Source organism: Solibacillus palustris (assembly GCF_022549215.1).
In the GTDB taxonomy this organism is placed as follows: domain Bacteria; phylum Bacillota; class Bacilli; order Bacillales_A; family Planococcaceae; genus Solibacillus; species Solibacillus daqui.
Map to the genome: position 1 here is coordinate 807,399 of NZ_JAKZFC010000001.1, position 57,671 is coordinate 865,069.

A 57,671-nucleotide genomic window follows, 5' to 3' on the forward strand; every position below is an offset into this window, starting at 1 on the left:
TTATTTTTGTAGTTTTTCAAATAATTTCGCTCTATATTTCATTTAACATGACACATTATTAGAAATATGTTTTCTTTTTGTGTTTAAAGTGTTATATTATTTACGAATTAGTAGGAATGTTGTACATCAGATGTCTGATCTCTATGTTATGGTGGTGATATTAAGTGTCCATTAAAGCTGATCATCGTCATTTATACCTGCAAGTAATTGATCGTTTAAAGTCAGATATTGAAAAAGGGACTTATCGTGAAAACGAAAAATTACCTTCTGAGTTTGAATTATCAAAGACACTAGGTGTAAGTCGTGCAACGCTTCGTGAAGCACTTCGACTATTGGAAGAAGAAAACATCATCGTGCGTCGTCATGGTGTGGGCACATTTGTAAATCCAAAACCGTTGTTTACATCTGGGATTGAGCATTTATCGAGTGTGTCTTCTATGATTGAAAATGCCGGCATGCGACCTGGTACGATTTTTATTAGTGCCAAGGAAGAAAAGGCAACAGAAGATGATGTGGAACGTTTCCAAACTGACATTGATGACAATGTTATAACGATTGAACGTGTAAGAACGGCAGATAATGAGCCGGTAGTTTACTGTGTGGACAGGGTGCCAGCGAATCTTTTGCCAAGTGAATTTTTAAACAATCAAAATGTTTCGATTTTTTCGGCTTTAGAGCAAACGGGCAATATTCGTGTTGCTTATGCAGTCACTTATATTGATCCGGTGGGCTTCCATGACGAAGTATCTCCAATTTTGAAATGTGGTCCAGAAACCGCTCTACTTGTTTTGAAACAGCTACATTACGATGAAAATGATCGTGTAGTTCTTTATTCGAAAAATTATTTCAGAGCTGATAAATTCAGCTTCCATGTAGTACGTAAACGGGTGTAGAACAAATTTTTTAATTATTCCTGCTAATTTCATCAATCAACTACCTTTGAGGGGGACTCATTAATGGAAAAGCGTAAATTTGGTTTATTAATTTCTTCTGTAGTAGCAACTGGTGCTATCTTAGCTGCATGTGGTAGCGACGAAGCTAAAGAAAAAGACACAAACACAGGCTCTGGTAACGAAGGTGATAATTTCTCAGTAGCCATGGTAACAGATGTTGGTGGTGTTGATGACAAATCATTCAACCAATCAGCTTGGGAAGGCGTTCAAAAATTTGGCGCTGACAATGGTTTATCTAAAGGTGATGGCGGCTTCGATTATTTACAATCTCAATCAGATGCTGACTACAATACAAACTTAAACAACTTATTACGTCGTGACTTCGATTTAGTATTCGGTGTTGGTTTCATGATGGGTGACGCGATCACTGAAGTAGCAACTGAAAATCCAGATGCTCAAATCGCACTTATTGACGCTGAAGTAGATGCGCCAAACGTAGCAAGCATTCTATTTAAAGAGCAAGAAGGCGCATTCTTAGCTGGTGTAGTTGCTGCTGAAATGTCTAAGTCAGGTAAAATTGGTTTCGTAGGTGGCGTTGATATCCCAGTTATCAACCGTTTCCATGCTGGTTTCGTTCAAGGTGCTAAAGCAGTAAACCCTGACATCGAAATCCAAGTAAACTACACAGAAGCATTTGATGACGCTTCTAAAGGTAAAATCGCTGCAAACTCTATGTACTCTTCAGGCGTAGATATTATCTTCCACGCTGCTGGTGGTACTGGTAACGGTGTATTCTCTGAAGCAAAAGAACGTAAAGCAAAAGACCCTAACGCTAACGTATGGGTAATCGGTGTAGACGCTGACCAATACGCTGAAGGACAAGTTGATGGTTCAACAAACATCACATTAACTTCTATGTTAAAAGGTGTTAACAACGCAGTAGTAGATATCTCTACTAAAGCGAAAGAAGGTAACTTCCCTGGTGGTAAAACAACTGTTTACGGTTTAGCTGAAGATGGTGTTGGCTTAGCAGATTCTCGTGGCGCAATTCCACAAGAAATTTTAGATGATGTAGAAGATTACAAACAAAAAATTTCTTCTGGCGAAATTAAAGTTTCTGAAGAAAAACCTAAAGAATAGTTCGTTTATTATTGGAGGAAATCATCATAGGTGGCAAAGGTCGCCTATGATGATTTTGTGATTTAAAGGACAATTCGAAAAATTCTGATAAACATAATCGTAGGGTTTAGAAAGATGTTTATTTGATTGATAGATAAATGAAAGCGTTCTATTTAGAAGTGTAATATAAAGGGAATTTTCAATCTTTATCGAATACTATAAAATTGATAGATGAAAGATTTTCCTGGAAAATCTTTCATGTGTTAATTTTAAACTAATACTAATTTTAATTTTAAATAGCCTAAAGGAGTGAATTGAGTGGAACATGTGATTGAGATGCTTGGAATCCGAAAAGAATTCGGAAACTTTGTAGCAAATAACAATATCACCCTCCAATTAAAAAAAGGCGAAATTCATGCACTGTTAGGAGAAAACGGTGCAGGTAAGTCGACTTTAATGAATGTGCTTTTCGGTCTTTACCAACCAGAAGCAGGTGAAATAAAAGTACGTGGGAAAGTAGAAAAAATTACAGACCCAAACAAAGCGAATGATTTAGGAATCGGGATGGTTCACCAACACTTCATGTTAGTGGAAAACTTCACGGTTACAGAAAACATCATTTTAGGTAGTGAGCCGACAAAATTAGGTTCTATCAATATTAAAGATGCAGCAAAGAAAATTGCTGATTTATCGAAGCAATACAATTTAGATGTAGACCCTTACGCAAAAATTGAAGATATTTCTGTTGGAATGCAGCAACGTGTAGAAATTTTGAAAACGTTGTACCGTGGTGCAGAAATATTAATTTTCGATGAACCAACAGCATCACTAACGCCTCAAGAAATTACAGAATTAATGGCGATTTTAAAGCTTCTTATTAAAGAAGGTAAGTCAATCATCATTATTACACACAAATTAAAAGAAATTATGGAAGCATCAGACCGCGTTACGATTATTCGTAAAGGTGAAGGGATTGGTACAGTTGTTACAGCTGAAACGAATCCAGATCAGCTAGCTGAATTAATGGTTGGACGTCAAGTGGAGTTCAAAACAGAAAAGACCGAAGCACATCCTACTGAAGAAGTACTTTCAGTTGAAAACTTAGTTGTAACGGATTACCGTAATATTGAGAAGGTAAAAGGCTTAAATTTATCAGTGCGCCGTGGTGAAATTGTGGGTATCGCAGGGATTGATGGAAATGGTCAATCTGAATTGATCGAAGCAATTACAGGACTTCGTAAAATTAAGAGCGGTAAAGTGACGCTAAACGGTAAAGAAATTACAGGCTTAAAGCCACGTGAAATTACTGAAACAGGTTTGGGGCATATCCCACAAGACCGTCATAAGCACGGACTTGTACTGGATTTCCCGATTGGTCATAATATTGCACTGCAAACTTATTACAAAGAACCAATTTCAAAAGGCTTTGTAATGAACTATAAAAAAATTAACGAAAAAGCACGTCAAGTGATTGAAGAGTTCGACGTTCGTACGGGCCAAGGTGAAATGACGCCAGCCCGTGCACTTTCTGGTGGTAACCAACAAAAGGCGATTATTGGTCGTGAGGTTGATCGAGACCCGGATTTATTAATTGCGGCACTTCCTACACGTGGTCTTGATGTTGGTGCGATTGAATTTATTCATTCACGCTTAATCGAACAACGTGATAAAGGAAAAGCGGTATTACTAATTTCGTTTGAGTTGGATGAAGTTATGAATGTTTCCGACAAAATTGCTGTTATTTATGATGGAACAATTATTGATACAGTCTATCCAAAAGAAACAACTGAACAAGAGCTAGGTCTATTAATGGCCGGCGAAAAGCGTAAGGCGAAGGAGGGGAACGAATAATGTCTAATCGTACAATCAATATTCTCGTTCCTGTTATTTCTGTTATTTTAGGTTTATTAGTTGGTGGCATCATCATGGTTGTCAGTGGCTATAATGCCGTAGACGGATACATTGCGCTGTGGAACGGGATTTTTGGTGATGCGTATTCAATAGGAAATACAATTCGTCAAATTACACCTTATATTTTATCAGGACTTGCGGTAGCATTTGCGTTCCGTACAGGGCTATTTAATATCGGGGTAGAAGGTCAGCTATTAATGGGATGGGTAGCAGCGGCATATGTTGGTTATGCAATTGAAGGATTACCTCGTATTATCCACTTACCATTGGCTTTACTTGCAGCGGCAGCAGCGGGTGCTTTCTGGGCATTTATTGTTGGTTATTTAAAGGCCAAGCTTCATGTTCATGAAGTAATTGCTTCTATCATGTTAAACTATACAGCACTTTATGTTACAAATGCAGTCATTAGATCATTATCAGACGGTGGCTTTAAAACACCAACTGTTTTAGAATCGGCAACTTTACGTAATCAATGGCTACGTGAGTTTACAGATAACTCTAGTATGCACTTAGGGATTATTGTTGCCATTTTAATGGTATTTATTATGTGGTTCTTACTTGAAAAAACAACACGTGGTTACGAACTAAAGGCAGTAGGTTTTAACAAAAATGCAGCTGAATATGCAGGGATGAATGTAAAGAAAAACATCATTTTAGCAATGACAATTTCAGGTGTTTTTGCAGGTCTTGCTGGTGCGATGGAAGCGCTTGGTACATACCAAAACGCTTCGATTAAAGCAGCGCAATCTGGCATTGGTTTTGACGGGATCGCAGTAGCGTTACTTGGTGCCAATAACCCAATTGGTGTATTCTTCGGGGCATCATTATTTGGTTCTTTAAAATATGGGGCATTAAATATGCCAAACGCTGCTGGAATTCCAGAAGAAATCGTGTCAATTATTATTGCTGTAATTATTATATTCGTAGCTTCTGGCTATATTTTACGCGTTGGTTTAGAGAAATTCGGAAAGAAAAAGGAGGGCAAGTAACATGAGCTTTTTAGAGGTGTTATACTTTGTTGTCCCTTCTGCTCTACTTTATGCAACACCACTTATTTTTACAGGTATAGGAGCATTATTTTCTGAGCGTGCTGGGGTAATTGGTCTCGGTGTTGAAGGTTTAATGGTTGTTGGTGCGTTTACAGGGATTTATGTAAACTTAGAATTTTACGATCAATTTGGTAAAGCGGTTATTTGGGTCGCATTACTTGCAGCTTTAGTAGCAGGTGCCATATTCTCTTTAATCATCGCTATAGCGGCAGTAACATTCCGCGCAGACCAAACTGTTACAGGGGTAGCGTCCAATTTGTTAGCCGCTGCGATTACAGTATTCTTAGTAAAATTAATTTATGATAAAGGCCAAACGGATATGATTCAGGCACCGATTCGTCGTTTTGAAGTGCCATATTTATCAGATATACCGTTCTTTGGTAAGCTACTATTCCATGATGTATATGCAACAACGATTATCGCGTTAATCGTAGCAATTGGTGCTTGGTACATTTTATACAAAACGCCATTTGGTTTACGTATTCGTGCAGTTGGGGAACATCCAATGGCAGCAGATACGATGGGGATTAACGTAGCAAAAATGCGTTATATCGGTGTTATGATTTCAGGTGCATTAGCGGCAGTTGGTGGTGCGTCATTAGCAATGACTGTATCAGGCGACTTCTCAGCTTCAACAATTGCGGGGCAAGGGTTCATTGCCATCGCAGCGATGATCTTTGGTAAATGGCATCCACTTGGTACATTAGGTGCCGCACTATTCTTCGGTTTAGCGCAAACACTAAGTATCGCAGGTGGAAATATTCCACTCATCCAGGACATCCCACCAGTAATTCTACAAATTTTACCGTATATATTAACGATTCTTGCATTAGCAGGCTTCATCGGTAAAGCAGTAGCACCAAAAGCGTCAGGTATACCTTACATTAAAGGTAAGCGATAAAATGAATTTCAAGCCTCTGTACAATTTCATTGTACAGAGGTTTTTTGCATTGGTTGCGGAGTTAATGCTCATATGTGCGAAATAGTGAGAGATGTGCACGAGTTTATGTCAAGCGTGGATACGTGCGATTTTTCATGAATTATGTGCGCTTTTTTGAATATGCGTGCGAAATCACCAGGCTTACGTGCGAATTTAAAAAAATACGTGCGAATACCCAAAAAACACCACTCCGCGCAATCCCAATCTCCAGCAACCAAACCGCTAGAAAAGCAATTTTCACTACGGAGAATATTTATTGTCCAAATCGCCATACTAAAACGAAAAACAGATGAATTTCATGGATTTCTTGCCGGTTTCGACAACTTTTGGATAATAATTTTGCACAAAGCGATACAACACATGTATAGTAGAAGAAGAATGATTTTATTAGGTAGTCAGGAGGAGTTTTTTTGTTTTTAACGACTGAAATTGCGAAAGGTGTTTCGCTTCATATACGACAAACGGCTCAATTTAAAACTATAAATTTTTCAATTAAGTGGAGAGCCCCACTTTCTGAAAAAACAGCATCAGAGCGCACGGTACTTTCAAATGTCTTGCAGCATAGTAACGAAAAATTCCCAACTTCAGCAAGCTACCGTAGCTATTTAGATGATCTATTTGGCACAGTATTATACTTTGATACAACAAAGCGTGGCGCGGAGCATACGCTTTTATTCAATGTGGAAACGGTTAATGACCAGTATTTATCGCACGGTAATGTATTAAATGAAGCAATTGAGTTAATTAATGAAGCAATCTTTAAACCGAATTTTGAAAATGGCCAATTTAAAGAAGCAATTGTAGAACGCGAAAAAAGTATGGTTGTGCAGCGTATTCAATCTATATTTGATGACAAATCACGCTATGCACAAAAGCGTTTAACTGAAATTTTACGTCCTAATTCACCGGCTTCATTTTCAGCGAACGGTACGATTGGCGATGTAAAAGCAATTACACCTGCCTCATTAACAAAAACTTATGAAGAAATGCTAAAAAACGACGTTATCGACATTTATATAGTAGGTGATGTCGATGTAGATGAAATAACAGCCAAAATTAAAAAGGCGTTACCATTTGCAGATCGTGGAAACGTCAACTTACCAAAAGTAATTGCATTTAATGATCAAGTACAACAATATACAAAAGAAACACAAGAAATGAAGCAAGGTAAGCTGCATATCGGATATTCAACACCTGTGCGCTTTGGCGATGAAGATTTTGCGAAAATGCAAATCTTTAACGGTATTTTCGGCGGCTATGCCCATTCGAAAATTTTTATGAATGTGCGTGAAAGGGAAAGCTTAGCGTATTATGCCTCAAGCTCGTATTCTTCACACTATGGTTTACTATTTGTTGTATCAGGCATTGAGCCTACAAATGAAGAAAAAGCGCGCTTAGTAATCGCAGAGCAGTTAACTTCGATTCAAAATGGAGAAATTACCGATCTGGAGTTAGCGCAAACAAAAGCAATGCTTATTAACCAATTAAAAGAAGCATTAGATTCATCACGCGGTCAAATTGAAATTTTTGACCAATATAAAGAGCTGCCAGAGCCATTTACATTAGACACATGGGTTACGCGCTGGTCAAATGTGACAAAACAAGATGTACAAGAAATGGCAAAGCAAATTAAATTACAGGCAACGTATTTCTTATGCGGTAAGGAGGAGTAACACTTGCAAACGATTGAATTTAAACAACTAGAAGAAACCCTTTATTATAAAAAATTAAACAATGGCTTAGACGTTTACATTTTGCCGAAAAAAGGCTTTTCAAAAGCATTTGTAACGTTTACGACAAAGTATGGTTCGACTGATCGTACATTCGTACCTATTGGTGAAACAGAAGCGATTACTGTTCCAGACGGGATTGCGCACTTTTTAGAGCATAAAATGTTCGAAAAAGAAGATGGCGACGTATTCCAAAAATTTAGCGAAGTCGGCGCGCAAGCAAATGCCTTTACGTCATTTACACGAACAGCTTATTTATTTTCGGCAACCGATCATATTAAGAAAAGCACAGAAACCTTATTAAACTTCGTGCAGGAGCCTTATTTCACAGAGGAAACAGTAAACAAAGAGAAGGGCATTATCGGACAGGAAATTACGATGTATGATGATCAACCAGATTGGCGTTTATACTTTGGCGCAATCGAGAACATGTACCACAATCATCCTGTAAAAATCGATATCGCCGGTACAATTGAAACGATAGGTGGCATTACAGCCGAGCATTTATATACATGCTACAACACGTTCTACCACCCATCGAACATGCTGCTATTTGTCATTGGTGCAGTAGACCCAACAGAAATGATGACATTTATCGAAAACAACCAAAACGAAAAAACATTCCCTGAAGCGACACCGTTAAAGCGTCTATTTGATGAAGAACCATCAACAGTAGCGATAAAAGAACGTGAACTTCATATGGATGTCCAAAAACCGAAAGTATATGTAGGATTAAAAGCAAAAGATGTGAATTTAAGCGGCGAGGCGATGCTAAAGCATGAGCTATCTGTACAAATTGCATTAGAATGCCTATTTGGTCGTGCTTCGCAGTTCTACACAGACATTTATGACAACGGCTTAATCGATGAATCATATGGCTATGATTTCTCATTAGAACAGGGCTATGGCTTTGCATTAATCGGTTCTGATACAGAGCAACCAGATAAGTTAATAGAAGTTATTAAAGAAAAATTAGCGCAAGCAGAAAATGACAACGTATTTACAGTAGAAGATGTAGAGCGAATCAAACGTAAAAAAATCGGCTTCTTCTTACGTGCATTAAATTCAATCGAATTTATCGCCAACCAATTTACACGCTATAAATTTAACGATATGAACTTATTTGATGTTGTGCCAATGTTAGAAACACTCACAGTAGAAGATATCGTGCAAGCATTCAAAACTGTACAAGGCGAAGAACAGCAAACCGTATTCACGATTTTACCGGTTAGTCAGCGCAAGGCATAATGAAGAAATTTGCATTAATTTGTGGAGCGTCTGGTGCGATTGGCGAAGCAATTTGTCGTAGTCTCGCACAAGACGGCTGGTCGTTGTATTTGCATTACAACGCGAGTAGAGAAAGGGTACAAGCGTTGTATGCGCAATTAGCGGAAAGTTATCCACAGCAAGAATTTATTCCGGTGCAAGCTGATTTTAGTGCTGAAACAAGTGCAGAACAGCTTGCAGCACAAATTTTTTCATTGCAAGCAATTATATTTGCAAATGGCCATGCGTATTACGGGTTACTTGAAGATACATCAAGTGCTGATATGAACAAACTGTGGTGTGTACATGTTCAAAATCCCATGCGTACTACGGCTCTTTTAGCAAGTAAATTACGAGCTCATAAAGTAAGCTATGTACTTGTCATTGGGTCCATTTGGGGCGATGTTGGCGCGGCAGGAGAGGTTGTGTATTCTGCAGTAAAAGGGGCACAACATAGTTTTGTGAAGGCCTATGCACAAGAGGTAGCCTTTAATGGCATTCGAGTTAATGCAATTGCACCGGGGATTATTGATACAACAATGAATGCAAAATTAGATGCGACTGAACGCGAAGAACTTGAGAGCCAGATTCCACTGCAGGCTTTTGGTGAAGCACGTGATATTGCCAATATGGTCGCATTTTATGTGAGTGGTAAAGCCGATTATGTTACGGGTCAAATTATTCGAGTAAACGGTGGATGGTACATATAATTCCCTCTTCTTGTTCATACTAAGTGTGCGAGAGGAGGGGAAACGTATGGGTATATTGCAAAACTGGGAGCAATGGACAAGTTTTTTAGGGCAGCAAGTAACGGATGCAAAGGATAGTGGCGTACCGAAAAAGATGATCGAAAAAGCAGCAGTTCAAATTGGGGAATACTTAGCAAAAAATGTAGATCCGCAAAATGAACAGGAACGCGTGCTTTCAGATTTATGGGCTGTCGCTGACAAAGATGAAAAGCAAGCGTTAGCGAGTTGTGTTATGAAAATCGTTCAACAAAAACCGACAAATTAACCGAATAGTAAAGAAGGATGTCACTCACAAAATATGTGTGAGTGGCATCTTTTTTAGTGAAGAAAGGAACAAATTTTTACATTCATATCATTAAAATTTCATTTTGCCATTATAATTTTTAGAAATAGCATATTTTTCATTAGAAATTTCTAGAAAACTAACAAAAACAATGTTTTCGAACTTTTCAATAGGTACAAAATCCGCTATGATGGAACTTAGAAGAAATAATTACGTTTCTATTATGAGGGGACAGATAAAAAATGGGCGAATGGTATTTCGAATATGAAATTCAAGTGAATCGACCAGGCTTATTGGGGGATATTTCGTCGTTATTGGGGATGCTGCGCGTAAATATCGTATCCATTAATGGGGTAGATGAAGATCGCCGTGGCATGCTATTATCGACGGACAATGAAGAATCGATACAGCGTTTTATTTCCATCGTTTCGACAATGGAAAACATTAATGTCACTAGATTTCGTCAACCAAAGCTTCGCGATCATTTAGCACTTCGCCATGGCCATTATATTCCACGCGATGCGGATGAAAAAAATACATTCCGCTTTGTTCGAGATGAGCTCGGCATATTAGTTGATTTTATGGCTGAATTATTTAAGAAAGAAGGTCATAAGTTAATAGGGATTCGTGGAATGCCTCGCGTAGGGAAAACCGAATCCATCGTAGCAGCAAGTGTATGTGCCAATAAACGCTGGCTGTTTATATCTTCAACAATGATTAAACAAACTGTTCGTAGCTCACTGATGGGCGACGAATTTAATGGCAATAATATTTTCATTTTAGATGGTGCGGTTACGCGTCGATCGAATGATGAACGTCACCAACAATTAGTACGTGAAATAATGGGGATGCCAATGATTAAAGTAATTGAACATCCGGACCTTTTTGTACAGCATTCATCTTATAAATTAGAGGATTTCGATTATATTATTGAATTGCGCAATCACCCAGACGAAGAAATTACGTACGAAATCATTCAAAAAAATGATGTATTTCCGAATACGAATGATTTAGGGGGTTTCGGGGGATTTAGTTTTTAGTAAATAGCAGATTTTAACGACAATGTTTGTTAAAATGATTATTTGAATATATTAAAAGTAGGTGTTTTTTTTGACGGAACTAGGAGCTCGCTTAAAAGAGGCGAGATTAGCGAAGGGATATAGCTTAGATGATTTGCAAGAAATTACGAAAATTCAAAAGCGCTATTTAATCGGAATTGAAGAAGGTAACTATTCGATTATGCCGGGTTCTTTTTACGTACGTGCATTTATTAAGCAATATGCAGAAGCTGTAGGGTTAGATGCAGAACAAATTTTAACGGAATATCGCAGTGATATTCCAATGGTGAAAAAAGAAGAAGTAGCACAATCGTATACACATAGTCCAAGGCGACGTAAAATGACTTCTTCATCGAATAGTAAAATGATGGAGGCTATGCCGAAATTGATTGTCGCATTATTTGCGATTGTTATTTTAGTAGTCATTACAACACTTTATATGCAAAAAACAAGCAATGTTTCGGATGTAGTAGAAGATGATAATAAACCAATCGAATATGAACAAAATCAAAATTCTTCGCAAAATAAACCACAAACACCTGAAGAAGATGAAAAAGATTCTGAAGAGGAAGTGCAACCAGAAGAGCCTGTGCAAATAGAGCCGGAAGTTGTTCAAGTCATCAGCCCTGGGGTTGCAGATGGTGAAAATACAACATATGAAGTAACAGGTACAGATACATTAAAAATTCGAATTGAAGTTTCAGGTTTAACATGGGTAGGAATTCGTAACGAACAGCGTCGAGAGCAGGTAGAAGCAAAATCATATAATGCCGGTGATGTTGTTGAGCACGATTCAACTGAAAATGGTTATGCGCGAATTCGTTTAGGAAATGCAAAAGCAGCTAAAGTATATGTAAATGATGAAGAAGTGCAATACGCACAAGATCGTACGACACAAAACATTATTATTAAGTTAGTGAAAGAAGAACAACAAGGAGAGTAGTCATCTATTAGGATGGCTCTTTTCTTTCGGATGAAAGGTGTTAACAAATGAATATTCCAAATAAGATTACAGTGTCACGAATTTTGCTAATCCCGGTATTTGTCATTGTAATGATGTTTGACTTTGGTTGGGGAAAAATGACGCTATTTGGTGCGGAAATGCAAGTTAACTATTTTGTAGGGGCACTCATCTTTATTATCGCATCTGCTACAGACTGGGTGGACGGATACTATGCGCGTAAATACAATTTAGTCACAAACTTAGGCAAGTTTTTAGATCCACTAGCCGATAAATTATTAGTATCAGCGGCGTTTATTTTGCTAGTAGAAATTGGCTTAGCACCTGCATGGATTGTAATTATCATTATTTCTCGCGAGTTTGCAGTAACAGGCTTGCGCTTAATTTTAGCGGGGCAAGGAGAAGTTGTTGCAGCCAACCAATTAGGTAAAATTAAAACATGGGCGCAAATTGTTGCAATCTCAGCGTTAATTTTACACAATACGATTTTTACATTAATCGGTATTCCGTTTGATGTCATTATGCTTTATGTAGCGTTATTCTTCACATTATGGTCTGGATGGGATTACTTCTATCTAAATCGTCGCGTATTATTAGATTCAAAATAAAAAAAGTAAGCTTTAGTTTTTTTGTTTTAACAACTCGTACTAGAATTAGTGCGAGTTTTCTTAAATTTAAGGAGGAAATCTAATGAATGTAGAGATTATTGCGGTTGGTTCGGAATTATTATTAGGGCAAATCGCAAATACCAATGCAAAATATATTTCCAGTCAGCTTTCAGAGCTCGGTATTAATGTGTATTATCATACAGTTGTTGGTGATAATAGTGCGCGATTAGTTGAAGCGATTCAAATTGCTGAGCAGCGCGCAGATTTAATTATCTTTTCGGGTGGCTTAGGGCCGACGAAAGATGACCTAACAAAAGAGACTATTGCCAAGCACTTAAATCGTGAACTTGTAATGGATGACATGGCGCTACAAGCGATTGAACAATTTTTTAATAAGCAAAACCGTGTGATGACGGATAATAATCGCAAGCAGGCGCTTGTGTTAGAAGGCTCTGACGTATTAACAAATCATCATGGCATGGCACCGGGGATGTTGTTAAAGGAAGGAAAACAACTTTATATGCTACTGCCGGGTCCCCCGAAGGAACTTGAGCCAATGTTTCAGTTTGAAGCGAAGCCAAAACTTGCGGCATTACTTCATGATGGTGGGGTCATTACCTCGCATGTGCTTCGTTTTTATGGGATTGGAGAAGCTGAGCTTGAGGTGCGTATACAGCATATATTAGATGTGCAAACGAATCCGACTGTTGCGCCGCTTGCTTCTGACGGAGAAGTGACGTTGCGTATTACCGCAAAAGCTGACAACGAACAACAAGCTTACGTTTTAATAGAAGATAAAAAGCGTGAAATTCTTGATATTGTAGGTGACTATCATTATGGTGACAATGATGATTCGCTTGCATCAAAGCTTGTAGAAATGTTGTTCGAAAATAAATTAACGATCGCTGCTGCAGAAAGTTTAACGGCTGGGTTATTCCAATCCGAGCTTGCTGAGATTTCAGGAGTATCTTCAGTGTTAGTAGGTGGCGTTGTAACTTATTCAGAACAAGCAAAGACAATGCAATTAGGCATTTCTGCGCAATTAATTAATCGTTACAGTGTTGTGAGCAGTGAGTGTGCATCTGAAATGGCGTTAAAGGTACGGGAAAAGTTTGGCACGGATATTGGGGTTGGCTTAACAGGTGTAGCTGGCCCAGGAAGTCACTACGATCAGCCGGCAGGAACGGTTTGGATAGGCCTTGCGATTGGTAACAATCCTCCTGTAACGCATCGCTTACAATTATCAGGTGCGCGTAATACGAATCGCTTACGTGCAGTGAAATTTACATGTAGTTATTTAATGCGAGAGTTGGCCAAGCTTGGCTATAAAAAATAGCTCAGTAATAAAACACTGGCAAATAGGAAATATTGTCGTTTAAAATAGGGTAAACAGAGAGTTTTAAAAAAAACCGAAAATATGTTCGCTTTTTTCTTGAATGTTATCTCATTAGCAAGTATAATAGAGACATAAAACAATAAAGCTTTTTCTTAAGGAGGAAATGGTTTGAGCGATCGTAAAGCAGCGTTAGATATGGCGCTAAAGCAAATTGAAAAACAATTCGGTAAAGGTTCTGTTATGAAGCTAGGAGAAAATACAGACCGTAAAATCGAAACATCTTCATCAGGTTCAATTGCAATTGATGCGGCATTAGGGGTTGGCGGTTATCCACGCGGACGTATTGTGGAAATCTATGGTCCAGAGTCTTCTGGTAAAACAACAGTTACATTACATGCTATTGCAGAAATTCAAGCAAATGGTGGTACTGCAGCATTTATCGATGCGGAACACGCATTAGATCCAGTTTATGCACAAAAGCTAGGTGTCAATATTGACGAATTATTATTGGCGCAGCCAGATACAGGTGAACAAGCCCTTGAAATCGCTGAAGCATTAGTACGTTCTGGTGCGATTGATATTATTGTTATTGACTCTGTAGCAGCATTAGTACCAAAAGCAGAGATTGAGGGCGAAATGGGTGACTCACATATGGGTCTGCAAGCTCGTTTAATGTCTCAAGCATTACGTAAATTATCAGGTGTTATTAACAAGTCAAACACACTTGCAATCTTTATCAACCAAGTACGTGAAAAAATCGGGGTAATGTTCGGGAACCCAGAAACAACTACAGGTGGACGTGCATTAAAATTCTATTCATCTATCCGTTTAGAAGTACGTCGCGGTGAAGCGATTAAGCAAGGTACAGAAATCGTTGGTAACAAAACAAAAATTAAAGTCGTTAAAAATAAAGTAGCACCACCATTCCGCACAGCAGAAGTGGATATTATGTACGGTGAAGGGATTTCAAAAGAAGGTGAGATCGTTGACATCGGTGCAGAACTAGAAATTATTCAAAAGAGCGGTTCTTGGTATTCTTACAACAATGAGCGAATCGGTCAAGGTCGTGAAAATGTAAAAGCCTTCTTAAAAGAAAATCCAGCAATTCGAGAAGAAGTCGCTGAGAAAATCCGTCAAAGCTTCGGCATCGGTGGCGATATTGGCTACACAATCGGCTCACACGATGCAGCTGAAGAAGAGGAAATCGACGAATTAGAATTATTCGAAGACAAAAAATAAGCTATTCTGGACATGTCATGCGCAAAATGCATGGCATGTTTTTTGGTGAGGAAATTTACTAGCATCGAATCGAAGCAGCTAAGAGGGAAGGGGATTATGGGGGATTCGCAAATAAACTCCGAAAAGCGCAAATATGCCTCGTGATTTCGTACATAAATTTAAAAGTGTACATATCCCCATGAATTCGCAAGTAAACACCGAAAAGTGCAAATATTCGCTTTGATTTCGCAAATAAACATAAAAATTCGCACATAGCCCCTATGATTTCGTACAAAAATCCAAAAAGTCCTTCTATTCTTGGATACAGGTAATAAGATTCAAAAAAGCGTGAAGTTATGGCTATTCTTGACATAGCTAAATTGGAACTATACAATTAAACATGTATAATCTCTAAATTTTGAAATGAAATAGGCACTATGTTTGAATTTAAACATATTAAGCCGACTGAAAGAACATCAGACATATAGGCTTAGGAGGGGGTTTTAAAATGGAGATCATTATCCCTGCTTTGCTAGGATTCGCTGTCGGTGTCGCTGTTATCTATTTCTACATGAAAAACGTGAATGAATCAAAGGTGACTGGTGCAAAGCATGTTGCCGAGCAAATCGTTGATGAAGCGAAGCGTGAAGCAGATGCATTGAAAAAAGAAGCACTACTTGAAGCAAAAGATGAAACTCACAAATTTCGAACTGAAGCCGAAAACGACATTCGTGAACGTCGCAACGAACTTCAGAAACAAGAGAACCGTTTATTGCAAAGAGAAGAAAATCTTGACCGCAAAGATGAGGCTCTGAACAAAAGAGAGACAGGTCTAGAGCGTAAGGAAGATGCTCTAGCCAACAGACAACAGCAGATTGAACAGATGGAAAGCAAAGTGGAAGAATTAGTTGCAAGTCAAAAAACAGAGCTTGAGCGTATTGCAGCACTTACTCGTGATGAAGCGAAGGAAATTATCCTGAAGGAAGTTGAAGACGAACTGACAACGGATATCGCGGTTATGACGAAGGAATCTGAAACACGCGCGAAAGAAGAGTCAGACAAAAAAGCACGCGAAATTTTATCGCTTGCACTACAACGCTTTGCAGCTGACCATGTTGCCGAAACAACAGTGTCCGTTGTAAACTTACCAAACGATGAGATGAAAGGTCGCATCATTGGTCGAGAAGGTCGTAACATTCGAACACTGGAGACACTTACAGGAATCGATTTAATCATCGATGATACACCTGAAGCAGTAATTCTATCTGGTTTCGATCCAATTCGTCGTGAAACAGCACGCCTTGCACTTGAAAAATTAGTACAAGATGGCCGTATCCACCCGGCACGTATTGAAGAAATGGTTGAAAAATCACGTCGTGAAGTGGATGAACAAATCCGCGAAACAGGTGAACAAACAACATTCGAAATAGGTATTCATAATCTACATCCGGATTTAATGAAAATTCTTGGTCGCATGAAATATCGTACAAGCTATGGCCAAAACGTGTTAAAGCACTCAATCGAGGTAGCGCATTTAGCAGGTTTACTTGCAGCTGAGCTAGGCGAAGATGTGACGTTAGCACGTCGAGCAGGTTTATTACATGATATTGGTAAAGCGATTGACCATGAAGTCGAAGGAAGCCACGTTGAAATTGGTGTCGAATTAGCAACCAAGTATAAGGAACACCCAGTTGTTATTAACTCAATTGCTTCTCACCATGGTGATACGGAAGCAACTTCAGTTATTGCGGTACTTGTAGCAGCAGCAGATGCGTTATCAGCAGCTCGCCCAGGTGCACGTAGTGAGACTTTAGAAAACTATATTCGCCGCCTTGAAAAGCTTGAAGAAATTTCAGAAAGCTATGATGGTGTCGAAAAATCATTTGCGATTCAAGCTGGTCGTGAAGTACGTATTATCGTACAGCCAGAAAAAATTGATGATCTTGCATCACATCGCCTAGCTCGCGATATTCGTAAGCGTATCGAAGAAGAGTTAGACTACCCTGGACATATAAAAGTGACGGTTATCCGTGAAACACGCGCCGTTGAGTACGCAAAATAATAACGAAAATTAAGCCTTAAACTAAGTGGGATTTTATACTCCCGCTTTTGTTTAAGGCTTTTGTGTTTAATTTTGTTGTAATTAAAAAACTTTGTTATTCTAATAATATTCAAAAACATCTTCTTGTCAAGATTATTTTATTAACGTAACAAAAAAGATTAATGCTGTGTAATAAATGGTGCTTAGGAGAATTAAATCTAGCAGAAACGATGGCAATCATATTAATAGCTAAATTTACCTTATCTTTTCCTTTAAGTGTTGATACTGTAGATGAGTCTTGCGTACGTAATTATATTCATGTGATGGATTTAGCGGAAGGGCATGTTGCGGTAATCGAGCAGATGAACGCCGGAACGCACATTTATTATTTAGGTACAGGTAAAGGGACAAGTGTTTTGGAGTTAGCTCGTGCTTTTGAAGAAGCCAATAACATAAACGTTCCTTATAAAATTGTTGATCGACGCACAGGCAAAATGCGACTTGCTATGCAGATGCTACTAAGGCTAAAAATGAATTAGGCTAGGTAACTAAACGTGATATTGAACAAATGTGTAAAGATGCTTGGCATTTTGAAAGTAAACAAATGATTGAGAATAGCTAATCAAAAAATAATAGAATCGCAATGTAATCTTACAATTTTAATTGCAAGCGTCAAATAGCGCTCACCTGTTATTCGGGGGGCGCTATTTGACGCTTATATTTAATTTAGGGAATCTTGTAATAGTAGGCATATATTAAATGATTCGAGACTATACTATAAAAAAGATAGTAATTGACATTATATTAATTTACTAAAAAATAAAACAAAGTATAAAAATACTCCATCATCACTATCCCTACTCTATTATTCACAGTTAATTTCAACTAATCTACTTCATTTAGTACCAATTATTAATGTGAAAATAATAGGAGGAGGCGTAGTATATTCATGAAATTACCAATACAGGCCAAGCGTTATGCATTTTCGCAAATCGTGAAATTATCACCGATTGTCGGGAGCAAGCTGTTGTTTTGGAAAACTTTTAAATATCGTTTGAATTTGGAAAATCCGCAAACTTTTACCGAGAAATTGATGTGGTTGAAATTATTTGATGATGTAGAGTTTAAAAGAAGATTTACAGACAAGGTGAAGGCACGGGAATATATGATTACGCTGGGCTATAGCCATTTGTTGGTACCGACTATAGGGATATTTGATGAAGTAGACGATATTATTTTTGAGCAACTGCCAAGAAAGTTTGTATTGAAATGCTCGCATGGCGCTGGATTTACGATTGTTTGTGAAAATAAAAGAGAAATGGATTACAGTCAAACAAAGCTACAATTAGCGGAAATGATGGCGATGGATTATTCATTGAAACATGCGGAGCCTCATTACGCAATGATTCAGCCTAGAATTATTATCGAGCATTTTATAGAACCTTCGACTAACAATGTTTCGAATGAATATAAAATTCATTGCTTCCACGGGGAGCCGAAGCTTATTGAAGTCAATGCGGATTGTTCTATGCCAAAGCAGCAGAAATTAATGTTGACGTATGATTGGCAGAACACGGATTATATGAAGGAAAAGTTCTCGCATGATGAAACAATAGCAAAACCAGAGCAGCTCGAGGAATTGTTGGCAATTGCTAAAAAGCTGAGCAAGCCATTTATGTACGTACGGGTCGATTTGGAAATTGTAGATGAGAAAATTTATTTTAACAACTTTACATTTTCACCTGATGCATGCTTGAATGTTGACATTCACGAAGAGGCCAATCAAAAGCTTGGGCAATGGCTAGAGCTGAACATCGGTAAAACAAAGCAGCCGGTTTCATACGCTCGTTCCAAATAATAGTCACCTTAATTCGCAAGGAGGATGTTGTATGATACTTACTTTGTCTATTATTGTTGCTACTCTTACCGTATCAACTTTTTTCTGATTAGTGCATCATGTAAAAACTTGATCATGGATTTATCAACATTTTTACTGTACAACTAAATTTAGAATAGTATATGGGGGCGTGTACGTTGATTTTAGTCGTTGGTGGAGCAGGCTATATTGGGAGTCATGTTGTTAAAGAACTTGTTCAAACAGAGCAAGTTATCGTTTATGATAATTTATCTACAGGGCACCGTGAGGCAGTGGATGAACGTGCCATTTTTGTACAAGGGGATATAAAGGATGAAGTAAAGTTAACACAATTGTTTACACTTTTTTCGATTACTGCAGTAGTACATTTTGCTGCGGCTAATTCGGTGGAGGAATCCGTCCGAAATCCCTGGCATTATTATGAAAATAATGTAGGGGCAACACTAAATTTACTAAAAGTGATGCGTGCACATAAAGTAAATAAGTTTATTTTCTCTTCTACAGCTGCAACATATCAACCGATCGAGCAAGGGCTCCTCAATGAAAACAGCGCAACTTGTCCAGCAAATCCATATGGGCGCTCAAAGCGAATGGTGGAACAAATTTTAGAAGATTATACAGCCGCTTATGATTTTCAATGTACAGTTTTACGGTATTTTAATGTAGCAGGAGCAGATGCATTTACGCAAATCGGCGAAAGTCATTTACCTGAAACGCATTTAATTCCTCTTGTATTGAAGAATTTAAATGGCGAAACAGAGTCCATAAAGATTTACGGGGATGACTATGACACAGTGGATGGAACATGTATTCGAGATTTTGTACACGTTGAAGATTTGGCGACAGCACATATCTTAGCGTTGGAAGCTCTAACTATTGAGCAAACACCTTTTACAATTTATAACGTAGGCAATGAGCATGGCTATTCTGTGAAAGAAATTATTAAGACATGCGAACAGGTGACAAATAAAAAAGCGACGATTGAAAATGCTAAGAGACGTAGTGGCGATCCAGCTCGGCTAGTAGCATCATCTAAGAAAATAAGACAAGCACTTGGTTGGGAAGCGGAAAAGGACCTACAAACAATGGTTGAGCACGCTTGGAACTGGCATCAACTTCAGAAGTATTAACCGATAAAGGGGCATCTGGTAATTCGCAAGTATATTTTGAAAATCGCAAATATCCTTTATGATATCGCAAATATCCTCTATGGATTTGCAAATAAACTCCGAAAATCGCACATATCTCCCATGAAATCGCACATATACGCCATAAACCCCACATATCCACGCAAAGTGGCCAAACTGCTGCATGAGTCAAATGCAGCGGTTTATATTTTGCCAAAAGTACATAGTATCCTTATTCAATAATTGCTTGCTTATCAGAAACAGTGGTAAAATGGAATAATGTTTAGCTTATGGAATTATGCTAGGGCATAATGGATTAGTAGAAAGTGTGGTTTTAAAAATGAAAGTATTATTTATTGGTGATATCGTAGGTTCGATTGGTCGTGATGCGGTTGCGACGTATTTACCTCGTTTAAAAAAGAAATACAATTTAGATGTTGTGATTGCCAATGGTGAAAATGCAGCAGCAGGGCGCGGTATTACACGTAGCATTTACAATGATTTATTACAAATGGGTGTAGATGTTATCACGATGGGGAACCATACGTGGGATAACAAAGACATTTTTGATTTTATCGACGATGCGGATTATTTAGTGCGTCCAGCAAACTTTTCAAAAGATGCGCCTGGTCGTGGCGTGACACAAGTGACGAAAAATGGTGTGACAATTTCAGTCATTAATCTACATGGACGTGTATTTTTGCCGCCTCATGAAGATCCATTTGCGATGGGCTTAGAGCTTGTCGAAGAGGCACGTAAAACGTCACCTGTTGTATTCGTCGATTTCCACGCTGAAGCGACAAGTGAAAAAATCGCATTAAGCTGGCATTTAGAGGGTAAAGCGTCTGTTGTTGTGGGTACTCATACGCATGTACAAACAGCGGATAACCGCATTTACCCAGGCGGAACAGCATATATTACCGATGTTGGAATGACAGGCCCTTATGATGAAGTATTAGGAATGGGGAAAGACAATGTCATTTATAAATTTTTAACGAATATGCCAGCGCGCTATGAAGTGCCAAAAAAGGGCCGCGAAGTGTTAAGTGCATTCTTCGTTGAAATTGATGACAAAACAGGTAAAGCAGTACGTCAAGAGCGTGTATTAATAAACGAAGACAATCCGTTTCAGGCATAAATAAATTAATAAAATGAATCCAATAAACACCTATCAAATCAATGTATAGGTGTTTTTTTTGTTGCTAAGTATATGTAGAATATTCAATAGAGAAGATTAATATAAAATTGAGAACAAAAAGATAAAAAATAATATGCATATTATTGGGTTTAAAAAGAATAAGTAATAGTAGAGGTGGGGATTATGGTTGATATGCATTGTCATATAATATGGAATGAAGATGATGGTCCAAGGTCTATGGTAGAATCTATGAAGTTAATCGAACAGGCGGTGAAAGAAGGAATAACAGCACTCATTGCCACCTCACATAGCAATCATCCACAATATGATGTGGGTTATAACGTAGTATCGAATCAAATTGACATTTTACAAAACGAATTAATAAACAACAAAATACCTCTCACACTATATACCGGTCATGAAGTACGGTTAACCGAAAAAATTATTCCACTCTATCAAGCAAATCAAATTCATACATTAGCAAACTCACAATTTTTACTATTAGAATTACCTTCCTATACAGTACCTAGTTATATTGATCACATCATTCATGCGTTATTAATGGAAGGTATCACGCCCATTATTGCACATCCTGAGCGCAATAAAGCAATTGCCGAAAATCCAAATCGGTTAGTGCAGCTTATTCGACAAGGAGCGTTTTCACAAATAACGGCCGGCAGTTTAACCGGTCATTTTGGTCGTACCGTACAAAAACTGTCGCTTGATTTAGTGAGGGCTAATCTCGTGCATGTGTATGGATCGGATGCCCATAATTTAACGACACGCCCATTTCTTTTTGATCAAGGTCTTTGCTATTTAGAAAAGAAAAAAGAATTAGATGCTGTGGACATTTTACTTGAAAATAATGCGAGGATTTTAAAAAATATGCCCTTCAGCGTAAATGAACCCGAAGAAATTGCTACGCCGAAGTGGTGGAAAATATATTAACATGCGGTTACAAGTACTATTAGTAAATCAACAGCGAATTTTAGCAATAATAAAAAGGAGGCCATAGATGAAGAAATGGAAGTGGGCGGTTGGCATTGCCTTCGTAATATGCGTTGCAAGCCTAGTCGTTGTGATAAATGTTTATGGTGATATTAAAAGTACAGCAAATGAAATGTATGCCCCTATTAATGATGAAGTATCCGTAATTCGCCCACAACCAGTTAATATTACAACAAAAAAAGAGCCGTTTTCTGTCCTAGTTTTAGGTGTAGATGAACGAGATGATGACATGGGCCGCTCTGATACGATGATTGTATTAACCGTTAATCCGACACTTCAAACAACGAAAATGCTTAGTATACCTCGTGATACGTATACGGAGATCATTGGAAAAAACCATAAAGACAAAATTAATCATGCTTATGCATTTGGTGGGGTCGAAATGTCCATGAAAACTGTGGAGAATTTATTAGCCATTCCGATTGATTATGTTGCAAGGGTTAATATGGAAAGCTTTGTTGATATTGTAGACATTGTGGGAGGAATTACAGTTGATAACTCATTAGATTTTCAATTTGGCGGGGAGCATTTTCCAACGGGTGAATTGAAATTAGATGGCGAAAATGCTCTCAAATATGTGCGGATGCGCTATGAAGATCCTGCAGGTGATTTTGGTCGACAAAATCGACAAAAACAAGTCATTCAAGGTGTCTTAAAAGAGGGGATGTCGCTCAGTACTTTATGGAACTATAAAGCCATTTTTAAAACATTAGAAAAAAATGTTGAATTAAACATAGCCTTTGATGAACTTCTAAACATACGAAAAAACTATGGTGATAGTTTCAAAACAATTGAGCAGCTTTATTTTAAAAATGGTGCTGGTACGATGATGAATGAAATTTACTATTATGTTCCGAATACAGCTGAATTGCACGATATTCAAAATATGCTTAAAGATCATATGGAAATGTAAAAAGAGAGGATAGAACTTTGTCGAATACAGGGTACTGTCCTCTTTTTGAGGGGAAAATGAATAGTCCCGTTTTTAAATGAATATGATAAAGCTTATAAACTCTTTTTTAAGAGATATAACTAAGTCTTTTTTACCTGATAAAAACATTAGAAATAGAGGAGGTATGACAACGAATATTTTAGTAACTGGCGGTGCGGGATACATTGGTACACATACTTGTATAGCGCTAATTGAATCAGGACATACAGTGGTTGTCGCTGACAATCTCAGTAATAGTAAAAGGGAATCTATAGAAAAAATCAAACGGATTACAAACAAAGAATTTCCTTTTTACGAAATTGATATATCCAATAAACAAGCAGTTGAGACTATTTTCAAAAATCATCGGATTGATGGCGTCATCCATTTCGCTGGGTTGAAAGCTGTCGGTGAATCCGTTGAGAAACCATCTATGTATTATGAAAATAATCTTGTTAGTACACTTGTATTAGCTAATAGTTGTTTAAAGTTTGGAATAAATCGATTTGTATTTAGTTCATCGGCTACAGTGTACGGTGAAAATGAAGTGCCATTTGTTGAGACGATGGATTTATTACCATCTACCAATCCATATGGTGAAACAAAGGCAATGTGTGAGAGGATTTTGACAGATATCGCTAAAGCAAATCCGTCATTTTCAGTATCGTTACTACGTTATTTTAATCCAATTGGAGCACATGAAAGTGGGTTGATTGGTGAAGTACCGAATGGAATACCAAATAATTTAATGCCCTATATAACACAAGTTGCTAAAGGAATGCGAGAATATTTAAGCATCTTTGGCAATGACTATCCAACGATTGATGGCACAGGTGTTCGTGATTATATTCATGTGATGGATTTAGCAGAAGGGCATGTTGCTGCTATCAATTTTGTTACAGAAGGGGTCCATATATATAATCTTGGTACAGGTCAAGGAACAAGCGTATTGCAATTAGTAAAGGCTTTTGAAGAAGCGAATGGCGTTACGATACGCTATGAAATTGTGGATCGTAGGCCAGGAGACATTGCTTCTTGCTATGCGAATGTATATAAAGCAAGACGAGAGTTGTGTTGGATAGCGAAGCGCGATGTTGTGACGATGTGCAAAGACGCATGGCGATTTGAAAAAAATTATCAACATCAAGTAGTTTAAAAATGAAGGTAAAACAAAACTTCAATTAATTACTGATGTAGGACAAACATAATTCCAAACTTTGTATTGGGGAATGATCATTTTTATTACACTTTTTACTTAGGACATTTCCTTTTAACCATTTGTAAAAATTTTTCAATACGAGGAATAGTACTCTGTAACATAGTCATATAATATAAATCACGAATTATAATACTATGAATTATCATTTTAGAGGAGGATAGTTTGTGAATTATACAGTAAGGTATACAATATTTTCTATAATAGATTCACTTATTGTGTTATCAGCTATTTTTATTAGTTATTATTTATTGCATCCGACATTTCATATTTATTCTGACTCATTAATCATCTTGAGTTCAATCACATTATTAATTAGTCATCATATTATGGCCTATTTTTTCCAACTGTATAATCGCATCTGGAGTTTAGCTTCAGTGAGGGAATTATTAATGATAGCTTATGCGGTCACTATTTCTGTTATTGCAGCGAGTATTATGCAACATCTAATAAAAGGCGATATCTATTTCCGAGTAATGGTTATTACGTGGCTATTACATATTGTATTGATTGGCGGATCGCGCTTTTTACTAAGAATTTTACATGACTGGACTTCTTTTAAACCGCATGGCAATTTAAAACGAGTACTGATCCTTGGAGCTGGGGAGGCCGGAACAATGCTCCTCCGTAGTATTAAGAGGAATCCGTCCGAATATCAAGTGGTGGCCGTTGTCGATGATGATCGAAATAAAAAACATTTAAAAATAATGGATGTTAATGTGTGTGGAACAACAAAAGATATTCCACGTATTGTGCAAGATAAAAAAATTGATGAAATTTTTTTAGCAATCCCTTCTCTAAGTAAAAAGGAGATTCGAGAAGTTTATTCACGTTGCTTAGAGACGAAAGCAACAATAAAAATTATGCCAAAAATTGAGGATGTCATGACAGGTAAAGTTTCGGTTAATGATATGCAAGAAATAAAAATCGAAGACCTACTAGGACGTGAAGAAATCAAACTCGATATGTTGGCGCTCTCCAATAATCTAACAAATAAAATAATCCTCGTAACAGGTGCTGGCGGATCCATAGGTTCTGAAATCTGCCGTCAAGTAGCACAATTCCAACCAACACAAGTCATTTTACTCGGTCACGGTGAAAACTCAATATACTCAATTCATATGGAATTATCAGAAAATATAGATTTTAAAAAAATAGAATTCATTCCAATTATTGCGGATATACAAGATAGAGACCGAATTTTTGAGGTTATCGAACAGTTTATGCCAGATGTAATTTATCATGCAGCTGCTCATAAACATGTACCGATGATGGAATATAACCCACGTGAAGCAGTGAAAAATAATATCTTTGGGACAAAGAATGTAGCAGATGCGGCACATACATTTGGTGTCTCCAATTTTGTCATGATTTCAACTGATAAAGCGGTGAATCCGCCAAACATTATGGGAGCAACGAAGCGAATTGCCGAAATGATTATTCAAGATTTAGCAAAATATAGCGATACGAACTTTGCTGCAGTCCGTTTTGGTAATGTGCTTGGCTCACGTGGAAGTGTAATTCCAAGGTTTAAGGCACAGATTGCTGCAGGAGGTCCAGTCACCGTCACACATCCGGAAATGACTCGGTATTTTATGACCATACCAGAAGCATCCAGACTCGTATTGCAGGCTGGGGTACTTGCGCGTGGCGGAGAAGTTTTCGTACTAGATATGGGGGAGCCGTTGAAAATTGTAGATTTAGCAAAAAATCTCATTCGCTTATCAGGATTTACCGAAGATGAAATCGGTATTGAATTCTCGGGTATTCGCCCCGGGGAAAAGATGTATGAGGAATTACTAAATGCAGCAGAGATTCAGGAAGAACATGTCTATCCTAAAATTCACGTCGGCAAAGCAAATTATATGGATGAGTATTTATTAATTCCCATACTAAGTGAATTAGAAGAGTGCAATTTAGTGGAATTAAAACAACTGCTAATCGATATCGCGAATGGTAGATGGACATTAAAAAAGAATGAAATCAAATTGCTTGATAAGGCATTGTGATTTTTCCTTTAATTGCTAATTAATAATTTGATAAATAGAATCAAGGAGTTGTAATCCCCTTGTATAAGAGTATAAAAAGACTAATCGATATCATAACTTCTTTCATTGCAATAATTCTATTATCACCATTATTTTTACTATTGATTATTGTCATAAAATTAGATTCGAAAGGTCCCATATTATTTAAACAAAAAAGAATCGGTATTCATAAAAGTCATTTTACAATATTAAAATTCCGAACAATGAGAATAGATACACCTAGGGATACACCAACCCATTTATTAGAAGACCCAGAGCAGTACTTAACTAAAATAGGTGGATTCTTAAGGGAAACAAGTTTAGATGAATTACCTCAAATTTGGAATATATTAGTTGGGCAAATAAGCCTGATTGGACCAAGACCAGCACTTTGGAATCAGTATGATTTAATTGCGGAACGTGATAAGTACGGTGCTAATGATGTGCTCCCGGGGTTAACAGGGTGGGCTCAAATTAAAGGCCGTGATGAGCTGACGATTGAAGATAAGGCAAGGCTCGATGGAGATTACGTAAGGAAAATCAGTTTTTGGATGGATGTAAAGTGTTTCTTTGGAACGATTATTATCATTTTTACAAAAGCTGGAGTCGTTGAAGGAGGTACCGGAGCGATTAAATCAAAAGAAAGTTAAACAACAGTTGAGCAAATTGTGGAGGTTATTTTTAATATGAAACTACTCGTTATTTGCCAGTATTACAATCCTGAACCTTTCCGTATTTCAGATATATGTGAATCATTAGTAGAAAAAGGTCATCAAGTGACAGTTTTAACTGGCCTCCCAAATTATCCAGAGGGTAAAGTGCTTGATAATTATCGGTATGGAAAAAATAGAAAAGAAGTGATTAATGGTGTAAATGTAATACGCAGTTTTGAAATTGGGCGAGGAAACAGTAAAGTAACCCTCTTGTTAAATTATTTTAGTTTTGCATTATCAGCTTCATTAAAGGCTCTATTTATGAAGGAAAAGTTTGATGCTGTATTTGTAAATCAACTTTCACCCGTATTTATGGGGGTTCCTGCAATAGTCTATAAAAAGAAGCATAAGAAAAAGATGTTGCTTTATTGCCTCGACATTTGGCCAGCTAGTTTAACTGCTGGTGGTATAAAAGAAGGTTCAATCATTTATAAGTTTTTTCATTATATATCAAAGTGGATTTATAATTCTGCAGATAACGTAGCCGTTAGTTCGGGTATGTTTATAGATTATCTTAGAGAAACGATAGGGGTGAAAACGGAGTCTATTCTTCACCTACCCCAATATGCAGAAAAACTATTTACTGAAAAAAAGGAAGTAGACAGAAGTAAACATTTTAATTTTGTATTTGCTGGAAATATAGGAGAAATGCAAAGTGTTCAAACTATTGTAAAAGCAGCTTATGAATTACGTAATCATACAAATATTAGATTTCATATAGTAGGGGATGGTTCTAAATTAGCTGAAAATAAACTTCTGAGTAAAAATTTAGGACTTCAAAATATTATCTTTCATGGCAGAAAACCCTTAAGTGAGATGCCGAAATATTATAGCTTAGCAGATGCGATGTTAATTACATTAAAAAATGATAATACCATCTCATCAACATTACCTGGTAAAGTCCAGTCTTATATGGCATCTGGAAAACCTATCATAGGCGCAATTAATGGTGAAACAAATCAAATAATTAAAGAAGCACAATGTGGATTGTGTTGTGAGGCAGAAAAATATAACGAGTTGGCAAATATCATAGTGCAATTTTGTGAAAATAGTGAAAAGGATCAAATGGCGATAAATTCATATGACTACTATTGTAAAAACTATAGTAAAGAGCGATTTTTAAATGTGCTAGAAGATACTCTTATTAAAATGGAGGCCTGAAATGTTTCAGAATAAAACGTTAATGATTACAGGTGGCACGGGTTCGTTTGGAAATGCTGTGATGGAAAGGTTTCTAGATATAGATATAAAAGAAATCCGTATTTTTTCTCGTGATGAGAAAAAACAGGATGACATGCGAAAAAAGTATAACAACGATAAATTAAAATTTTATCTTGGCGATGTACGTAATAGTGCAAGTTTAAAAAATGCTATGTATGGCGTTGACTATATATTCCATGCTGCTGCATTAAAGCAAGTGCCATCATGTGAATTTTTCCCTCTTGAAGCCGTAAAAACGAATATTTTAGGAACAGAAAATGTATTAAATACTGCAATTGAATGCGGTGTGAAAAAGGTCATTTGCTTATCTACAGATAAAGCAGCTTATCCTATCAATGCAATGGGGATTTCGAAAGCGATGATGGAAAAGGTTTTTGTTGCGAAGTCCAAAACGGTTTCTCCTGAAAAAACAGTCATCTGCGGAACAAGATACGGCAATGTGATGGCCTCGCGTGGTTCCGTAATTCCATTATTTATTGACCAAATAAAAAATGGATTGCCATTGACGATAACAAACCCTCAAATGACAAGGTTTCTTATGAGTTTAGAAGAGGCAGTCGAGCTTGTGTTATTTGCCTTTGAACATGCTGAATCAGGAGATATTATGGTACAAAAATCACCAGCTAGTACAATAGGTGATCTTGCTCAGGCCTTGAAGGAGCTATTTAATGTTGACAACGAAATAAAAATTATTGGGACTCGACACGGAGAAAAACGTTATGAAACGCTACTTACAAAAGAAGAGTATGCAGCCGCAGAAGACTTAGGTGGATTCTTTAAGGTTCCTGCTGATCAAAGAGATCTCAACTACAATAAATATTTTGAAGAAGGTCATCCGGAACTTTCAAATAACAAAGAGTACAATTCAGATAATACAAGGCAATTATATATAGAAGAAATCAAAGAAACATTACTGCAATTAGATTACATTCAGGCGGAACTAAAGGAATGGAATAAAAATATTCATATCATGAACTAAGGTGGGATTGGATAGATGAACATTCTTGTAACAGGTGCAAAAGGGTTTATAGGAAAAAATCTAATTGCAGAACTTAAAAACTGCGGAATAAATCAAATATTTGAGTATTCAAGAGATAGCGATCCATCACTGCTCGAAAAATATACTAAAGAATGTAACTTTGTCTTTCATTTAGCTGGTGTAAATAGACCTCAAAATGAAAATGATTTTTTTGAAGGAAACGCTAACTTTACTTCTCAGCTGTTAGAGCTATTAAAAAAATACGAAAATAAAGCACCTATTGTCGTAACTTCTTCTATTCAAGCTGAATTGGATAATCCTTATGGGAGAAGCAAAAAGGCAATGGAACAGTTGTTGCTTCAATATCAACAGCAAACAGGTGCCCCCGTTTATATGTATCGATTACCAAATGTATTTGGAAAATGGAGTAAACCGAATTACAACAGTGTAGTTGCTACTTTTTGTTATAACATTGCGAGGGAGTTAGATATTCAAGTAAACAACCCTGATAATGAGTTAAACCTTTGTTATATCGATGATGTTTTAGAAGAAATGTTACGAGCATTAGTCGGAACACCAACAGAACAAGGAGAATTCTGTGTGATACCTATTACCCACCATATTGAACTTGGAACATTAGCAAATCTAATAAAAAGTTTCAAGGATAGTCGAACGAACTTAAACATTGTAAATATGGATGATCCTCTCACGAAAAAGCTGTATAGTACGTATTTAAGTTTTTTACCTGTAGATCAATTTTCATATGACTTAAAAATGAATCTAGATAATCGTGGTTCATTTACTGAATTTATTCGAACTCCGAATCAGGGGCAAGTTTCGGTTAATGTATCAAAGCCTGGAATTACAAAAGGAAATCATTGGCACCATACTAAAAATGAAAAATTTTTAGTTGTTAGTGGTGAAGGGTTAATACGGTTCAGAAAGTTAGGGGCCGAGGACATTATTGAATACAGGGTGAGTGGAGAAAAGCTACAGGTCGTTGATATTCCTACTGGATATACACATTCCATTGTTAACGTAGGAGAAACAGATCTTGTAACAGTGATGTGGGCAAATGAATGTTTCGACCCAGTAAAGCCGGATACGTACTATTTGGAGGTATAAATCTTGAAAAAACTAAAAGTGATGACGGTAGTAGGGACTAGACCAGAAATTATTCGATTGTCTGCAGTAATCAATAAGTTAGAACAGTCTAATGTAGTGGAACATACGCTTGTTCATACAGGGCAAAATTATGATTACGAATTGAATGAAGTTTTCTTTCAAGATTTCGGTTTGAAAAGGCCAGATTTTTTCTTAAATGCAGCTACTGGGTCAGCAACCGAAACAATCGGCAATATTTTGAGTAAAATCGATCCTGTATTAGAGGAAGTACAGCCAGATGCCTTTTTAGTATTAGGGGACACAAATAGTTGTTTATGTGCAATCGCTGCGAAAAGAAAGCAAATCCCAATTTTCCATATGGAAGCCGGTAATAGATGTTTTGACCAACGCGTACCGGAAGAGACGAATCGAAAAATTGTCGATCATATTTCGGATGTTAACTTAACGTACAGTGATATCGCTCGAGAATATCTCTTAAAGGAAGGTTTTCCAGCCGATCGAATTATTAAGACAGGAAGTCCAATGTTTGAAGTACTTTACTCGAAAAAGGCGGATATTGAAATATCTAATGTTCTACAAAGGTTAGAGCTTGAAGAGGGGCAATATTTTGTTGTTTCTGCACACCGTGAAGAAAATATTAATTCAAATAGAAATTTCCTTCAATTAGTTGAAAGCTTAAATGCTGTTGCAGAAAAGTACCAACTACCGGTCATTGTAAGTACACATCCTCGTACACAGAAAATGATTGAAGCGAAAGAAATTGAATTTAATCCTCTTATAAAAATAATGAAGCCTTTAGGGTTTAACGATTATGTAAAACTGCAACTGAAATCAAAAGCTGTTTTGAGTGATAGTGGAACAATTAGTGAGGAGTCCTCCATTCTTGGATTCAAAGCACTCAATATTCGCCAAGCGCATGAACGACCAGAAGCGATGGAAGAAGCCTCGGTGATGATGGTCGGGCTTGAAAAGGAAAGAATATTGCAGGGGTTAGAAATATTAGAAACACAGGAAACAAACATATTAAGACTTGTGGAAGATTACGCGATGCCGAATGTTTCAGATAAGATGTTAAGAATTATTTTGTCTTACACACATTATGTGAATCGGGTTGTGTGGGGGAGTAGTTAATAGATGAAAATTGTACAAATAAACTCAGTTTGTGGGATAGGAAGCACGGGTAGGATAGCTACTGATATTCATCATACATTAACTGAAAATAGATATAAGAGTTACGTTGCATATGGAAGGGATTTGCCAAAAAATTGTGAGAACACAATTAGAATAGGCAGTAACTATGATAATTATTTACATGTAGGCTTAACTAGAATATTTGACAAACATGGATTCGGATCAGAAAAGGCAACAAAAGCATTTATTAAAAATTTAGAAAAAATAAATCCTGATATTATTCATCTACATAATATTCATGGATATTATATCAATATCGAAATGCTATTTAATTATATAAAAAAATATAATAAACGTGTTATTTGGACACTTCACGATTGTTGGGCTTTTACTGGACATTGTTCTCATTTTGAATTTGTAGGTTGTAATAAGTGGAAATTAGGATGCTATGATTGTCCAGAAAAAAAAGAATACCCTACGAGTTTATTTATGGATAATTCAGAAATGAATTTTTTTAAGAAAAAAGAATTATTTACAGGAGTTAAGGATTTAACAATTATTACTCCATCAAAATGGCTAGCTAATTTAGTAAAACAGTCTTTCTTAAATGAGTATCCTATAAAGGTAATTCATAATGGTATAAATTTAAATATTTTTAAACCAACATCAAACAATTATTTTAGAGAAAAATATAAATTAATGAATAAATTTATAATTTTAGGAGTAGCAAATGTTTGGAATGCAAAAAAAGGCCTAAATCACTTTATCGAACTATCAAATTATCTTGAAGAAGATGAAGTGATAGTTCTAGTTGGTTTAACAGAAAAGCAGGTAAAAGAATTGCCTAAACAAATAATTGGTATCACGTTAACGAATAGCACGAAAGCCTTAGCGGAAATTTATTCAGCAGCAGATGTTTTTGTAAATCCAACTTTAGAGGATAATTTTCCAACAACTAATATTGAAGCATTAGCCTGTGGAACACCTGTATTTACGTTTAATTCAGGTGGGAGTTCCGAGAGCATAGATGAAACATGTGGGAGAATAATAGTTCCTAAAAATACTTGGGGAATAAAAGACTGTTTAAAAACATATAGAACTAGTAAATTGATTAATTCTTCAAATTGTACCAATAGAGCAAATCAATATAACATGGAAAATCAATATAATGAATATTTAAACTTATATTTAATGGAAGGTAGTGACATGCAGGGGTTAGTACCTTCTATTTAAGGAGTTAAATCGATGAAAAGAATTTTAGTAGTAGTAGATAATCTAAATAGTGGTGGTATTGCCTCAGTGGTACTCAATATATCGGAGTCAGCAGATACAGAAAACTATATATTTGATTATATTGTTTATAAACAACCTAATAAAGAAATAGTTCAAAGAATAGAAAAAATAAAGGGAAAATACTTTGTCGTTAATAGACTAAGTGAGACAACACCATTTAAATATGTAAAAAATATAAGAGAAATAATAAGAACAAATGGACCTTATGATGCCATACATGCACATACTTCAAGTTTTATTTGGCTATCTTGTTTAGCTGCAAAAAAAGAAAATATTTCGATAAGAGTAGGGCATGCACATGGGAGTAAAAATTCTAAGCAATTTTTACTGAGTGAAATGTTTTATTCAACCTTAAAATTTTTAAATAGAAAATATTGTACAAAAAAAATAGCGTGCGCGGAAATATCAGGGCAATATATTTTTGGAAATGAATTTGATTTCATACCCAATTTTATTGATCATAAAAAATACTTAACGGTTAATAAAGAAGAAATAGATGAATTTATGCTTCAACATAACATTCCAAGAACTTTTGAAATATACTGTTTTATTGGCTATTTAGGCGGGGAAAAAAACCCGATGTTTGCATTAAAACTTTTTAAAGAAATTTTAAGTGATCATTCAAATTCATTACTCCTTATTGCAGGAGAGGGGCCGGATTCAAATCAAATAGGGGAATATATAAAGGAAAATAAGATGGAAAATAAAGTGAAAATGTTTGGGAATACAGATAAAGTAAAAGAAATTCTTCAAATATCTCATACTTTGTTAATGCCATCATTTTCTGAAGGGATGTCAATGGCATTATTGGAAGCACAAATATCAGGAGTAAATTGTATTGTATCAAAAGGAGTACCAAAAACGAATGACATTAAAGCTGGACTCTTTCATCAGTGTCCCATATTATCTGTTAGCAATTGGATAGACATGATAAAAGAGGTTAAAAAAAGAGATAAAATAAGCCAAATTGAAATTGTAAAGTCCTTACAAAAGATTGAATACAATAAGGAAAGTGTAGTAAAAAAGTATGAAATAATATATTCAAATCTTAATTCTGAATAGTAAAGAAAAGTATATCCCAACAGCTAGCTACAAAATTATAACACTAGATTTTTTAATATTGATAATAAAAAAATATTAGGAGATATGTATGGGAGAAATATTAATAAATAATACTATTTTGCCGAAAAGAAAAAATATAGAAAATTTAATGGCTGTTGTAAATGCATTAACAATTAATTCTGCACTTATAGGTTGTGCAATTTTTATTAAAGATTATCCTTTTCAAAAATGGGTATTTTTATTTTCAATTTTATCGGTAATCCAGTTAGTTATTAATATTGTTACAATAAGGAAATTAGAAGGGAAATTATTCTCGTTAAATATACTTTTTGTAATATTTTCCTTTATAACTCACCTTGGCTTAGTTGTAATTTATGGTTTTAATATTAATGTAGATTTACCTTGGAATCCCTTCATAACGATTTCAACTAAAATGTTTAAAGATGCTTCTTTTTTTTCCTTATGTAGCCATTTGTTTTTAATAATCGGCATGTCCTTCATCTTGATGAATTCTAAAACAAAAAATTTAGTTTCTACAAAACCTTTAGAAGATGAAAATAATCAATTATTCCTAACTAGAAACGTTGGTGCAATATTATTTCTTTTAGGATTATTCCCAATGTTGTATATCGATATCAATAAAATTATTTTATATGTAAACGGAAACTATTTGGACACTTTTCAATTAAATATACCTAGCTTTTTCTATATTATAGCTAGTTTTAGCAATATTGGCGTAATAATGTTGTTAATTGGAAATAAATCAGATAAAAGAAAAGTATTGCTCTTACTAGGTCTTGCAACAATTTATAAAGGCGCTTTAATGTTTACAGGTGGTAGAGGCGAGCCAATTTTATATTTATTAACTTTATATTTTGTTTATTTCAACTTTCTGAGAATCGATAAAATTAAATCCTATAAAATACCTTTTTATTTACTATTAATTTATATGGTAGGTTTTTTAACTACATTTATCAGTCAAACTCGCATGATGTCTATCAATGATGTTAGTACCTTTATGGAGGTTTTTAAGTCAACATTTATAGACTTCTCTCCATTTTCAGTCATTGCAGAGTTTGGTATAACAATAATTACTTTAGGTATTTCGATAGAATTTTTTTCATTTAATAATGATTTTCAATATGGTTTAAACTATTTTCTATCATTATTAAATATGTTTCCAAATGTGGGGGGAATATTAGACTTTACTATTCCTAAAACAATATATGTTTACAATTATCCTGCACATTTAAGGTCATTTCTGGGTGGATCGTATTTAGGGGAAGCGTTTTATAGTTTTGGCTATTTTGGTATGGTTTTTATTGCATTTATCGGAATGTCAATTAGTTATATTTCTTTAAAATTACAAGAACTATTTTTAAAACAAAGATATATACAATTATCAATTTTGTTGATATTATTTCCAAATTTACTTTGGTGGACAAGAGCTTATTTCGTTGATATGGTCAGGGAATTTACTTGGGTTTCTCTATGTACAGTTATTTTAACTATATTATTCAAAAGAAACAATTACAAATAAAGGTAAGGTTTTTTAAAAGTAATTATTAAATTTCTCAATCTATTATTATTGAAATTAACCGATTGTTAGTGAAAGTGAAAAGGCTCGGTGGGGAATATTTCAAAAAGATACGAATTGATCCATAAAGAACTAAAAATTGATTTCTGGGAGAGTATAATATATGGAGAATATTGTAGTAAGCATTCATTGTTTAGCTTATAATCATGAAAAATTTATAGCAGAGGCTCTCGAGAGTTTTTTAATGCAAAAGACTAATTTTAAATTTGAAATTTTAATACATGATGATGCCTCTACTGATAGAACACAAGAGATTATTAAAGAATATGAGTTACAACATCCAGAGTTAATAAAACCTATTTATCAATCAGAGAATCAATATTCAAAAGAAAATTCAGCTAATACTATAAATTTAATTAACTTAAATCGCGCAAAGGGAAAATATATTGCCGTGTGTGAAGGTGATGACTACTGGATAGATCCATATAAATTACAAAAACAAGTAGATTATTTGGAAAAAAATCCCGATTGTAGTTTATGTGTTCATGGCGGTTATATAGTGACTGCAGCAGAAAAAAAGGTTCTATTAAAAAATAGATCATATAAAAAGGATAAAGATTATACAGTGGGCGAGGTTATTGAGGGTGGTGGTGGGCTATTTTTAACAAATTCTATGCTATTCCCAAAAAAATACGCATTAGAAAGACCTGCATTTCTACTAAATGCCCCAGTAGGTGACTACCCATATGCTATTAACCTATCATTACAAGGCAAAGTTTATTATATAGATGAATTTATGTCAGCTTATCGAGTAGGACATAGTGGCTCTTGGACAGCTAGGGAATATAATAATATCGAGAATAAGAAACGGCATTATGCTGAAATTGAAAATATGCTAGATAACTTAAATATGTATACAGATTATCGATATTCAGATGCTATTACTAGAACAAAAATCAAAACACAATTTTATTTTTTGTTAGAACAAAGAAAATATGATGAAGCAATAAAAGGTAATTACAAAGAATACTACCTAGAATTAAGCCTTAAAAGAAAATTAATTATTTTTATTGATCAATATAGTCCATTTATTTCTAAAACTTTAAGGAGTATTAAAAGGGGGGTAATTGGGTGGACCTCCATATAACAAAATTTAAAGTGTTATCATCTCTATTGTGGAAGTTGATGGAGAGAGGAGGGGTGCAGGGGATTCAGTTTATAGTAATGATTGTACTTGCACGAATTCTTTTACCGGATGATTTTGGATTAATCGTTCTAGTAACAGTTTTTATATCCATGGCTGGAATTGTAACGCAAGGCGGATTTAATTTAGCTCTAATACAAAAGAAAAAAGTCGATGTAGTAGATTTTTCATCGGTCTTTTATTTAAACTTATTTATTGCATCTATTCTATATATCCTACTCTTTTTCACAGCACCATATATAGCCTCATTTTTTGAACAACCTCAATTAAAATTTATTTTAAGAATACTGGCCATATCCTTATTTTTTTATTCTTTTAGTGCAATTCAAAATACAATCATTTCGAGAGAATTTCAATTTAAGAAACTATTTATTAGTACTCTTACAGCATCTATTATAGCCGGAATAGTTGGTATAGCAATGGCATATACTAATTATGGTATATGGGCTTTGGTAGGGTTTCAATTAACAAATCAATTTCTAGTTACGATTATACTATGGTTCACAATAAAATGGAGACCAAAACTTCTTTTTTCATATAAAAGGATTAAGAGATTATTTTCATTTGGGTGGAAGTTATTAGTTTCTTCTTTGATTGATGCAATAGATATAAATATAAGAAGTTTGTTAATAGGTAAGTTTTTTAATCCAGCAATACTAGGTTTTTATAATAGAGGAGAGCAATTTCCTAACCTACTTGTAAATAATATAAATGGAGCGATACAAGCAGTTATGTTTCCAACACTTTCGTCTCATCAAGATGATCGAAATAGAGTGAAAGAGATGGTAAGGAGAGCAATTGTGACGAGTTCATTCGTCATTTTCCCTATGATGGTTGGACTAGCGGTTATTGCAGAACCTTTAGTAGAGCTTTTATTGACAGAAAAGTGGTTACCTACAGTTCCGTTCATCCAAATATTTTGTGTTGGCTATGCTTTATGGCCAATTCATACAGCTAATTTACAGGCAATAAATGCATTAGGAAGAAGCGATATTTTTCTCAAATTAGAAATCATAAAAAAGCTATTAGGCCTATTTGTTTTAATAGTAAGTATCCCTTTCGGCGTTTATGCAGTAGCTATTAGTATAGTATTTGGCGGAGTTATAGCGTCGTTCATTAATGCATATCCCAATTCGAAATTGCTCAACTATAGTATTCGAGAGCAATGGAATGATGTGATCCCCTCCTTGCTTTTATCTATAGTTATGGGAACAGTTATATATACTATTCATTGGCTTCAAATGTCAGCTATGTTAACTATATTAGCCCAAGTTTTTGCCGGCATCGTTATATATATAGGATTAGCTGCTCTGTTCAGACTCGAATGCTTTTCTTATTTACTCGTAACGCTAAAAGGACTGTTAAGAAGTAAAAGAAGTATGCAATTAAAAGTAGATTAAATCGAAATTGAAATAGTCTTATTACAAGTAATTTCTACTCTATGAGGTGATTAGAATTAGATGAAAGAAATCGGCGGGTATTTTGAATTGGAGCAATTAATTAGCAATGAATATTATAAGGACTTAATACATTTGAACACAGCAAGGAATGCTTTACTATATCTCATTAAGTCAAAGAAAATCGAAAAAGTTTATATTCCATTTTACCTATGTAATTCAGTAAGTAACATGCTGGATAGATATGGGTATGAATATGAATACTACAGAATTGCTGCTGATTTTAGTCCCATTTTTAATAAAGAACTTAAAAAGCAAGAATGCCTTTATGTTGTTAACTATTTTGGACAATTATCAGAAGAAAAAATATTATATATCAAAGATAAACATAAACAAATAATTGTAGATAATACTCAGGCTTTTTTTCAAAGGCCGTTAAATTCAGTAGATACCATATATTCATGTAGGAAATTTTTTGGCGTGCCTGATGGGGCGTACTTATCAACTGATAAAAGATTAGATAAAACATTAGAAATTGATATTTCTAAAGATAGGGTAGAGCATCTTTTAGGACGTTTTGAAGGAAAAGCCTCTGATTATTATAGTGGTTTTTTGGAAGTGGATGAAAGATTTAATGGAGAGACTCTAAAGCAAATGTCTAAAATAACGCGTAATTTAATGGGAGCAATTGACTATCAGAATGTTATACGGGAAAGAAATAGAAATTATAGATATTTAGAAAATGAACTAAAAAAATATAATCCGATAAAATTAAATTCACCTGAAGGCCCTTATTGTTATCCATTTTATGCTGATAATGGGTTTGAAATTAGGAGGAATTTAGCTGAAAAAAAAATATATATTCCTACACTTTGGAAAAATGTTTTACAAGTAACACCACAAGAAAGTATCGAGTATCGATATAGTGCAAATTTATTACCGATACCATGTGATCAACGTTACGATGAAGATGATATGAAATATATTGTTGAATGTATAAATATTGAAGAAAAAATAAACTATTAATTTTGTAAATAAGGAGATTATTATGAAGGATAATTTATATTTGAGAGCTTTTGAATACAGTGATTTAAGCTTATTAAATGAAATAAGAAATGATGATATTCTTTTTCAAACAACTGGGGGCAATAAATACTATATCTCTTCTGAATACGATAAAAAATGGATAGAAGATAAAATATTTAATAATTACAAGCAGCTTTATCTTGTAATTTGTTGTAGAGGTATTGATGAACCAATCGGATATATATGTGCAACTAATATTGACTATTTAAATCGAAAGGCTGAATGGGGTGGGCTGGTAATTTCTAAAGAATTCATTAGTAAAGGATTTGGGACAGATGCTGGTTATTTATTTTTAGACCATTTATTTGGGGAACTTGGATTGAATATGGTTTATGCATATGTAAAGGAAGATAACAAAGCATCATATAGGCTATCTGAAAAGTACGGCTTTAAAAAAGATGGTTTAATAAGAGACTTTGTTTATAAACAAAATAAATTTCATAATGCCTACGTATTTACTATGTTGAAATCGGAATATGAAAAATTACAGTTGCATGAAGAAGAGGCTTCAATTAGATAGTAAACTTTGAAAGCAAAGGTGATCGTATGGACATACCTATTCAAGTAACACGTTCCTCAATGCCGACTTTAAATGAGTATATAGAAGAAATAAAAGATTTATGGGAAAGTAGATTGTTGACTAATCAAGGGGCTAAGCACAATCAATTAGAGGTGGAATTAGCTGATTATTTAGTAGTTTCAAATGTTGCGCTATTTACAAATGGCCATTTAGCATTGGAGTATATTCTAGAAGTTTTCCAACTAAAAGGAGAAGTTATAACCACACCATTTACGTTTGCATCCACTACTCACGCCATTGTAAGAAGTGGATTAACACCCGTTTTTGCGGATATTAATCCTAATGATTATACAATGCAAACGGATAATTTAGAGAGTCTTATAACTGAAAAAACATCCGCTATTATGCCTGTTCATGTATATGGGAATATATGTAATGTTAAAGAGATTGAGCGGATTGCACAAAAATATAATTTGAAAGTGATTTATGATGCTGCCCATGCTTTTGGTGTCACTGTAAATGGAGAAAGTATTGCCAATTTTGGCGATGCTTCGATGTTCAGTTTTCATGCTACAAAAGTTTTTAATACAATTGAAGGTGGGGCTCTCACATTTAAAGATTCCAACCTAAAAAATGTCATAGAAGCATATAAAAACTTTGGTATCACTGGACCTGAAACTGTAGAATACATTGGTGGCAACTCAAAAATGAATGAATTCCAGGCAGCAATGGGTCTATGTAATCTTAGAAATGTAGAGCGAGAAATTGAAAAAAGAAGATTAGTTTATGAAAGATATCTTGAAAATCTGAGCGATGTTGTGGGTATTGTATTGCCACGTATTGCGAAAGGTGTCATTAGCAATTATTCTTACTTCCCAGTGCTTTTTGATAGTGAAAAAATTTCAAGAGACGAAATTCATCATGATTTAATGAAACACAACATCTATACAAGAAAATATTTTTATCCATTAACCAACCAACTAGAATGCTACCAATCCAAATTCGCCCCAAATTACACTCCAATCGCACAACTAATTTCAGAAAAAATCTTAACACTCCCACTATATGCAGATTTGCATTTAGATGATGTCGATCGAATTTGTAAAATTATAAAAACTAAGTTAGTACTAAATCAATTAAATATTTATTGACGTGTCGGAGGTAAAAACTTGAAGTTAGTACTTATGCAACCATACTTTTTTCCTTATATTGGTTACTTTCAATTAATGAATCTATGTGACGAATTTATCGTTTTTGATACCGTACAGTATATAAAAAAGGGATGGATTAATAGAAATAGGATTCTTCATCCAGAGGGAACCCCTACTTATATAAATGTTCCTATTCAAAAATTCAAATCAAATACATTAATAAAAGATATTTTAATTAATAACAAGGAGAACTGGAAACAATCAATCATTAATCGTTTACAACAGTATTATAAAAATGCTCCATATACGGAAGAAGTTATTGCATTTGTGGAAAATTGTTTAAGTGAAGAATTTTCAAATTTAAGCGAGTTAAATGTCCGTTTATTGAAGGAAACTTGTAATTATTTAAACATAAGCTGTCGAATAACGTCATTATCAAAATCTAATTTTGAATATGAAGATGCTACGGCTCCTGACGAATGGGGGCTAAATATATGTAAGGCACTAGATGCGAAAACATATATTAACGCTCCGGGAGGCATTTTATTTTTTGATATAGATAAATATAAAGAAGAAAGTATAGAAATAAAATTTATTAACCCTATTTTAAATAATTATGTTCAAAATTATGAAACTTTTGTTCCTGGTTTATCTATTCTGGATGTAATGATGTTTAATAGTGTTGATGAAATACAAGAAATGTTGCTAAGTTATGAAGAAATTTAATAATAATTTACGAGGTGAATAGTAGTTGAAAGGAATTTTGTTAGCAGGGGGTTCAGGAACTAGGTTGTACCCTTTAACTAAATCAATATCAAAGCAAATGCTACCCATTTATGATAAGCCGATGATTTATTATCCACTATCTGTATTAATGCTAGCTGGAATAAGAGAGGTCTTAATTATTTCTACCCCGCGTGATATAGAAGGATTTAAAGAGCTTTTAGGAAATGGTAGTAAGCTAGGTATGAAATTCGAATTTGCTGTTCAAGAAAATCCGAATGGACTGGCCGAAGCATTTATTATTGGAGAAAGCTTTATCGGTAACTCATCTGTTGCATTAGTTTTAGGAGATAATATTTTTTACGGTTCCAACTTATCGGTGTTATTAAAAGATGCAGCTTCTTTAACAAAAGGCAGTATTATTATAGGCTGTTATGTAAATGATCCTCGCGCTTATGGTGTGGTAGAAGTAGATGAACAGCACAATGCCATTTCAATAGAAGAAAAGCCTGAAAAACCTAAATCATCTTATGCGATTCCAGGTTTATATTTCTTTGATAATAAAGTTGTACAATTTGCAAATAGTGTTGAGCCATCTTCACGAGGTGAATTAGAAATCACTTCTATATTAGAGGAATACATGCATCAAGATGAACTGATTGTAAAGCTAGCAGGGCGTGGATTAGCGTGGTTAGATACTGGTACACACGAATCCCTATTAGAAGCTTCCAATTTTGTTGAGGCAATTCAAAAACGTCAAGGTTTGTATATTGCTTGTATAGAAGAGATTGCCTATCGAAAAGGGTACATTACAAAAAAAGAGCTAATAAAACTCGCTGAACCACTTATGAAAACAGATTATGGGAAATATTTAATGGATCTGGCACAAATTTTCGACGTATCAATTGAAACTGTATCCTAAAAGGTGGCTAATTTATATGAAAAAGCTATTGGTAACTGGTGGGGCTGGATTTATCGGCGGTAATTTTATTCATTATCTATTAGAACATTACCCTCACTACAAAATTTATAATTTGGATGCACTGACGTATGCAGGTGATTTAACAAAGCATTCTGCAATAGAACCCATGGAAAATTATCATTTTATAGAGGCAGATATTACAGATTTTCAGGAAATCATGCAGTTATTTGAAAAAGAACGATTTGATTTTGTCATCCATTTTGCTGCGGAAAGTCATGTGGACCGCTCTATTAGAGATCCTGGTATTTTTGTTCAAACTAATGTGTTAGGTACACAAGTGTTATTAGAGGCGGCAAAGAATGTAGGGATTACAAAATTTGTTCACGTTTCAACAGATGAAGTATACGGGGAATTGGATTTTGACCCAACAACTTTTTTTACCGAAGAAACACCATTAAAACCTAATAGCCCCTATAGCGCAAGTAAAGCATCTTCAGATTTTTTGGTACAAGCTTTTCACCACACTTATGGATTACCTATCAATATTACGCGCTGTTCGAATAACTATGGACCGTACCATTTCCCTGAAAAGTTAATACCTTTAACAATTAGTCGAGTTTTGAATAATGAAAAGGTACCTGTTTATGGAGATGGTCAAAATATCCGAGACTGGTTACATGTGTTTGATCACTGCGCGGCTATTGATTTAGTATTGCACGAAGGCGTCGATGGTGAGGTATACAATATCGGTGGTCATAATGAGCGAACGAACTTACAAGTGGTGAAAACAATTATTCAAGCATTAGGGAAATCTGAAGAACTAATCGGATTTGTTGAGGATCGTTTAGGGCATGATAAACGTTATGCAATTGATCCATCTAAATTAGAACAATTAGGGTGGAAGCCAAAATTTACTTTTGAGTCGGGCATTGACCAAACAATCAAATGGTATGTTGAGAACAAAGTGTGGATAGAACAAATTAATAGTAGGAATTTACACATGTTGTAAAAAATTTATAACTACCTTATGTAAGCCCAAAATTAAATAATGCATATAATATACTAGGCATCTCCCGTAATCTACTATAGGAGGTGCCTTTTGTATAGTAAAATATATATTTAATTTGAAAGTTTTTCTATTATTACGAATGAAATTTAATAAATTTGAATATTAAATATTAGTACTAAATTATATTTTACATTAGTAGACCTGTAGATTTAGTTAATGGTTTATGAATTCACGTTATATCTAAAGCAAATTTAGATATAGATGCAATAACGTTTATAATCATTTTCAAGCAAATTTAGTAGGGGGCCGATATGATATCTAATCAAAAAATCCTAATGTCAATTATTGTATTTTTAACATTAATTCTAAGTGCTTGTTCAGAGGAAGAAGGACAAAGTGCAAAAGATATTGTTATTGAAGATATATATATTGAAATGAATGATGGAGTAAAACTAGCTTCCCGTGTATATCGCCCAGATGATAATAACCGCTATCCCGTATTACTAGCAAGAACTACATATTATAGTGGGGCATTTGGCAGTAAAGAGGAGGGGGATTACCGAGAACTTGGAATAAGAATGGCTGAAAAAGGATATGTAGTCGTTATTCAAGATGTAAGAGGCTTACATAGTTCTGAAGGGGAATGGCGATTGTTTAAGGATGATGCATCTGATGGTTATCAAACGGTCATTTGGCTAAACAAGCAAACATGGAGCAATGGAAAAGTAGGCGTTTTTGGAACATCTGCACTTGGTATGACAGCAAATTTATTAGCTACTACGAACCCTCCTGGATTGAAAGCTGCCTTCGTTCAAATGGCTCCGTCTCAATTTTATGAGGAAGTTCTTGCGGAAGGTGGAATTTATAGACATGAACTTGCTACACGGTGGATGTATTTTATAAACTCTGCTTATTCAATAAAAATGCTGCAGCAAGGAAAAATTGACGAAGAAACATATTCTAAAATAGTGGATGCCAATAAGGAGTTTCCGGATCTATTTTTGCATACACCACTTAATAGTTTTCCTTATTTAAGTGATAATACATCTTTTACTTCAATTTTTGAACACTATATACAGGATGAATACTATGATTATTATGATATTCCTTCTAATTTCTCAAATATAAAAATCCCAATTTATCATCTTGGAGGTTGGTATGACACCTTTTTAGAAGGGACGATGAAAAACTATCTAGGGCTGCAGCAATTTGGCGGAAAGGGAGCAAAAGGAAACCAAAAGCTGCTTATGGGTCCTTGGACACATCAAGATTTTGGACAGAACGGTTTAGATGGAGATAGTGCTTTCTTTGAAGGTGATGAAATCTATTTAATTACCGAGATGGAACGCTGGTTTGATTACTGGCTAAAAGATATCGATACAGGTGTGATGGAGGAAGACCCCATTAAGTATTATACAATTGGGGCTAATGAATGGAGAACGACTAAGGTATGGCCTGTTGCAGATGTAGAAAAAGTAAAATGGTACTTTAATAATGAAAAAAGCAACAGTGCAACGTCGATAAATGATTCGTTATTGTCGAATGAAGAGCCACTTTTAGAAGCAAAAAATCAATTTAGATATGACCCTAAAAACCCAATTATCACAATTGGGGGAAGAAATTTATTTAGCGAATTGGGGCTAGGACCATTAGATCAACGCCCTGCCGAAAAACATTCTTTAACATATACGTCAGAGCCGTTAACAGAACCATTAGAAATAGGAGGCACTGTTTTAGCTACCTTATATGTTTCTTCAGATGCCATTGATACTGATTTCACTGTGAAATTAACGGATGTATCACCCGATGGCACTTCCAATTTATTAAATGAAGGGGCATTACGAATGCGATTCCGTGAAGGTCTAGATAGAGAAGTATTTATGGAAAAGGGGAAAATGTATGAAATAGAAATCAATTTACATGTAATAAGTCATGTATTTAATGAGGGGCATAGAATTCGAGTAGCTGTAGCAAGTAGCAATTTCCCACGATTTGACCGAAACTCAAATACTGGCAATCCACTTGGCGTGGATTCAGAGGAAGATTTTGTGATAGCGGAAAATGCAGTTCATATAGGCCCAGAACATCTATCACACATCACCCTTCCAGTCATAAAAAAACAATAATTATTTATTAGTAATTAACGTAAATGCCGAATCATATAATAGAAAAGTCCAAAAATATTACGATAACTATTTTTAGCATCAATTAATCAACTAATTAACCCTAATCATTGTAGTAATGATGAATTTATTAAACTTATGAAACGAGGGGAAACTTGATGATTCAATTACTCCAAACCGGTATTTTAAATGAATCCTTAATACAAATTGAGTGGGAAGATTATACTGAATCGGTAGCAGCAATCCATCGCCATTTAGAAGGAGCTAATAGTGAAATGACAGGTTGGCTTAATTCCCCAATAGAAAATAATATAGAAATGGTGAAATCGATTCAACGTATCGCAAATGAAATTAAGATAGCGGCTGATGTATTAGTAGTTATTGGGGTAGGTGGCTCATTTTTAGGTGCAAAAGCTATTCAAGACGCATTAACTCCTTATTTTGGTGATTGTACGAATGGCATTGAAGTTATTTATGTTGGGCAAAATATGAGTGGTGCTTATATAAGGCAGTTACTAAATAGTCTTGAACATAAGGAAGTGTATGTGAATGTTATTTCGAAATCTGGTAAAACAATGGAGCCTGCATTAGCCTTTCGTGTATTTCGACAATATATGGAGAAACGATATGGAGATGAAGCATATAATCGGATTATCGTCACAACTGATGCTGAAAACGGATTATTAAACAAAATTGCAAAAAAAACAGGTTACCGTCAATTCGTAATTCCAGCGAATATTGGTGGTCGCTATTCCGTACTGACACCGGTAGGACTATTACCAGTTGCTGTTGCGGGTGTTGATATAGAAAAGTTACTAGAAGGTGCAAAAAAAGCTGCAACTGTTTTAAAGAATGAAAATCTCGAGCAAAACGAAGCATATCGATATGCAGTTATACGACAAGCGCTCTACAAAAATGGTTATAAAATTGAACTGTTAGCCTCGTTCGAACCGTGTCTAGCAAAACTGCATGAATGGTGGAAGCAATTATTTGGTGAAAGTGAAGGAAAAGATAAAAAGGGATTGTTTCCGGCTTCAGTTAGCTATTCGACCGACTTACATGCAATTGGTCAGTTCATACAAGATGGCAGCCCAATTGTTTTTGAAACATTACTTCATTTCAAGGAGATCCTGTTTGATTATCAAGTGCCATTTGATGATCAAAACGATGATCACCTGAATTATTTAGCGAATCAAAGCTTTAATAACATCAATGCAATTTCTAAGCAAGGTACGGCTTTGGCCCACGCAGATGGAGGGGTTCCGATCATCCAACTCGAATTAGAGCGGTTGGATGCCTATCATTTGGGGTACCTTATTTATTTTTTCATGAAAGCATGTGCGATGAGTGCTTATCTTTTACAGGTTAATCCTTTTGATCAACCAGGTGTTGAAGCCTATAAAAAGAAAATGCTCCAATTATTGCAAATTGATAATTTTAAGAATGAATATGGAGTTGGAATGTAAATGACATCAATAAAGGCGATAGAATATCATTTTCCTACAAATCAAATTGCTAATGACCCTAACAATAAATTAACAAAGAAAATTGGAATTTCAACTAGATATATCGCAGATAAAGATGAAACAGCTTCAGACCTGGCGATACAAGCTGCTGAAAAATTGTTTGAAAAGGGTGTTTGTAAAAAGAGTGAAATCGATTTTTTGCTATTTTGTACGCAAGCTCCAGATTATATTTTGCCTACAACCGCATGCATTATTCAGGAGAAATTAAAACTTCCAACTAGTTGTGGTGCGCTCGATTTTAATTTAGGGTGTTCTGGTTTTGTTTATGGCCTATCTCTTGCTAAAGGGTTAATTGAAAGCGGGCAAGCAAAGAATGTTTTACTATTAACAGCAGATACTTACAGTAAATTTATCCATGAAAATGATTTCAGCACATCCATATTATTTGGTGATGCAGCCGCAGCGACTTTGATTACTGAATCTTCTGATAGTGGAAATCTTGGTCCATTTGTATTTGGGACGGATGGTAGTGGGGCTGAAGAGTTAATTATATTTGCTGGTGGGTCTAGAGAGCCGATGGATTCTGAAGCTTTACTGGAATTTGAAGATGAAAAAGGCAATATTAGAACGCGAAGTAATTTGTATATGAATGGATCAGAAGTATTTAATTTTGCTATGAGGGAAGTACCGAAAGCGGTTGCCGATTTGTTAAAGAAAGAAAATACAACCTTGAATGATTATGATTACTTTATTTTTCACCAAGCGAACAGATATATGTTAGAGGCTTTAAGAAGAAGGATAAATATTGATGAAGATAAATTTTCCATCCAATTGAATGATTGTGGTAATACGGTATCTTCAACAATCCCAATAGCCTTACAAAAAGAAATTGAAATTGGACATATTAAAAACGGGGACAAAGTTTTATTAGTTGGATTTGGAGTAGGGTTATCTTGGGGCGTTTGCTCAATAAGAATACGTTAGTAACAATATATCTATATGCGGGGGGCTATTGGATGAATCTAAAAGAATTTATAGCATTATGTGAAGAGATTTTAGAAATAAAAGAAGGTAAGCTAACAATGGATACTCGTTTAGACAATATAGAAGAATGGGACTCATTAACAAGAATGGATTTGGTTTCGTATTGTGATGAGAAGTTTAATACTACACTACCTATAGAGATTTTTCGAGATACTGAAACATTTCAAGATGTAGTAAATATAGTGAAGCCGTATTTACAAGTAGCAGCCTATGAAAAATGAAGAGTTGCTACTATTAATTGGTGATGGAGAATTTGCCGAAATAGCATATGAATATTTTACTTATGATTCTCCCTATCGTGTCGTAGCGTTTGCAGTTGAAAAAGAGTATCTTGTGAAGGAAACATTGTATGGTTTACCTGTTATTCCTTTTGAGGAAATCGATCAATGGTATTCACCCGAGCAATATAAAGCTTTTGTTGCTATTAATAGTACTAAATTAAATAGACTTAGAACTAGATTATATAATGAAGTAAAAAATAAAGGCTATAAAGTTGTTTCATATATTAGCTCAAAAGCGTTCGTATGGCGAAATGTAAAGGTGGGTGAAAATACCTTTATTTTCGAAAACAATGTCTTACAGCATCATGTTGAAGTAGGGAATAATGTAATTATGTGGAGCGGCAATCATGTTGGGCATCGATCGATTATAAAAGACAATAGTTTTATAACTTCCCATGTGGTGATAGCGGGTAGATCTGAAATAGGAGAGAGTTGCTTTTTAGGTATAAACAGTACTATAAATGACATGATTAAAGTAGGAAAAGATTGTTTCATTTCTTCTGGAGCAGTAGTCAATAAAAATACAAAAGAAGGATATATTTACTCGGGAAATCCAGCAAAATCTATGGCTATAACTAGCTATAGATATTATGAAATAGAAGCGGAGTAAACATTATGCTCGAAGGTATGAAGAAGAGAGAAAGCTCGTACTTAATTTCAAACTAATCAAGCATGTCGCCATCTTTAGAGCTATGCCATTGCCTTAACAAACATTATGAATCAAATTTCCAAAGTATGTTTAATGCTTTGGGGTTTTTTTAGTAAAATGCTAAAACTGCCACGTCTTGTGGCCACGTATTTGACACCAACCTCATGTTGGCCTCAGCCATCACTGAAATCAACCATATATTACTGTGAAAAACCTAGTAAATGTATCTCAAGGGGGCAATATAATTGGGAGAAGCAATCAGTTTACAAGAAGTCATAAAAATAATTAGAAAAAGATTGTTACTTATTATTTCTTTAGTAGTTATTAGTGTTGGAATTAGTATAGGCATTAGTTTTTATTTATTAACCCCGATTTATCAGGCACAAACACAAATTTTAGTAAATCAACAAAGTAGTCTTAGTGATGCATATTCATGGCAATCAATAGAAACGGATTTGCGATTAATTAATACGTATAATGTCATCATTACAAATACAGCTATTTTAACTCCTGTAATTGAAGAACTTAAATTAGATGTAACCCCGGAAGAGTTATCTAAACAAATTTCAGTTTCGAATGAGAGTGATTCAAAAGTTGTAAATATCAGTGTATTAGATCCAGATCCGTCACGTGCTGTGGAAATTTCAAATACGATTTCAGAAGTGTTTAAAGAAAGAGTTTCAGAGCTAATGAGAGTTGATAATATTTCAATCTTATCAGAAGCAAAACTAAGTGATAACCCTATTCCTGTAAGACCCAATAAGATTTTAAATATCTTTATTGCGGCAGTATTTGGTCTTATGCTGGGGGTAAGTATTGTAATTCTACTTGAAATTTTAGATACAACAATAAAAAGCGAGAAAGACATCGAAGAACATTATGGTTTACCTGTCATAGGTATAGTTGGCTTAATTGTTGAAAAAAAAGAAAAGAAAATTTCCCTTAAATCACGTAGCGTTAGGAGGAGCGAAAATGATTAGGTTGAGAAGTAAAAAAAAGAAAAAACAGTTAATGTTATCAAAATTAGCTCGGAATTTAATTACTTTTTCAGATACGAAATCAATTATTTCAGAGCAATTTCGTACGATTCGTGCAAACATCACATTTTCTATGCCAGATCAAGAATTAAAAACGATTTTGGTCACCTCGTCTACTCCAGGAGAAGGAAAATCCACTAATGTTGCAAATTTAGGGGTTGTATTTGCGCAGGAAGGGAAAAGGGTTCTGATCATCGATGGGGATTTGCGAAAACCGACTTTGCATCACACATTTAAAACCTTCAATAAAGTAGGGTTATCTAATGTAATTGCAAAAAAGGCTACTATTAACGAGGCGATACAAGAGACATTTATTTTTGGGCTTCATGTATTAACAAGTGGTCCTATTCCACCAAATCCAGCTGAATTACTTTCTTCAAAATCGATGGATGCGTTGATTCTTGATGTGAAGAGAGATTTTGACATCGTTATTATTGACGCACCCCCATTATTATCTGTGTCGGATGCGCAAATTTTGGCGAATAAATGCGATGGCACCGTATTAATCGTTAATACAGGTGTTGTCGAAAAGGAAGCTGTTCGAAAAGCGAATGTCATTTTGTCTAATTCTCAATCAATCATTATAGGAGTAGTTTTAAATAATTATGTAACCCCAAAACATCAGCACTATTATAACGAATATAGTTTCGGTGAATAATTTTCTGAAGAGTATAATTTTCGGATTCTAAAGTATAATCATACCGCATACAATGACGTACAGGCAATAAAAATTGTCTAAAAAGCAGTACTAGATGAGGAGGAAATAGCTGTGGATTCATTAAAAGTATCATCTCGTTCTAATCCTAATTCTGTTGCAGGAGCACTCGTGGCGGTCATAAGAGAACAGGGCTTTGCAGAAATGCAAGCGGTAGGTGCAGGGGCGCTCAATCAAGCAATTAAAGCTGTAGCCATTGCACGAGGGTTTGTGGCACCTAGTGGAACGGATCTGATTTGTGCACCAGCCTTCGCAGACATTACTATTGCAGGGGAAGATCGAACGGCGTTAAAATTACTCGTTGAAAAAAGATCACGATAAATAAACAAACACTTACGCAAATGAAACAAACTTGCGTGAGTGTTTTTTATTTTGGGGTTTTACGCGCCAGCCTACTTTTTTTGAGTGACCCGCCAATAATTTTATTCCGTCATCTTTTAAATTGCTAAGGAACAAAATCAAAATAAATTCGTTTCACTACTTAACAAAATTGATTTCAAACTGATTTGTGTACAAAACCTTCCGTCAAAGGTCTGATTTTTTTACGCTTTATGACATTTGCAATAGTAGGAACTTACACTTCATGTTAAACTAATGAAGGAAATTTAACTAAATTCATTGGTCCTTTCCATGAATGCAGTTAAGCCTTTGGCAACCATGCATAGAGGTGTAATGGAGTTTACATAGCTGTTATCCAGCTACCTAATAAAGTATATCTATTACTTTATTTATTTATATAATTAGAAAACTTAAGGAGATGTTGATATGTTACATCAGCTTTCATGGAAAGTCGGTGGGCAACAAGGTGAAGGGATCGAGAGTACAGGCGAAATTTTCTCAATGGCAATGAATCGTTTAGGTTATTTCCTATACGGTTACCGTCATTTCTCTTCTCGTATTAAAGGTGGCCATACGAATAATAAAATTACGGTTCGTCCAACAGAAGTACGTTCGATTGCGGACGATTTAGATATTTTAGTGGCGTTCGATCAAGAAACAATCGACGTGAACTATAAAGAATTAACAGCATCAAGCATCATTTTAGCTGATGCAAAATTTAATCCAACAAACCCAGAGGACTCTATAGCACCTCTATATGCAGTACCATTTACAGAAATCGCAGCAGAACTAGGTACGTCATTAATGAAAAACATGGTGGCGATTGGGGCAACTGCAGCACTTTTAAACTTAAATGAAGAAGTATTCCAAAGTGTAGTAGATGAAATCTTTGGTCGTAAAGGTGAAGAAGTCGTTGCGAAAAACATCGAGGCGATTCAACGTGGTCGTGCAGCGATTGCTGAACAAATCGGCGAGCGTGTGGGCGCGTGGGAATTAGTGCCGGCAGACGGTAAACGCCGTATGTTCATGATTGGGAATGATGCAGCAGCATTAGGCGCACTTGCAGCAGGTTCACGCTTCATGGCAGCTTACCCAATTACACCAGCTTCTGAAATTATGGAATACATGATTAAAAAGCTACCATTAGTGGGCGGTGCGGTTATTCAAACAGAAGATGAAATCGCAGCAGCAACAATGGCAATCGGTGCTAACTATGGTGGTGTTCGTGCATTTACAGCATCAGCAGGTCCTGGTCTTTCACTTATGATGGAAGCAATCGGTCTTTCAGGTATGACAGAGCAACCGTTAGTTATTTTTGATACGCAACGTGGTGGCCCATCAACAGGTTTACCGACAAAGCAAGAGCAATCGGATTTAATGGCGATGATTTACGGTACGCATGGTGAAATTCCGAAAGTCGTAATTGCACCATCTACAATGGAAGAGGCATTCTACGACACAATCCAAGCATTTAACATCGCAGAGGAATTACAATTACCGGTTATCGTTATGACCGATTTACAATTAGCATTAGGTAAACAAACAGTTGAGCCATTTGATTACAGCAAAATTGAAATCCGTCGCGGTAAAATTGTCGATGCGGTTGAAGATGAAGAATCAAAAGATTACTTCAAACGTTATGAAAACACAGCAGATGGTGTTTCTCCTCGTGTATTACCAGGTTTAAAAGGTGGTATTCACCACGTAACAGGTGTAGAGCATGATGAAACAGGGAAGCCATCTGAAGCAACGGGCAACCGTCGTACACAAATGGATAAACGTATGCGCAAGCTAGAGCATTTACGCTTTGACAATCCAGTATACGTAAACGCGCCACATGAAGATGCAGACGTATTATTAGTAGGCTTTAACTCAACGCGCGGTGCATTAGAAGAAGTGCAAGAAGCGTTAAATGCAGAAGGCGTAAAAGCGAACCACGCACACATTAAATTAGTACATCCATTCCCTTCAGAGGAAATGACGGCATTAATGGACAAGGCGAAAAAAGTTATTGTGGTGGAAAACAACGCAACTGGTCAATTAGCAAACATTATGAAAATGAATATCGGTGGTCACGCGAAGACAAAATCGATTTTAAAATACGATGGTACACCATTTATGCCACGTGAATTAACAAACTTAGTGAAGGAGGAAATTTAATCATGGCAACATTTAAAGATTTCCGAAATTCAGTAAAACCGAACTGGTGCCCAGGCTGTGGTGACTTCTCCGTACAAGCAGCAATTCAACGTGCAGCAGCAAACGTAGGTTACGAGCCAAATGAGTTAGCTGTTATTTCTGGTATCGGCTGTTCAGGTCGTATTTCAGGTTACATTAACTCATACGGCTTCCACGGGATTCACGGTCGAGCATTACCAATCGCACAAGGCTTAAAAATGGCCAATAAAGATTTAAAAGTAATCGCTTCTGGTGGTGACGGTGACGGCTTTGCAATTGGTATGGGACACACAATCCATGCAATTCGCCGTAACATCGACATTACGTACGTAGTAATGGATAACCAAATTTACGGTTTAACAAAGGGACAAACATCGCCACGTTCAGCAGCAGGTTTCATTACGAAATCAACGCCAGGTGGGGCAATTGAGCCATCATTAAAACCATTAGAAGTTGCACTTACAAGCGGCGCAACATTTGTGGCACAAGGCTTCTCCACGGATATTAAAGAATTAACAGCTATAATCGAAGCAGGCTTAAATCATAGAGGCTTCTCGTTCATTAATGTATTTTCACCATGTGTAACGTACAACAAAGTGAACACATATGAATGGTTTAAGGAGCATTTAACGAAATTAGCAGATATTGAAGGCTATGACAATTCAAATCGTGAGCAAGCTATGCAAACAGTTATGAAGCATGAAGGTTTAGTAACAGGGATTATTTATCAAGATACTGAAACAAAATCATATCAAGAAAAAATCCAAGGTTATTCGGAATTACCATTAACGGATATCGATATTAGCTTATCAGAAGTGCAATTCGATAAATTAGTAAAAGAATTTATGTAATCATTACAGCACAGGGCATCTTCGCTCTGTGCTTTTTTTCATTTACAAGGAATTAACAATTCTCCTAAAGTCTCTTTACACAAATTTCCTATAGTAATAATTAAAAATAAATGTAAAGAGGTAAAGTGCCGTGCGCTTTTATAAAGCAGTGAAAGTAAAAGATCGACTAGCAGTTTTAATGATTATTTGTATTTTATCGAATATCATATTAACCGTTTTTAGCTTGGATTATTTACGCAAAATGGAGCGTGAAACCGCGAGTATGTATCATGAAAAATTACTAGCGACACAGGTGTTACAGGAAGTAATGCTGCAAGTTGAAACAACAAATTCCATTTCTGATGAAACGCGGCAACAATTAAAATCCATTGCGTTTGATGGAAAGATGGAGCATTACATCAAGCAAGTATCTGCAAATCCATCACCGAGCTTACTTGTGGAAATCAATACATATATATTAGAACGTGCGCAAAAGCAACTCGAAAACCACGAGCAGGATATTGCATTTGGCTATCGGTTAATTGTAAGCATTTCTGTTATTTTAATGGCGCTCATTTTATTTTTTGGCTTTCAAGCGATTCAATCGATTAACAAGCCGACCCGTGAGTTAAAGCGGTTATTTAAGCTTGCACAGCAGGGGGATTTAACAAAATATGCAACCTATAGTGCACGCGATGAGCTAGGGGAAACAACGAAGTACTACAACTTAATGATTGCGGATATGAAGGAGCTCCTAAAAACGGTTCGTCACGGGGCAAGTGAAGCAACAGGGGCCAATCAAGAATTAACCTATAATTTTGAGCAGATTACTAAAGGCGCGGTGCATATTGCGTCAAATGCAGATGTAATGACAAGCTCGCTACATTATGCAACGGCACAGCTTGCAGATAATACAGCATCGATTCAACAAGTGGCAGCAGGTGTTGAAGAAATTTCGCAACGAATGCATGAAATCGAGCGTGTTGTTCAAACAACCGTTTATAAAGCTTCCGATGGCGAAATTCTAGTAGAGCAAAATTTGTCACAAATGCATTCGATTGAGCATACGATGGGACAATCTAATAACAAGTTAATGCAATTAAAGGAGCAGTCACAAGAAATATCACAGGCGGTCCATATTATTCATGAAATTGCCGATCAAACAAATTTACTAGCATTAAATGCCTCCATTGAAGCAGCACGCGCTGGGGAGCATGGTAAAGGCTTTGCGGTTGTTGCTCAGGAAGTACGCAAGCTAGCAGAACAATCGAAGCGCTTTACAAATTCCATTGCTACGATTGTTAAAGACATACAGCAGGGCACAATTGAGGCATCGCAAAGTATGGAACAGGCCATGAAAAGTGTTATGACAGGGGCAAAATATACAGAGCAGAGTGCCTATAAATTTAGAGGAATTACCGATGAAGTACATCAAATTGGGCCGCAAATCGAACAGATGGCACAGGTAATGGGCGAAATTGTGAGCCATACACACGAGGTTTCAAATAGTGCAGTGGAACTTAGCAGTCGCTCCGAGGAAAATTTAGCGTCTATGCAGAAAATTCAGCAGCAAGTCGAACTTCAAAAACAATCAACTAGTGAAATATCTGATGAAATTCGCAGCATTGCAAAAAATATGCGTTCATTGACACATGCAGTGGACCGATTCCAAGTATAAACAACAAAAACTTTTGACGGTACTATATACGTCAGAAGTTTTTTACTGTTATAAATCCACATCTAATAATTCCCAAGGAAATTAATCTACTTTGTGGGGAAAAAGGATATTATCAAAAAAATATGAAAATTTTAAAAAAATAGTGAAATTTATTGGGATAATTGATATTATATAATTATTAAGTCATGATACTACTCAATAAGTGAAAGTTCCATAAGAATAATTAACTAGAAAAATATGTAAATTATAAAAGTAGCTATAAAATTGAAGCTATTATTAAATTATTGATTGTAGTAAAATGGTTTTAATTGTTTTATAGATGCGTTAGTTAATAAGGATTCGAAACCTAATTGATATATAGTAAAATACGCATGTGTATATTGCATTAAAAATTGTGAATGACTAGTCGTTTGCTGATCAAGGGAATAGAATAAAGTTAATTGTGTTCAAACGTTTTAAAATCATTGCTCGTACAATTTACGTAGCATAACACTTCATATTATCAGGGGGATGAATTTTATGAACAATCAAATTCAATTAATAGTTCCAGAGTGGTTTGTATTGGATGAACTACATATTATCGAAACGGTGGTCGGTGAAGCATCATCAGAAATCGGGCTTGTTATTGCAGGGGAAAACTTTGATTCAATGAAACAATGTTGTCCTACAGTGCGATTATATATGATTCGCTTAATCGGAGAACAATATGAACTGATGAAGGAACTTGACGCTTTTCAATTCCAGTCAGTAGAAGATGCCAAAGCTTTTAGTGAAAAATTGCCTCAGTTAAATGCCATTGATTTAATTATGCTAATGAATAATCAAGAGCCGATGTTTGCCCAATAATAATATTTACCGTACTCCAAAAAGGGTACGGTATTTTTTTGTGAATAGGGGAGTATCAATTTTTTCAAAGAAATCTATTTAAAAAAGACATCAAATCGCGCTATTAGGGCACAATTTGTGTTTTTCTAGTGCAATTTGAAATGGTAATGACTATGATGTGCTTTCTAACTAGACATTGCTTTATAATGGATAGAGTATTTAAGATATTTTCTAAAGGAAGTGATTTTAATGGCTAGAGGTGTATATATTCACATTCCTTTTTGTCATCAAATTTGTAATTACTGTGATTTTAATAAGGTGTTTTTTAAAAACCAACCTGTTGATGAATATATTGAAGCGCTAGGCCGCGAAATGGAGCTAACGGTTGAGCAAATGCCTGAAGCATTCGTAAATGTTGAAACGATATTTTTAGGTGGAGGCACACCGACTGCTTTATCAGCTACGCAAATTGAAAAATTATTAGCACTTATTGCGAAACATATTCCACTGTCGAACGTAAAAGAATTTAGTAGTGAAGCAAACCCAGATGAATTAACTGTAGAAAAATTACAGGCGCTTTTTAACGGCGGTGTGAATCGTTTAAGCATGGGCGTACAATCGTTTGATCAAGATTTACTAAAGAAAATTGGTCGTACACATTCTAACGAGCATGTGTATAGAACAATTCAAAACGCTAAGGATGTTGGCTTTACGAATATTAGCATCGATTTAATGTACGGTTTACCTGGGCAAACGATGGAGCAATGGCGACATACGTTAGAAAAGGCACTGGCACTAAAGCTACCGCATTATTCGGCGTATTCATTAATCGTTGAGCCGAAAACGATTTTTTACATTCAATATGCGAAAGGAAAGCTGAACTTACCGACCGAGGATTTAGAGGCGGATATGTATGGTGTGCTTATGGACACAATGGAAGCACACGGT

At 35.5% G+C, this 57,671-nt stretch carries 52 protein-coding genes (1 of these 52 only partly in view); all 52 read left to right on the forward strand.

All coding sequences use genetic code 11. The features are described from left to right. Window positions 1-164 precede the first annotated feature (164 nt). Window positions 165-893 carry a GntR family transcriptional regulator gene (locus LZ480_RS03755; RefSeq protein WP_241368041.1) on the forward strand — a complete coding sequence of 243 codons (729 nt, stop codon included), beginning with the start codon at window positions 165-167 and terminating at the stop codon, window positions 891-893. A 63-nt stretch (window positions 894-956) separates the two neighbouring features. Beyond that, window positions 957-2,033: a BMP family lipoprotein gene (locus LZ480_RS03760; protein WP_241368042.1), complete on the forward strand. Its 1,077-nt coding sequence runs from the start codon at window positions 957-959 to the stop codon at window positions 2,031-2,033. 297 nt (window positions 2,034-2,330) lie between these two features. Continuing rightward, window positions 2,331-3,863, forward strand: coding sequence for an ABC transporter ATP-binding protein (locus tag LZ480_RS03765; protein ID WP_241368043.1), 1,533 nt, complete (start codon window positions 2,331-2,333; stop codon window positions 3,861-3,863). Next, window positions 3,863-4,912, forward strand: a complete 1,050-nt coding sequence (locus LZ480_RS03770) for an ABC transporter permease (protein ID WP_241368044.1) — start codon at window positions 3,863-3,865, stop codon at window positions 4,910-4,912. The genes LZ480_RS03765 and LZ480_RS03770 overlap by 1 nt, the downstream gene beginning before the upstream one ends. 1 nt (window position 4,913) lies before the next feature. Further along, on the forward strand, window positions 4,914-5,873 hold the full coding sequence (locus LZ480_RS03775) for an ABC transporter permease (protein ID WP_241368045.1): 960 nt from the start codon (window positions 4,914-4,916) through the stop codon (window positions 5,871-5,873). A 449-nt stretch (window positions 5,874-6,322) separates the two neighbouring features. After that, the gene (gene yfmF, locus LZ480_RS03780) at window positions 6,323-7,585 is read left to right on the forward strand and encodes an EF-P 5-aminopentanol modification-associated protein YfmF (protein WP_241368046.1); all 1,263 of its coding nucleotides are present in this window, start codon (window positions 6,323-6,325) and stop codon (window positions 7,583-7,585) included. 3 nt (window positions 7,586-7,588) lie between these two features. Beyond that, the gene (gene yfmH, locus LZ480_RS03785) at window positions 7,589-8,890 is read left to right on the forward strand and encodes an EF-P 5-aminopentanol modification-associated protein YfmH (RefSeq protein WP_241368047.1); all 1,302 of its coding nucleotides are present in this window, start codon (window positions 7,589-7,591) and stop codon (window positions 8,888-8,890) included. Next, the gene (ymfI, locus tag LZ480_RS03790) at window positions 8,890-9,618 is read left to right on the forward strand and encodes an elongation factor P 5-aminopentanone reductase (RefSeq protein ID WP_241368048.1); all 729 of its coding nucleotides are present in this window, start codon (window positions 8,890-8,892) and stop codon (window positions 9,616-9,618) included. Before yfmH ends, ymfI begins: the two co-directional genes overlap by 1 nt. Window positions 9,619-9,664: 46 nt before the next feature. Beyond that, a complete protein-coding gene (locus tag LZ480_RS03795) occupies window positions 9,665-9,922 on the forward strand; it encodes a DUF3243 domain-containing protein (protein ID WP_241368049.1) in 258 nt (85 codons plus the stop codon). A 260-nt stretch (window positions 9,923-10,182) separates the two neighbouring features. Beyond that, on the forward strand, window positions 10,183-10,980 hold the full coding sequence (locus LZ480_RS03800; protein WP_241368050.1) for a DUF3388 domain-containing protein: 798 nt from the start codon (window positions 10,183-10,185) through the stop codon (window positions 10,978-10,980). 61 nt (window positions 10,981-11,041) lie between these two features. Further along, complete coding sequence (locus LZ480_RS03805; RefSeq protein WP_241368051.1) at window positions 11,042-11,941, forward strand: helix-turn-helix domain-containing protein; 900 nt, start codon at window positions 11,042-11,044, stop codon at window positions 11,939-11,941. 47 nt (window positions 11,942-11,988) lie between these two features. Next, complete coding sequence (pgsA, locus tag LZ480_RS03810) at window positions 11,989-12,567, forward strand: CDP-diacylglycerol--glycerol-3-phosphate 3-phosphatidyltransferase (RefSeq protein ID WP_241368052.1); 579 nt, start codon at window positions 11,989-11,991, stop codon at window positions 12,565-12,567. Window positions 12,568-12,649: 82 nt separating this feature from the next. Further along, the gene (locus LZ480_RS03815; RefSeq protein ID WP_241368053.1) at window positions 12,650-13,903 is read left to right on the forward strand and encodes a competence/damage-inducible protein A; all 1,254 of its coding nucleotides are present in this window, start codon (window positions 12,650-12,652) and stop codon (window positions 13,901-13,903) included. A gap of 168 nt (window positions 13,904-14,071) precedes the next feature. Then, entirely contained in the window at window positions 14,072-15,142 is a 1,071-nt protein-coding gene (gene recA, locus LZ480_RS03820; RefSeq protein ID WP_255731173.1) for a recombinase RecA, read from the forward strand. Between the two features lie 487 nt (window positions 15,143-15,629). Further along, window positions 15,630-17,183, forward strand: coding sequence for a ribonuclease Y (gene rny / locus LZ480_RS03825; RefSeq protein ID WP_241368054.1), 1,554 nt, complete (start codon window positions 15,630-15,632; stop codon window positions 17,181-17,183). A 209-nt stretch (window positions 17,184-17,392) separates the two neighbouring features. Then, a complete protein-coding gene (locus LZ480_RS03830) occupies window positions 17,393-17,701 on the forward strand; it encodes a hypothetical protein (protein WP_241368055.1) in 309 nt (102 codons plus the stop codon). Window positions 17,702-18,111: 410 nt separating this feature from the next. Next, the gene (locus tag LZ480_RS03835) at window positions 18,112-19,020 is read left to right on the forward strand and encodes an ATP-grasp fold amidoligase family protein (protein ID WP_241368056.1); all 909 of its coding nucleotides are present in this window, start codon (window positions 18,112-18,114) and stop codon (window positions 19,018-19,020) included. A gap of 176 nt (window positions 19,021-19,196) precedes the next feature. After that, complete coding sequence (gene galE, locus LZ480_RS03840) at window positions 19,197-20,168, forward strand: UDP-glucose 4-epimerase GalE (RefSeq protein ID WP_241368057.1); 972 nt, start codon at window positions 19,197-19,199, stop codon at window positions 20,166-20,168. Between the two features lie 337 nt (window positions 20,169-20,505). Continuing rightward, complete coding sequence (locus LZ480_RS03845; RefSeq protein WP_241368058.1) at window positions 20,506-21,303, forward strand: TIGR00282 family metallophosphoesterase; 798 nt, start codon at window positions 20,506-20,508, stop codon at window positions 21,301-21,303. A gap of 183 nt (window positions 21,304-21,486) precedes the next feature. Continuing rightward, the gene (locus LZ480_RS03850) at window positions 21,487-22,251 is read left to right on the forward strand and encodes a tyrosine-protein phosphatase (protein ID WP_241368059.1); all 765 of its coding nucleotides are present in this window, start codon (window positions 21,487-21,489) and stop codon (window positions 22,249-22,251) included. Window positions 22,252-22,318: 67 nt separating this feature from the next. After that, window positions 22,319-23,224 carry an LCP family glycopolymer transferase gene (locus LZ480_RS03855; protein ID WP_241368060.1) on the forward strand — a complete coding sequence of 302 codons (906 nt, stop codon included), beginning with the start codon at window positions 22,319-22,321 and terminating at the stop codon, window positions 23,222-23,224. A gap of 163 nt (window positions 23,225-23,387) precedes the next feature. After that, complete coding sequence (galE, locus tag LZ480_RS03860; protein ID WP_241368061.1) at window positions 23,388-24,398, forward strand: UDP-glucose 4-epimerase GalE; 1,011 nt, start codon at window positions 23,388-23,390, stop codon at window positions 24,396-24,398. 227 nt (window positions 24,399-24,625) lie between these two features. Next, complete coding sequence (locus LZ480_RS03865) at window positions 24,626-26,467, forward strand: polysaccharide biosynthesis protein (RefSeq protein WP_241368062.1); 1,842 nt, start codon at window positions 24,626-24,628, stop codon at window positions 26,465-26,467. Between the two features lie 59 nt (window positions 26,468-26,526). Next, on the forward strand, window positions 26,527-27,135 hold the full coding sequence (locus LZ480_RS03870) for a sugar transferase (RefSeq protein ID WP_241368063.1): 609 nt from the start codon (window positions 26,527-26,529) through the stop codon (window positions 27,133-27,135). 36 nt (window positions 27,136-27,171) lie between these two features. Further along, the gene (locus LZ480_RS03875) at window positions 27,172-28,359 is read left to right on the forward strand and encodes a glycosyltransferase family 4 protein (RefSeq protein WP_241368064.1); all 1,188 of its coding nucleotides are present in this window, start codon (window positions 27,172-27,174) and stop codon (window positions 28,357-28,359) included. A gap of 1 nt (window position 28,360) precedes the next feature. Further along, a complete protein-coding gene (locus LZ480_RS03880; RefSeq protein ID WP_241368065.1) occupies window positions 28,361-29,398 on the forward strand; it encodes a polysaccharide biosynthesis protein in 1,038 nt (345 codons plus the stop codon). Window positions 29,399-29,413: 15 nt separating this feature from the next. Then, window positions 29,414-30,523, forward strand: a complete 1,110-nt coding sequence (locus LZ480_RS03885; RefSeq protein WP_241368066.1) for a polysaccharide biosynthesis C-terminal domain-containing protein — start codon at window positions 29,414-29,416, stop codon at window positions 30,521-30,523. A 3-nt stretch (window positions 30,524-30,526) separates the two neighbouring features. After that, window positions 30,527-31,654 carry a non-hydrolyzing UDP-N-acetylglucosamine 2-epimerase gene (gene wecB / locus LZ480_RS03890; protein ID WP_241368067.1) on the forward strand — a complete coding sequence of 376 codons (1,128 nt, stop codon included), beginning with the start codon at window positions 30,527-30,529 and terminating at the stop codon, window positions 31,652-31,654. 3 nt (window positions 31,655-31,657) lie between these two features. Beyond that, on the forward strand, window positions 31,658-32,887 hold the full coding sequence (locus LZ480_RS03895) for a glycosyltransferase (protein ID WP_241368068.1): 1,230 nt from the start codon (window positions 31,658-31,660) through the stop codon (window positions 32,885-32,887). A 12-nt stretch (window positions 32,888-32,899) separates the two neighbouring features. Then, window positions 32,900-34,009, forward strand: a complete 1,110-nt coding sequence (locus LZ480_RS03900; RefSeq protein WP_241368069.1) for a glycosyltransferase — start codon at window positions 32,900-32,902, stop codon at window positions 34,007-34,009. An 88-nt stretch (window positions 34,010-34,097) separates the two neighbouring features. Next, on the forward strand, window positions 34,098-35,549 hold the full coding sequence (gene wzy, locus LZ480_RS03905) for an O-antigen polysaccharide polymerase Wzy (RefSeq protein ID WP_241368070.1): 1,452 nt from the start codon (window positions 34,098-34,100) through the stop codon (window positions 35,547-35,549). Between the two features lie 160 nt (window positions 35,550-35,709). Next, window positions 35,710-36,693, forward strand: a complete 984-nt coding sequence (locus tag LZ480_RS03910) for a glycosyltransferase (RefSeq protein ID WP_241368071.1) — start codon at window positions 35,710-35,712, stop codon at window positions 36,691-36,693. Beyond that, complete coding sequence (locus tag LZ480_RS03915) at window positions 36,678-38,150, forward strand: lipopolysaccharide biosynthesis protein (protein ID WP_241368072.1); 1,473 nt, start codon at window positions 36,678-36,680, stop codon at window positions 38,148-38,150. Before LZ480_RS03910 ends, LZ480_RS03915 begins: the two co-directional genes overlap by 16 nt. Window positions 38,151-38,210: 60 nt before the next feature. Then, window positions 38,211-39,173: a hypothetical protein gene (locus LZ480_RS03920; RefSeq protein ID WP_241368073.1), complete on the forward strand. Its 963-nt coding sequence runs from the start codon at window positions 38,211-38,213 to the stop codon at window positions 39,171-39,173. 22 nt (window positions 39,174-39,195) lie between these two features. Beyond that, entirely contained in the window at window positions 39,196-39,753 is a 558-nt protein-coding gene (locus LZ480_RS03925) for a GNAT family N-acetyltransferase (protein WP_241368074.1), read from the forward strand. Between the two features lie 26 nt (window positions 39,754-39,779). Next, window positions 39,780-40,904, forward strand: a complete 1,125-nt coding sequence (locus LZ480_RS03930) for a DegT/DnrJ/EryC1/StrS family aminotransferase (RefSeq protein WP_241368075.1) — start codon at window positions 39,780-39,782, stop codon at window positions 40,902-40,904. 18 nt (window positions 40,905-40,922) lie between these two features. Beyond that, entirely contained in the window at window positions 40,923-41,630 is a 708-nt protein-coding gene (locus tag LZ480_RS03935) for a WbqC family protein (RefSeq protein WP_241368076.1), read from the forward strand. 25 nt (window positions 41,631-41,655) lie between these two features. Then, window positions 41,656-42,549, forward strand: coding sequence for a glucose-1-phosphate thymidylyltransferase RfbA (gene rfbA, locus LZ480_RS03940; protein WP_241368077.1), 894 nt, complete (start codon window positions 41,656-41,658; stop codon window positions 42,547-42,549). Between the two features lie 10 nt (window positions 42,550-42,559). Beyond that, window positions 42,560-43,558 carry a dTDP-glucose 4,6-dehydratase gene (rfbB, locus tag LZ480_RS03945; RefSeq protein ID WP_241368653.1) on the forward strand — a complete coding sequence of 333 codons (999 nt, stop codon included), beginning with the start codon at window positions 42,560-42,562 and terminating at the stop codon, window positions 43,556-43,558. 311 nt (window positions 43,559-43,869) lie between these two features. Further along, window positions 43,870-45,684 carry a CocE/NonD family hydrolase gene (locus LZ480_RS03950; RefSeq protein ID WP_241368078.1) on the forward strand — a complete coding sequence of 605 codons (1,815 nt, stop codon included), beginning with the start codon at window positions 43,870-43,872 and terminating at the stop codon, window positions 45,682-45,684. 155 nt (window positions 45,685-45,839) lie between these two features. Then, entirely contained in the window at window positions 45,840-47,147 is a 1,308-nt protein-coding gene (locus LZ480_RS03955; RefSeq protein ID WP_241368079.1) for a glucose-6-phosphate isomerase, read from the forward strand. Beyond that, window positions 47,148-48,131 carry a 3-oxoacyl-ACP synthase III family protein gene (locus tag LZ480_RS03960; RefSeq protein WP_241368080.1) on the forward strand — a complete coding sequence of 328 codons (984 nt, stop codon included), beginning with the start codon at window positions 47,148-47,150 and terminating at the stop codon, window positions 48,129-48,131. It abuts the gene before it with no gap. 32 nt (window positions 48,132-48,163) lie between these two features. After that, entirely contained in the window at window positions 48,164-48,412 is a 249-nt protein-coding gene (locus tag LZ480_RS03965) for an acyl carrier protein (protein WP_241368081.1), read from the forward strand. Continuing rightward, complete coding sequence (locus tag LZ480_RS03970) at window positions 48,402-49,082, forward strand: acetyltransferase (RefSeq protein ID WP_241368082.1); 681 nt, start codon at window positions 48,402-48,404, stop codon at window positions 49,080-49,082. Before LZ480_RS03965 ends, LZ480_RS03970 begins: the two co-directional genes overlap by 11 nt. 284 nt (window positions 49,083-49,366) lie before the next feature. Beyond that, complete coding sequence (locus LZ480_RS03975) at window positions 49,367-50,101, forward strand: YveK family protein (protein WP_241368083.1); 735 nt, start codon at window positions 49,367-49,369, stop codon at window positions 50,099-50,101. Next, window positions 50,094-50,816 (forward strand): CpsD/CapB family tyrosine-protein kinase, encoded by a 723-nt coding sequence (locus LZ480_RS03980; protein WP_305037308.1) that lies wholly within the window; start codon window positions 50,094-50,096, stop codon window positions 50,814-50,816. The genes LZ480_RS03975 and LZ480_RS03980 overlap by 8 nt, the downstream gene beginning before the upstream one ends. A 111-nt stretch (window positions 50,817-50,927) precedes the next feature. Further along, a complete protein-coding gene (locus tag LZ480_RS03985; RefSeq protein WP_241368084.1) occupies window positions 50,928-51,194 on the forward strand; it encodes a stage V sporulation protein S in 267 nt (88 codons plus the stop codon). 444 nt (window positions 51,195-51,638) lie between these two features. Then, window positions 51,639-53,372 (forward strand): 2-oxoacid:acceptor oxidoreductase subunit alpha, encoded by a 1,734-nt coding sequence (locus tag LZ480_RS03990; protein ID WP_241368085.1) that lies wholly within the window; start codon window positions 51,639-51,641, stop codon window positions 53,370-53,372. A gap of 2 nt (window positions 53,373-53,374) precedes the next feature. Beyond that, complete coding sequence (locus LZ480_RS03995; RefSeq protein ID WP_241368086.1) at window positions 53,375-54,241, forward strand: 2-oxoacid:ferredoxin oxidoreductase subunit beta; 867 nt, start codon at window positions 53,375-53,377, stop codon at window positions 54,239-54,241. 130 nt (window positions 54,242-54,371) lie between these two features. Beyond that, a complete protein-coding gene (locus tag LZ480_RS04000; protein WP_241368087.1) occupies window positions 54,372-55,898 on the forward strand; it encodes a methyl-accepting chemotaxis protein in 1,527 nt (508 codons plus the stop codon). A gap of 519 nt (window positions 55,899-56,417) precedes the next feature. Continuing rightward, a complete protein-coding gene (locus tag LZ480_RS04005) occupies window positions 56,418-56,744 on the forward strand; it encodes a geranylgeranyl pyrophosphate synthase (RefSeq protein ID WP_241368088.1) in 327 nt (108 codons plus the stop codon). Between the two features lie 228 nt (window positions 56,745-56,972). Beyond that, window positions 56,973-57,671, forward strand: the 5' portion of a protein-coding gene (hemW, locus tag LZ480_RS04010) for a radical SAM family heme chaperone HemW (protein WP_241368089.1). It continues 450 nt past the right edge of the window; the window shows 699 of its 1,149 coding nt (coding positions 1-699); it begins with the start codon at window positions 56,973-56,975; its stop codon lies off the right edge, out of view.

Coding starts and splice junctions, on each gene's coding strand:
- LZ480_RS03835 (WP_241368056.1), top strand. CDS start 18,112: ATGAAATTACCAATACAGGCCAAGCGTTATGCATTTTCGCAAATCGTG.
- wzy (WP_241368070.1), top strand. CDS start 34,098: ATGGGAGAAATATTAATAAATAATACTATTTTGCCGAAAAGAAAAAAT.
- LZ480_RS03895 (WP_241368068.1), top strand. CDS start 31,658: ATGAAAATTGTACAAATAAACTCAGTTTGTGGGATAGGAAGCACGGGT.
- LZ480_RS03980 (WP_305037308.1), top strand. CDS start 50,094: ATGATTAGGTTGAGAAGTAAAAAAAAGAAAAAACAGTTAATGTTATCA.
- LZ480_RS03855 (WP_241368060.1), top strand. CDS start 22,319: ATGAAGAAATGGAAGTGGGCGGTTGGCATTGCCTTCGTAATATGCGTT.
- LZ480_RS03960 (WP_241368080.1), top strand. CDS start 47,148: ATGACATCAATAAAGGCGATAGAATATCATTTTCCTACAAATCAAATT.
- LZ480_RS03930 (WP_241368075.1), top strand. CDS start 39,780: ATGGACATACCTATTCAAGTAACACGTTCCTCAATGCCGACTTTAAAT.
- LZ480_RS03830 (WP_241368055.1), top strand. CDS start 17,393: ATGGCAATCATATTAATAGCTAAATTTACCTTATCTTTTCCTTTAAGT.
- galE (WP_241368061.1), top strand. CDS start 23,388: ATGACAACGAATATTTTAGTAACTGGCGGTGCGGGATACATTGGTACA.
- LZ480_RS03850 (WP_241368059.1), top strand. CDS start 21,487: ATGGTTGATATGCATTGTCATATAATATGGAATGAAGATGATGGTCCA.
- LZ480_RS03990 (WP_241368085.1), top strand. CDS start 51,639: ATGTTACATCAGCTTTCATGGAAAGTCGGTGGGCAACAAGGTGAAGGG.
- pgsA (WP_241368052.1), top strand. CDS start 11,989: ATGAATATTCCAAATAAGATTACAGTGTCACGAATTTTGCTAATCCCG.
- LZ480_RS03970 (WP_241368082.1), top strand. CDS start 48,402: ATGAAAAATGAAGAGTTGCTACTATTAATTGGTGATGGAGAATTTGCC.
- LZ480_RS03760 (WP_241368042.1), top strand. CDS start 957: ATGGAAAAGCGTAAATTTGGTTTATTAATTTCTTCTGTAGTAGCAACT.
- LZ480_RS03925 (WP_241368074.1), top strand. CDS start 39,196: ATGAAGGATAATTTATATTTGAGAGCTTTTGAATACAGTGATTTAAGC.
- LZ480_RS03815 (WP_241368053.1), top strand. CDS start 12,650: ATGAATGTAGAGATTATTGCGGTTGGTTCGGAATTATTATTAGGGCAA.
- LZ480_RS03885 (WP_241368066.1), top strand. CDS start 29,414: ATGAACATTCTTGTAACAGGTGCAAAAGGGTTTATAGGAAAAAATCTA.
- rny (WP_241368054.1), top strand. CDS start 15,630: ATGGAGATCATTATCCCTGCTTTGCTAGGATTCGCTGTCGGTGTCGCT.
- LZ480_RS03900 (WP_241368069.1), top strand. CDS start 32,900: ATGAAAAGAATTTTAGTAGTAGTAGATAATCTAAATAGTGGTGGTATT.
- LZ480_RS03770 (WP_241368044.1), top strand. CDS start 3,863: ATGTCTAATCGTACAATCAATATTCTCGTTCCTGTTATTTCTGTTATT.
- LZ480_RS03880 (WP_241368065.1), top strand. CDS start 28,361: ATGTTTCAGAATAAAACGTTAATGATTACAGGTGGCACGGGTTCGTTT.
- LZ480_RS03950 (WP_241368078.1), top strand. CDS start 43,870: ATGATATCTAATCAAAAAATCCTAATGTCAATTATTGTATTTTTAACA.
- LZ480_RS03795 (WP_241368049.1), top strand. CDS start 9,665: ATGGGTATATTGCAAAACTGGGAGCAATGGACAAGTTTTTTAGGGCAG.
- ymfI (WP_241368048.1), top strand. CDS start 8,890: ATGAAGAAATTTGCATTAATTTGTGGAGCGTCTGGTGCGATTGGCGAA.
- LZ480_RS03920 (WP_241368073.1), top strand. CDS start 38,211: ATGAAAGAAATCGGCGGGTATTTTGAATTGGAGCAATTAATTAGCAAT.
- LZ480_RS03955 (WP_241368079.1), top strand. CDS start 45,840: ATGATTCAATTACTCCAAACCGGTATTTTAAATGAATCCTTAATACAA.
- LZ480_RS03845 (WP_241368058.1), top strand. CDS start 20,506: ATGAAAGTATTATTTATTGGTGATATCGTAGGTTCGATTGGTCGTGAT.
- LZ480_RS03995 (WP_241368086.1), top strand. CDS start 53,375: ATGGCAACATTTAAAGATTTCCGAAATTCAGTAAAACCGAACTGGTGC.
- LZ480_RS03875 (WP_241368064.1), top strand. CDS start 27,172: ATGAAACTACTCGTTATTTGCCAGTATTACAATCCTGAACCTTTCCGT.
- LZ480_RS03965 (WP_241368081.1), top strand. CDS start 48,164: ATGAATCTAAAAGAATTTATAGCATTATGTGAAGAGATTTTAGAAATA.
- LZ480_RS04005 (WP_241368088.1), top strand. CDS start 56,418: ATGAACAATCAAATTCAATTAATAGTTCCAGAGTGGTTTGTATTGGAT.
- LZ480_RS03800 (WP_241368050.1), top strand. CDS start 10,183: ATGGGCGAATGGTATTTCGAATATGAAATTCAAGTGAATCGACCAGGC.
- LZ480_RS03910 (WP_241368071.1), top strand. CDS start 35,710: ATGGAGAATATTGTAGTAAGCATTCATTGTTTAGCTTATAATCATGAA.
- LZ480_RS03775 (WP_241368045.1), top strand. CDS start 4,914: ATGAGCTTTTTAGAGGTGTTATACTTTGTTGTCCCTTCTGCTCTACTT.